At 44.8% G+C, this 57,671-nt stretch carries 41 protein-coding genes (1 of these 41 running past the window's edge); 34 read left to right on the top strand and 7 right to left on the bottom strand.

Annotated features, from left to right (window positions below; genetic code table 11):
• From GC102_RS23880 to GC102_RS23790, 19 genes are all read left to right on the top strand, one after another.
• A protein-coding gene (locus GC102_RS23880; protein ID WP_171691713.1) for an ABC transporter substrate-binding protein crosses the window boundary here: on the top strand, positions 1 to 768 show its 3' portion. 591 nt of this gene lie to the left of the window's left edge; only the last 768 of its 1,359 coding nucleotides appear in the window; the start codon falls outside the window, past its left edge; it ends in the stop codon at positions 766 to 768.
• A gap of 221 nt (positions 769 to 989) precedes the next feature.
• Positions 990 to 2,006, top strand: coding sequence for an ABC transporter permease (locus GC102_RS23875; RefSeq protein ID WP_171691712.1), 1,017 nt, complete (start codon positions 990 to 992; stop codon positions 2,004 to 2,006).
• Between the two features lie 15 nt (positions 2,007 to 2,021).
• A complete protein-coding gene (locus GC102_RS23870; protein WP_171691711.1) occupies positions 2,022 to 3,530 on the top strand; it encodes a sugar ABC transporter ATP-binding protein in 1,509 nt (502 codons plus the stop codon).
• Between the two features lie 92 nt (positions 3,531 to 3,622).
• Positions 3,623 to 4,705, top strand: a complete 1,083-nt coding sequence (locus GC102_RS23865; RefSeq protein WP_171691710.1) for a sugar ABC transporter substrate-binding protein — start codon at positions 3,623 to 3,625, stop codon at positions 4,703 to 4,705.
• A gap of 216 nt (positions 4,706 to 4,921) precedes the next feature.
• On the top strand, positions 4,922 to 8,596 hold the full coding sequence (locus tag GC102_RS23860) for an OmpL47-type beta-barrel domain-containing protein (protein ID WP_171691709.1): 3,675 nt from the start codon (positions 4,922 to 4,924) through the stop codon (positions 8,594 to 8,596).
• Between the two features lie 746 nt (positions 8,597 to 9,342).
• The gene (locus tag GC102_RS23855) at positions 9,343 to 10,008 is read left to right on the top strand and encodes a GntR family transcriptional regulator (RefSeq protein ID WP_171691708.1); all 666 of its coding nucleotides are present in this window, start codon (positions 9,343 to 9,345) and stop codon (positions 10,006 to 10,008) included.
• Positions 10,009 to 10,091: 83 nt separating this feature from the next.
• Positions 10,092 to 10,853 carry an SDR family NAD(P)-dependent oxidoreductase gene (locus GC102_RS23850; RefSeq protein ID WP_171691707.1) on the top strand — a complete coding sequence of 254 codons (762 nt, stop codon included), beginning with the start codon at positions 10,092 to 10,094 and terminating at the stop codon, positions 10,851 to 10,853.
• Between the two features lie 39 nt (positions 10,854 to 10,892).
• The gene (locus tag GC102_RS23845) at positions 10,893 to 11,990 is read left to right on the top strand and encodes a mandelate racemase/muconate lactonizing enzyme family protein (RefSeq protein WP_171691706.1); all 1,098 of its coding nucleotides are present in this window, start codon (positions 10,893 to 10,895) and stop codon (positions 11,988 to 11,990) included.
• A 24-nt stretch (positions 11,991 to 12,014) separates the two neighbouring features.
• On the top strand, positions 12,015 to 12,857 hold the full coding sequence (locus GC102_RS23840; RefSeq protein WP_171691705.1) for an amidohydrolase family protein: 843 nt from the start codon (positions 12,015 to 12,017) through the stop codon (positions 12,855 to 12,857).
• Positions 12,858 to 12,875: 18 nt separating this feature from the next.
• Positions 12,876 to 13,199 (top strand): L-rhamnose mutarotase, encoded by a 324-nt coding sequence (locus GC102_RS23835; protein WP_171691704.1) that lies wholly within the window; start codon positions 12,876 to 12,878, stop codon positions 13,197 to 13,199.
• A gap of 36 nt (positions 13,200 to 13,235) precedes the next feature.
• Positions 13,236 to 13,886 (top strand): (Fe-S)-binding protein, encoded by a 651-nt coding sequence (locus tag GC102_RS23830; protein ID WP_171691703.1) that lies wholly within the window; start codon positions 13,236 to 13,238, stop codon positions 13,884 to 13,886.
• The gene (locus GC102_RS23825; RefSeq protein WP_171691702.1) at positions 13,811 to 15,151 is read left to right on the top strand and encodes a glycosyl hydrolase family 95 catalytic domain-containing protein; all 1,341 of its coding nucleotides are present in this window, start codon (positions 13,811 to 13,813) and stop codon (positions 15,149 to 15,151) included. Before GC102_RS23830 ends, GC102_RS23825 begins: the two co-directional genes overlap by 76 nt.
• 54 nt (positions 15,152 to 15,205) lie before the next feature.
• Positions 15,206 to 16,459, top strand: a complete 1,254-nt coding sequence (locus GC102_RS23820) for a Gfo/Idh/MocA family protein (protein ID WP_171691701.1) — start codon at positions 15,206 to 15,208, stop codon at positions 16,457 to 16,459.
• Positions 16,460 to 16,642: 183 nt separating this feature from the next.
• A complete protein-coding gene (locus tag GC102_RS23815; RefSeq protein ID WP_171691700.1) occupies positions 16,643 to 18,955 on the top strand; it encodes a helix-turn-helix domain-containing protein in 2,313 nt (770 codons plus the stop codon).
• A 313-nt stretch (positions 18,956 to 19,268) separates the two neighbouring features.
• Positions 19,269 to 20,033, top strand: a complete 765-nt coding sequence (locus GC102_RS23810; RefSeq protein ID WP_216628144.1) for a sugar phosphate isomerase/epimerase family protein — start codon at positions 19,269 to 19,271, stop codon at positions 20,031 to 20,033.
• A 321-nt stretch (positions 20,034 to 20,354) separates the two neighbouring features.
• A complete protein-coding gene (locus GC102_RS23805; protein ID WP_171691697.1) occupies positions 20,355 to 21,272 on the top strand; it encodes an ABC transporter permease in 918 nt (305 codons plus the stop codon).
• Position 21,273: 1 nt separating this feature from the next.
• Entirely contained in the window at positions 21,274 to 22,128 is an 855-nt protein-coding gene (locus GC102_RS23800; protein WP_171691696.1) for a carbohydrate ABC transporter permease, read from the top strand.
• A 125-nt stretch (positions 22,129 to 22,253) separates the two neighbouring features.
• A complete protein-coding gene (locus tag GC102_RS23795; RefSeq protein ID WP_171691695.1) occupies positions 22,254 to 23,816 on the top strand; it encodes an extracellular solute-binding protein in 1,563 nt (520 codons plus the stop codon).
• 105 nt (positions 23,817 to 23,921) lie between these two features.
• Positions 23,922 to 25,790 carry a heparinase II/III domain-containing protein gene (locus GC102_RS23790; RefSeq protein ID WP_171691694.1) on the top strand — a complete coding sequence of 623 codons (1,869 nt, stop codon included), beginning with the start codon at positions 23,922 to 23,924 and terminating at the stop codon, positions 25,788 to 25,790.
• Between the two features lie 31 nt (positions 25,791 to 25,821).
• Here GC102_RS23790 and GC102_RS23785 read toward each other — a convergent pair whose 3' ends face one another.
• The 3 genes from GC102_RS23785 to GC102_RS23775 are packed head-to-tail and all read right to left on the bottom strand — an operon-like array spanning position 25,822 to position 29,575.
• Entirely contained in the window at positions 25,822 to 26,937 is a 1,116-nt protein-coding gene (locus tag GC102_RS23785; RefSeq protein ID WP_171691693.1) for a Ger(x)C family spore germination protein, read from the bottom strand.
• Complete coding sequence (locus tag GC102_RS23780) at positions 26,934 to 28,034, bottom strand: GerAB/ArcD/ProY family transporter (protein ID WP_171691692.1); 1,101 nt, start codon at positions 28,032 to 28,034, stop codon at positions 26,934 to 26,936. The genes GC102_RS23785 and GC102_RS23780 overlap by 4 nt, the downstream gene beginning before the upstream one ends.
• Before the next feature lie 2 nt (positions 28,035 to 28,036).
• Positions 28,037 to 29,575 (bottom strand): spore germination protein, encoded by a 1,539-nt coding sequence (locus GC102_RS23775; RefSeq protein ID WP_171691691.1) that lies wholly within the window; start codon positions 29,573 to 29,575, stop codon positions 28,037 to 28,039.
• 295 nt (positions 29,576 to 29,870) lie between these two features.
• On the opposite strand from GC102_RS23775, the gene GC102_RS23770 reads away from it, so the two are divergent.
• Both GC102_RS23770 and GC102_RS23765 read left to right on the top strand, forming a co-directional pair.
• A complete protein-coding gene (locus tag GC102_RS23770) occupies positions 29,871 to 30,029 on the top strand; it encodes an SDR family NAD(P)-dependent oxidoreductase (RefSeq protein WP_312883369.1) in 159 nt (52 codons plus the stop codon).
• Positions 30,030 to 30,261: 232 nt separating this feature from the next.
• Positions 30,262 to 35,838 (top strand): endo-alpha-N-acetylgalactosaminidase family protein, encoded by a 5,577-nt coding sequence (locus GC102_RS23765; protein ID WP_171691689.1) that lies wholly within the window; start codon positions 30,262 to 30,264, stop codon positions 35,836 to 35,838.
• A 219-nt stretch (positions 35,839 to 36,057) separates the two neighbouring features.
• Here GC102_RS23765 and GC102_RS23760 read toward each other — a convergent pair whose 3' ends face one another.
• The 3 genes from GC102_RS23760 to GC102_RS23750 form a co-directional block, all read right to left on the bottom strand.
• The gene (locus GC102_RS23760) at positions 36,058 to 36,897 is read right to left on the bottom strand and encodes a carbohydrate ABC transporter permease (RefSeq protein ID WP_216628143.1); all 840 of its coding nucleotides are present in this window, start codon (positions 36,895 to 36,897) and stop codon (positions 36,058 to 36,060) included.
• A gap of 20 nt (positions 36,898 to 36,917) precedes the next feature.
• A complete protein-coding gene (locus tag GC102_RS23755; protein ID WP_216628142.1) occupies positions 36,918 to 37,814 on the bottom strand; it encodes a carbohydrate ABC transporter permease in 897 nt (298 codons plus the stop codon).
• A gap of 72 nt (positions 37,815 to 37,886) precedes the next feature.
• A complete protein-coding gene (locus tag GC102_RS23750) occupies positions 37,887 to 39,185 on the bottom strand; it encodes an ABC transporter substrate-binding protein (protein WP_171691688.1) in 1,299 nt (432 codons plus the stop codon).
• A 226-nt stretch (positions 39,186 to 39,411) separates the two neighbouring features.
• Here GC102_RS23750 and GC102_RS23745 point away from each other — a divergent pair, with 226 nt between their 5' ends.
• Positions 39,412 to 40,266: an AraC family transcriptional regulator gene (locus tag GC102_RS23745; protein WP_171691687.1), complete on the top strand. Its 855-nt coding sequence runs from the start codon at positions 39,412 to 39,414 to the stop codon at positions 40,264 to 40,266.
• A gap of 54 nt (positions 40,267 to 40,320) precedes the next feature.
• Here the strand turns inward: GC102_RS23745 and GC102_RS23740 are convergent, their stop codons facing one another.
• On the bottom strand, positions 40,321 to 41,610 hold the full coding sequence (locus GC102_RS23740) for a hypothetical protein (protein ID WP_171691686.1): 1,290 nt from the start codon (positions 41,608 to 41,610) through the stop codon (positions 40,321 to 40,323).
• A gap of 502 nt (positions 41,611 to 42,112) precedes the next feature.
• On the opposite strand from GC102_RS23740, the gene GC102_RS23735 reads away from it, so the two are divergent.
• The 12 genes from GC102_RS23735 to GC102_RS23680 form a co-directional block, all read left to right on the top strand.
• Positions 42,113 to 42,916, top strand: coding sequence for a helix-turn-helix domain-containing protein (locus GC102_RS23735; protein ID WP_171691685.1), 804 nt, complete (start codon positions 42,113 to 42,115; stop codon positions 42,914 to 42,916).
• A 15-nt stretch (positions 42,917 to 42,931) separates the two neighbouring features.
• Positions 42,932 to 43,615: a phytanoyl-CoA dioxygenase family protein gene (locus GC102_RS23730; protein ID WP_171691684.1), complete on the top strand. Its 684-nt coding sequence runs from the start codon at positions 42,932 to 42,934 to the stop codon at positions 43,613 to 43,615.
• A gap of 518 nt (positions 43,616 to 44,133) precedes the next feature.
• Positions 44,134 to 46,272 carry a glycosyl hydrolase family 95 catalytic domain-containing protein gene (locus GC102_RS23725; protein ID WP_171691683.1) on the top strand — a complete coding sequence of 713 codons (2,139 nt, stop codon included), beginning with the start codon at positions 44,134 to 44,136 and terminating at the stop codon, positions 46,270 to 46,272.
• Between the two features lie 36 nt (positions 46,273 to 46,308).
• Positions 46,309 to 48,492 (top strand): glycosyl hydrolase family 95 catalytic domain-containing protein, encoded by a 2,184-nt coding sequence (locus tag GC102_RS23720; RefSeq protein WP_171691682.1) that lies wholly within the window; start codon positions 46,309 to 46,311, stop codon positions 48,490 to 48,492.
• A 50-nt stretch (positions 48,493 to 48,542) separates the two neighbouring features.
• Positions 48,543 to 49,310 (top strand): sugar phosphate isomerase/epimerase family protein, encoded by a 768-nt coding sequence (locus GC102_RS23715; RefSeq protein WP_171691681.1) that lies wholly within the window; start codon positions 48,543 to 48,545, stop codon positions 49,308 to 49,310.
• A gap of 45 nt (positions 49,311 to 49,355) precedes the next feature.
• A complete protein-coding gene (locus GC102_RS23710; protein WP_171691680.1) occupies positions 49,356 to 50,231 on the top strand; it encodes a phytanoyl-CoA dioxygenase family protein in 876 nt (291 codons plus the stop codon).
• Positions 50,232 to 50,446: 215 nt separating this feature from the next.
• The gene (locus tag GC102_RS23705) at positions 50,447 to 51,970 is read left to right on the top strand and encodes a type 2 periplasmic-binding domain-containing protein (protein ID WP_171691679.1); all 1,524 of its coding nucleotides are present in this window, start codon (positions 50,447 to 50,449) and stop codon (positions 51,968 to 51,970) included.
• A gap of 111 nt (positions 51,971 to 52,081) precedes the next feature.
• Positions 52,082 to 53,050 (top strand): ABC transporter permease, encoded by a 969-nt coding sequence (locus tag GC102_RS23700; protein ID WP_246321082.1) that lies wholly within the window; start codon positions 52,082 to 52,084, stop codon positions 53,048 to 53,050.
• A 21-nt stretch (positions 53,051 to 53,071) separates the two neighbouring features.
• The gene (locus GC102_RS23695; RefSeq protein ID WP_312883368.1) at positions 53,072 to 53,947 is read left to right on the top strand and encodes a carbohydrate ABC transporter permease; all 876 of its coding nucleotides are present in this window, start codon (positions 53,072 to 53,074) and stop codon (positions 53,945 to 53,947) included.
• Between the two features lie 55 nt (positions 53,948 to 54,002).
• Positions 54,003 to 55,805 (top strand): sensor histidine kinase, encoded by a 1,803-nt coding sequence (locus tag GC102_RS23690; RefSeq protein ID WP_171691678.1) that lies wholly within the window; start codon positions 54,003 to 54,005, stop codon positions 55,803 to 55,805.
• Entirely contained in the window at positions 55,792 to 56,580 is a 789-nt protein-coding gene (locus tag GC102_RS23685) for a response regulator transcription factor (protein WP_171691677.1), read from the top strand. Before GC102_RS23690 ends, GC102_RS23685 begins: the two co-directional genes overlap by 14 nt.
• 225 nt (positions 56,581 to 56,805) lie before the next feature.
• A partial coding sequence (locus tag GC102_RS23680) for a Gfo/Idh/MocA family protein (RefSeq protein WP_171691676.1) occupies positions 56,806 to 57,671 on the top strand: 866 nt, incomplete at its 3' end.

Here is a 57,671-nt window from a genome sequence, read left to right as displayed (position 1 = left end):
TCAATTTTCTTTGCTAAGCAAGGGAAAGGTCTATCAGGTACACAATTTGCTGGTAAGGAAGAAGCGATGACAGGCCGTTTCATGGAACTGACGCAAGCGTTTGGCGGCGACTTTCTGGATGAAAAGAAAAATGTCATTTTAAATCAAACAGGCGGATTGAAAGCTGCACAATATTTGCGTGATCTCTATGCAGCGGGTGCCATGCCAAAAGGCGTGGTTAACTTCCTTTGGGATGAAGTGGAAAATAACTTTGCAAACGGAAAAATCGCTATCTACTCCGAGTGGCCTGGGTGGTATTCAACGCTTGACGATCCGAAAAGTTCAAAAGTTGCAGGTAAGTTTGACGTTGTTCGTGCGCCAGAAGGTCCAAGTGGCATTCATCCAGGTTGGGGCGGCGTTCACGGATTCGCGGTTACGAAAGCAAGTAAACATAAAGAGGCAGCGGCTGCGCTTATTAAGTTTTTGACAAATGCTGAAAATATGACGAACGAATCCAAGCTGGGTGCAACTCCTGTACGTATATCGGTATGGGAACAAGTATTAAGTGATGCGAAGACAGGAGATGAGCGGAAACAAAACTTCTATAACACATTAAATACAGCTTTAAAAGAGGATTTCCGCACACCTCCGCCTATTAAACAGTGGATTCCATTGTCAAACATTCTATATCCGTATCTGCAGAAAATTATTGTAGGTGATATGTCTCCACAGGAAGGATTAAATGCTGCAGCGAGTGAAATCACGAAAATGTTGGAGCTAACCAGATGAATACATGAACAGGTGCTGCTTTTCTCTTAGAGGAAGGCAGTTTTTTTATTGTGGATAAACGGGGGATCTAATAAGTGGAATTTTAGACCCTCACAGTGGGAATTTCTATTAACAATTGACGGCAGACGCGATAATCTATTCATAGATCATACATGAAACATGTTGAGTGTGTCGAAATATATATGATCGTGCAGCGACTAGAACAACTGGAGGGAAAATGAATGAAAAGCAATACTAATGTCATCATGGAAGCTGAATCCAAATCAAGTAATTCAAGAAAAGGGGTTCTATTATCCGTACTTAAACGAAGTGATACAAGTGTAATCGTGGCTACATTACTTCTATTTATCGTATTTGCAATGGGATCTTCCAGTTTTTTATCTTCTTATAATTTGTTCAACGTTTTTCGAACCACTTCCTTGTTTTTATTTGTTGCTTTAGGTCAAGCGATCGTGCTAGTTATAGGCGGTATGAATTTATCCTTGGGCGCTATTGGAGGACTTTCCGTCGTTACAGCAGGCTATGCCATGCATACTTTGGGGTTACCTGCCCCTGTAGCAGTTCTATTAGCATTATTCGTCGGAGCTTTGGCTGGTTATATCAATGGTATTGTTATTGTTCGATTGAAGCTCAATTCTTTTGTAGTGACGCTGGCGACATCATTTATTTATACGGGTCTTGTTTTTGGCATATCAAAAGGATTCCCTTACACGAAAATTCCTAAAGAGTTTACTTTTATCGGCAGGGAAGGCTTTCTTGGATTACCTTACTTATTCTGGCTTATGATTCTTACGTTAATCGTGTTGTGGTATGTGTTTAAGTACACTGTGATCGGAAGGCAAATTCTTGCCACCGGTGGGAATTTGGTCGCTGCGCGCTATTCGGGAATTAAAACGGATAAGATTATTATGTTGGGCAATGTATTGTCAGGTATTTTTGCTGCTATTGCAGGTGTGTTGTGGATCTCAAGAATGGGATCAGCTACCCCGGCAACTGGAAGTGATTGGATGATTATCTCATTCGCTGTGGCCGTCATCGGGGGAACTGCTCTAAATGGTGGAGCCATAAGCGCAATAGGGCTTTTTGCAAGTTCGTTAATGATCGCGCTGATTAATAATGGACTAATTATGCTTGGTGCCAATGTCTATTATGAACAAACTTTCCTTGGAGCTATTATCATGCTTGCGGTCATGGCGGAGAGTTTAAGACTCAAATATAGTTCAATTCGAAAGAGATAAGGGAGGAGGGATTACATGCTGGAATTAAGGGGTGTTAGTAAATCCTTCCCAGGAGTTAAGGCGCTCGACAATGTTTCAATTACATTCCATCCTGGAGAAGTTCACGCGCTATTAGGGGAGAATGGAGCAGGGAAAAGTACACTAATTAAAATTATCTGTGGCCTGTACCAGCCTGACGAAGGCGAGGTTATTTTGAACGGAAAGAAAGTACATTTTGCAAGTTTTCGTGATGCATTGGAAAGCGAAATAAGTATTGTAAACCAAGAGATACAAGTTATTCCCCAATACAGTATCGCTGAAAATATTTTTATAGATAAAATTAGCAAATTTGCGAATGCAGGAATCATCAATTGGAAACAGATTAATGCGGAAGCAGCCAAATATTTGAAGATGGTCGGCTTGGACATGGATCCTACAACCATTATTTCAGGATTGAGTGCAGCGCAAAAACAACTGATTCAAATCGCCAAAGCGTTATCTTCTAATGCAAAGGTTTTGTTGCTCGATGAACCCACTTCCTCACTAACGAAACATGAAGCCTTAAAACTATTTACACTTGTAACTAAACTAAGGAACCAAGGTGTTGTACTTATATTCGTATCACATAAACTTGAGGAAGTTTTATCGCTCAGTGATAAAGTATCTGTCTTACGTGATGGAAAGTATGTTGGTACCAAGGATCGAATTAATTTGACCAAACAAGATATTGTGAAAATGATGATTGGTCGAGAAACCAAAGATCATTATTTGGGGCAGCTCGATATTAACCAGAGCAATAAAGTTCTTGAGGTTAAGAATTTAACGCAAGCAGGGCGATTCAACAATATCAATCTCGACTTGCACGAAGGTGAGATATTAGGATTCTATGGCCTTGTAGGATCCGGAAGAACGGAACTCGCCAAGATTTTGATCGGCGAGGATACGATGGACGCTGGTGAAGTGGTGATAGGCGGCAAGAAAGCATCCATTAAAAGTATGGCGGACAGTCTATACAAATATCGCTTGGGGTATGTATCCGAGAACCGCAAAGAAGAAGGCCTCATTCTGGAGGAAAGCGTAAAAACAAATATTGGAATAACTATCTGGAGTAAAATTGTTCAACCGATGATCCGAAAAATTAGTTTGAAATCGGAAGAATCCGCAGCACAGCAGATGATAAAAGCACTTAATATCAAAGTGACCGGTCCAGACGATATTGTTGGCGGACTGAGTGGCGGCAATCAGCAAAAAGTAAGTATTGCGAAGTGGCTCGCTGCAGGCTGCGATATTTTAATTATCGATGAACCGTCAGTTGGCGTTGATGTTGGGGCCAAGGAATATATTCATCAGCTGATTTGGAATTTAGCGAAGGTCGAGAAGAAATCGATTATTGTCATTTCATCTGACCTGCCTGAATTGTGTACGCTCGCAAGACGAATACTTGTTTTTAGAGAGTTTCAAATTGTGGGTGAACTGAATGATATTAATGATAGACCTTACTCGTATGAGGAATTAAGCGACAGAATTGGTCAATATTTAGCTTAGCACGTGCATGATGCTGAAATGGGAGTAAGCAAGCTCACTGCCATTTTACATAGTAATGAAAAGGGTTTCAAAAGCCAAAGGAGGAAAAACAAATGGGAAAAACAACAAAAAGGGGCCTTGTTTCACTTGTGGTATTATCGCTTACAGGAACACTGCTAGCTGGCTGCGGTGCATCCAAGGCAGTAGACAATTCGGCGACTTCAACAACGAAACCGACTGCTACAGAGGCGGCTGCCAAAAAAACAGATTACAAATTAGGTTGGTATGCATCCGCTCCGCACCCGTATTTTGAAGAAGTGAAAAAAGGCGTGGAAGCTTTTGAGAAAGACTTCGGCATTAAAGTTGAGAAACAAATCGGCCCCGACTGGAAGCAGCCGAGTGAAACCGACAATGTACAAGCTTTAGCAGCCAAAGGCGTCAAATATTTCTCCATTTATCCATCTGACGGCAGTGGAGCAAACGGATTGTATGAAGAATTAACGAAACGCGGAGTCAAGTTTGTCAACTTCGGCGCATCTACGGTTCAACCAACGACAGCATCGTTCTTTGTTGGAACCGACGCTAAAGCGGCAGCAATGGTCGCAACAGAGAAACTGATCACTTTGATGGGTGGCAAAGGGAACATTATTAACGTTCTTGAAGTGTTGGAAGACTCGAACACCATTTTACGTAAACAAGGTATAGAAGAAGTTGTTAAGAAACACCCTGATGTAAAAATCATTCAAGAGATTTCCGGCATGAAAAGTACAGAAGAAGCGGTTCAGAAGGTTGACAGCGCAATTGCTGCCAACATCGATAAAGTAGACGGTATTATTGCTACTGGATTTACCCCTACGGTTGCCATTGCTCAGGTTATGAGTGATTACAAAAGTAAAGGCAACAAGCGGACTATTCATTCTATTGGCATTGACACGGATCCAATTGTTGTTAAAGCCATCAAAGATGGCACGATGGACGCAACAATTGCACAGAATTCCTTCGGTGCAGGCTACTTGTCCATGCTGTTGTTAAAAGAAATGGCTGACGGATGGGTACCCAAAAAAGATGCATACGCAGTCGATGGCGGTATTGTTGTTGTTACGAAAGACAATGCTGATACGTTCCAAAACGATATTATGAAAGTAACCAATGATCTCAAAGCTAACTTAGAGACAAAGTACTTGGAGAAAAAATAAAAGTTTTTAAGAGATGTTCTTTGAAAAAGTGCAAGCGTGTTTATTCTTCTGGATGAGCACGCTTGTATTTTTTATATCCTAAGCATAAGTAATGTGGTTACTTATTGAGTGATTGCGATTGAGGGGGGGGGGATGTTGATTCTGTTTATGATACGGTGGCGAAGACTCTTTGTCATTAGTTAGTAAAAGCTTCAAAAAATTCAGGAGGTTTATTCGATGAAAAAATTTGTACTTGCTTCCCTTTGTTCACTTCTTGTAATTGCCTCTGCACCAATTGGAATCAAATCAGTAAAAGCCGCAACGAATGCAACGGATATAAGCGTCAACATTAACTGGTCCGATTTTTTATCTAGAAGCGATATGGTTTGGGGGCAGCTTCCATCCAAATGGGAAGAGGGCGTTTTCTTAGGAAATGGACTTCTCGGTACGATGTTTTGGCAAGAGGAAGCCGCAAAAAAATTGAATTTCGAAGTAAGTCGAACGGACGTATTCGATCATCGAAAAGGTTACGATCCGCTATTTAGTGGGGGACGTCTGCCTAACGGGCATTTTGAACTCGGATATGTTGGGGGGAATCCAACTGGCGACATGCGGCTCAGTTTATGGAATGCGGAAGCCAACGGCAAGGTTCTAACTGATCAGGGATCGATTTCGATCAACAGCTTTGCCCATGCATCGCAGAATGTAATCGTCCTCGATGTGACGACAACCGGAAGTGAAAGCGGATACACTTGGACGTGGAAACCGGACGCATCAAAGAGTACGAGATATAACCCTCCAGCAGATTATGTAGCTTATCCTACTCAAACGCAGGAAGCAGTCGGTGACGTTCAAGTAAGCGTGCAGTCAATGCCGGAAAATACGATTTATCATACGGACGGTCAAGGGGTTGGCCAGTATGCGACTGCGTGGAAATTTAAAACGATAGACGCGAATCACAAACAGATCTATATCAGTGAAGGTTTCTCCTATCCTGGAACGACGGCCAAGCAAGAAGCTGTCGATGCGGTAAACAACGCTGCTGCCATCGATATCAATAGCCTGCGAGCTTCCCATCAAGTCTGGTGGCACGATTTCTACCCAAAAAGCTTTGTAACGATTCCAGATGCGAAGAAAGAAAGCTATTATTGGATCCAGCTGTACAAACTGGCTTCAGCTACTCGCGGCGATAAGCCGATCATGGATTTATTGGGACCATGGTTTAAACCAACCGGTTGGCCTGGTGTTTGGTGGAATATGAATAATCAATTTACTTACGCCCCATTATACGCGTCCAATCATAGCGATTTGGGGAATTCGCTGGTCAATGCTTTATATGATAAAAGAGCTGCACTTGCTGCCAATGCAGCACCATATAGTTCGGATTCTTATGCCATTGGAAGACAAGGCGGTATCGATCTGAAGCTGCCCGTAACCCAATACAATGAACCTGGCAATCTCGCTTGGGCGCTGCAGAATGTTTGGATGCAATATAAAACGACCATGGATAATAGTCTGTTGAATGACAAGTTGTTTCCGCTGATGAAGGGAAGTCTGAATTATTTCGTTCATATATTGGGGACGAAGAAAGCAGACGGCAAGTATCATCTTCCCAATTCGTATTCTCCTGAATACGGCAGTGCGCCAGATGCGAATTATAGCTTAGCGCCATTAAAATGGTTATGTAAAGCGATTATTGAAGCCAATGGGCGGCTCGGATTAAACGACAGTATCGCAGTGACGGCGCAGGACATTCTTACTAATCTGACGCCTTATCCGACTGATCCTACGTATGGCTTTATGATTGGACAGGGACTGAATTTGACCACTTCCCATCGTCACGATTCGCACTTATTAATGATTCATCCTTTTTTCGATTATACGTATGACGACGCAACCCAGGGTGCTTTAATTGATCAATCCGTTGATCATTGGCTAGGCCTTCCAAGTTCATTTGCTGGGTTTTCATACCCTGTAGCAGCTATTCTCGAATCCTTGAGGAATAACGGAGATGCTGCAATACCTTATTTGAATTCACTTCTCTCATCATCGAGGCCCAATACCATGTATATGGAAGCGTCGGGTCCGGTGATTGAAACTCCTCTATATTTCGATAAAGCGATTCAAGAAATGCTCATGCAGAGCTATAACGGTATGATTCGTATCTTCCCGGCTGTACCGACGGCTTGGCAGGATACGCAATTCCATCAAATGCTCGCAGAAGGCGGCTTTCAGGTTTCAGCTAAAAGGCAGGGCGGATTGACACAATTCGTGCGTGTTCAAAGCTTGGCCGGCGAGCCGTTAAAGATTAAAACGGGCTTATCCGGAACGGTGAAAGCGTACGGTAACCGAACGTTTAACGTGACGGACTTAGGAAATGGCGTCGTTCAAGTCGATTTGCAAAAAGATGAATCGGTCATTCTGTATGCAGGAAGCAGCTTACCTGATTTAACAATCTCACCAGTAGCTGTGCCCGATAAGATTAATGCATGGGGAATACCGGCACCGGTTCAGACGCGAAGTATTCCAAATACCCAGACGCCGGGCAAGATTCTGCTCGATTCCATGGATGATGCCTATGTAAGGGATGGAGGCAGTGCGAGCACAAATTTCGGTACGACGCCTACACTTGTTGTCAAATCGGAGGTAGTCGGCTATAACCGGGAGTCATACCTGAAATTTGATATGTCAAAGGTTACAAGCAGCGTAACAGCCGCCAAGATCAAGGTGAATGTGACGATCACCAGTCCAGACGCGCCATCTCAAGTAGTAGAGCTGGTCAACAACAATACGTGGAAGGAAGGCACAATCAATTGGAGTAATAAACCTGCTTCCACAGGAACGGTACTAGGCACCTTCTCTCCAACGATTGGCGTGCATGAAATCGACGTATCGAGTCAGGTGCTAAGCGCAATGGCAGCAGCAGACAAGAGGCTGTCTGTGAAAATTCGTGCGTCACAGCCGGGAGCGACGGGGAATTCAGTTGTAGAGTATGGAGCGTATGAGAATACAACGGCAAGCAACCGTCCGGTACTCGAACTGGGACTTGCTGATCTTACAGCGCCAACGACAACGGACAATTCGCCAACAGGCTGGGTCAATCAAGACACCACAGTAAACTTAAACGCAACGGATAGTGAACCAGGCGTTCTGACGACAAAATACATCGTAAACGATGGAGCTGAGCAAACCGGAACTTCTGTCGTGCTGACAACGGAAGGCGTTCATACCATTCAATATTGGAGCGTAGATGGAGCGGGCAATACAGAAGCCCAGAAGACGGCAACGGTTAAAATCGACAAGACAGCGCCACTCAGTATTGCTTCTGTAAGTCCGGCAGTACTTAACAGCAGCAACGGTTGGTATGCGTCGGATGTAACGGTAAGCTTTTCTGTATATGACAATCTATCTAGCGTGGCGAAAACCGAATACCAAGTAAATAACGGAGAATGGATCACCTATACCGGATCTATCCCAGCCTTTGGTGAAGGCATTTATAGGATCGATTATCGCAGCACGGATCAAGCGGGGAATATAGAGCCAATCAAAACCATCGAGTTCAAAGTTGACAAAACGGCACCTGCGCTAGCCGTTCAACTAGATAAAACGTCCATATGGCCAGCGAATCACAAGATGGTGACTGTAAATGCCAACCTGAGTTCGAGTGATACTGTATCTGGAGTTGCGTCAGTGGTGCTAACTTCCATTACAAGCAATGAACCGGATAGTGGACAAGGCGATATTCAAGCAAATATAGGTACGACGGATAATTCATTTCTTTTGCGTGCCGAAAGATCGGGTCAAGGTTCTGGACGTATTTATACGATAACCTATACGGCAACCGACAAAGCGGGCAATAAGACGATTGCATCTGTAACCGTCACAGTACCTCACGATCAGTCGGGAAATTAAATGCCAACTCGACAGCCTGTTAGTTGAAATGAGAGCAACCGACATTCAAAAGGGCGACTCTATACTCTCCCCTTCTTCTAACTAGACTAACCAGAAACTGTGAAAGCGAATAATGCTGCACCTTAATTGCACTTAAAATGGGAGGTATTTATGTTGATCTTGGGTAGTTTTCTAGGAAGTCTAAACTTTCTACATGGGTTCTTTCTTTATGTCTTATTCTATCACTATTTGTAAGTGCCCTCATTAATCCGCAAACATCTTATGCTGCTGTTCAAAATACGTTTTATGCATCACCGACAGGAAGCGGAAATTGTTGTACGCTTGCTTCCCCATGTTCCTTAACGGGTGCACGAGATAAGGTTCGCACCGTGAGTTCCAATATGACAGGAGACATCGAGGTTATTCTATTGGACGGAACTTACAATATAACATCGACTTTTGCTTTAACTGAAAACACGACAACACACTACTCAGGCATTGTAAGCCTGGAGTGCCACAAACCGTCAACAAAAGGTAGTGCGTATATCGCGGGCTGCATATGGCGAAGAAATGATCAAGAGCCCCGTTCTCAAGAAGCTACGGATGGGGGCTCCTTTTCCTTGCCAAATTAATCAAGTGCGTTTTCGCGAACAGTGGTGGCCCCGAATTCTAGATTTAAGATTAATTTCTCTTCATATATTGTGTAGTAGTCATTTATCTGATATCATAAATCGTGTACGATTCGATCGTGGGTGGAGTTGAAGTTTTTGAAAAAAAGTTTAAGCCGGTACGTTCTGACAGATGAAATTTATGCTTTATTGAAAGAACAAATCCTCAATCACCACATTGTTCCCGGGGATAAAATTAATATCGATCAATTAGCCCGTGAACTTGAGGTCAGCAATATTCCTATTCGTGAAGCGCTATCCAGATTGACTGCTGAGGGCTTGGTAAATATGGTGCCATTTAAAGGCATGTATGCAGCAGAGATGACTTTGCAAGAGCTGGATGAAATCTTTGAAATCAGATTAGAATTAGAATGCTTGGCGATTAGAAAAGCAGCTCCCAACATACCTGATCCTTTGTTAGTTGATTTGAAATCAAAAATGAAGAGATGGTCTAACAGAAAGCCGACAGAAATTGCAGAGAAAATTAATTTGATAGCTGAGATGAATCAAAGCTTGCATGGTTTAATACTGGATTACTGTGCAAATCAGTCCTTGAAGAACCTGATCACGATGTATATACAGAGAATACAGAGATATCTAGCAGTTATTCAAAAGGGAATGGATCTGCAAGTGATTGAAGAAGAATGGAATGAACACATGTTGGTTGTAAGTTGTTTGGCAGCAAAGAATTTTGAGGAAGCGGAAAAAGCTTTGCTGAACCATTTGGTTAAATCGCACGTGCGTACTAGAAGCTTCTTTCTTTAATTTTTTTTCACGAATATCATACATGATAAATGATTATACAAAAAGTGATGACTCTTGATAACAAGGAATGGAGGCAAACCAAGATGCTACTTAATGGAAAAACGGCCATCGTAACGGGTGGCGGATCAGGAATTGGCGAAGCGATTGTACGTTTATTCGCCGCTCAAGGCGCGAAGGTTGTGATCGCGGACTGGAATGTGAAGGAAGCCGAGCGTTTGGCAGATGAGTTAACGTCAGTCGGCCAATACGCCGCTGCGGTGAAGGCAGATGTCTCGAAGGAAGAGGATGTCAAGGCACTTATCCAAGGGACGTTACATAAATTTGGCCATCTGGATGTTATCGTGAATAACGCAGCTGTCATTTTGCCTAAGTTTCTGGAGGATATTGAACTGGATGAGTGGGATCGACTGATCAACGTTAATTTGAAGAGTGTTTTCCTTATGATCAAGCATTCGCTCCCCGAATTAAGGAAAACGCGCGGAGCCATCGTTAATATGGCTTCGTTAAATGGTTTAGTAGGACAAAAGATGAATCCCGTTTATGCCGCGACAAAAGGCGGAGTTATCGCAATGACGAAATCTCTGGCACTCGACTACGCGCCAGATGGCATTCGTGTAAATTGTATCTGCCCGGCCGGTGTCTCTACGCCACTTTTGCAACAATGGATTCAAGAGCAGGATGATCCGGCATCAACCATTCAGATTTTGAATGATATGCATGCGCTGGGTCGGCCGGCTACTTCGGAAGAAGTCGCGCAAGCGGCGCTCTTCTTGGCCAGCCCTCAATCTGGTTTCGTTACCGGCGTAGCTCTTCCCGTTGATGGCGGAGCGTCGCTTGGTTACTAAATATAACTTACATTTACTCAAACTAAGGAGATGGATCAGATGAAGATTACTAAAGTGGAAAGTTTTGTATTGCATGTACCGATTACACCGCCAATTACCGATGCTATTAACGTTGCTACACACTGGGGATTAGCCGGTGTGCGCATTTATACGGATGAAGGTTTTGTCGGTTATGGTTACACAGGAACAACTGCGCATGGCGATGATATGATCGTCGATACGATCGATAAATACTATGCACCACTTCTAGTTGGCAAAGATCCGTTTATGGTCAAAGAACTGTGGAACGATATGCGCTTTGGCAAAATGCATTGGATCGGCCGATCTGGCGTAACGCATATGGCGCTTGCAGCTGTGGATATTGCTTTATGGGACATTATGGCAAAAGCCTCGAATAAACCGCTATGGCAGTACCTTGGGGGAGCTAAATCTAAACCGATTAAAGCCTACAATACGAACGGCGGTTGGTTGAACTGGTCGCAAGACCGTTTGCTTAAGGATGTAACGGAGATCGTAGAGTCAGGCTTTACAGGTGTTAAAATCAAAGTCGGCAAGCCAGATCCGCGTGAAGACTATGTTCGCTGCAAGGCGGTACGGAAGGCGATCGGCGACGATGTGATCTTCATGATCGACGTCAATCAGCAGTGGAATATCAATACAGCGATGACTTGGGGCAAAAAGCTAGAAGAATTCGATCTGTTCTGGTTGGAGGAGCCACTTAATCCGGATGATATTATGGGACATAAAAAGCTGGCTGACGAGCTGAATGTTCCAATTGCGCTTGGTGAACATGTGTACAACAAATATGCATTCAGAGATTACATTCACCAAGGCGCAATCGAATATTGTCAAGTTGACGTAACCCGTGTAGGCGGTATTACGGAATGGCTGCAGGTGGCCGGCTTAGCTGCTTCCTACGATATCCCGATTTGTCCGCATGTTGGTGATATGGGTCAAATTCATCAGCATCTTGTAGCGTCTACACAAAGTGCAATTATGTTGGAATATATTCCTTGGATCCGTCACATTTTTGAAGAGCCTGCGACTGTTGTAAACGGGCATTATGTACTTCCTGAAATGCCAGGAGCTTCGACAACCATTTTGCCTAAGTATTTTAATGAGTACCGAGTGAGATAAGTTCAAGCAAAGGAGCTTCCGCCCATGGTAATAGACGCCCATCAGCATTTTTGGAATTTGGAGAAGGTTGCTTACCCTTGGATGGATCCGGCTTACGGATCGATATGCCGCAGCTTTGAAGCTGATGAATTGGAACCATTGATTCGCGAGGCCGGTATTAACAAAGCGGTCATCGTGCAAGCCATGAATTCCTATGAAGATACCGAGTATATGTTGAAGGTAGCCGGAGAAAGAGAATGGGTAGGCGCAGTTGTTGGGTGGGTGCCCTTGAACATTCCGGAAGTGGCGGATAAAAAGCTGCAGGAATATGCCGCAAATCCTTTCTTCAAAGGGGTTCGTCATCTGATTCACGAGGAGAAGGATCCAAACTGGGTCATCCGTGATTCGGTGATTGAGGGACTCAAGATTCTCTCTTCTTACGGCTTGACCTTCGATGTAGTAGGAGTGTTCCCAAATCATCTGAAACATATCCCGTATTTGGCTGAGAAAGTACCGGATCTGAGAATGGTGATTGACCACTTCGCCAAACCTCCGATCAAGGAAAAGCAAATGGGCGCATGGGCGGAACAATTTGCTGCTGCGGCTCAGTATCCGAACGTGTATGCAAAGGTATCTGGATTGAATACTGCAGCGGAATGGCATACTTGGAACGCAGAAGATTTGAGACCCTATATCGACTATGCATTAAAGCATTTTGGAGCGGATCGCCTCATGTTTGGGAGCGATTGGCCAGTGGCCAACTTGGCGGGGGACTTTGAGAAAGTCTGGGTGCAAACTAATCATGCAATTGCCGAATATGCGGAACAAGAAAGAGCTTCCATATTAGGCGGAACAGCGGCAAAATTTTATGGCATTCAAGCTGAATAAAAGGGATGCGTGCTACCAATGAATCGTTATGGAAGTGTGATCAAGGTTAAACCTGAGAAGCTCGAAGAATATAAAAGACTGCATGCCAACGTATGGCAAGACGTTCTCAAGATGATCCATGAATGCAATATCCGCAATTATTCCATTTATTATAAAGACGGCTATTTATTTAGTTACTTTGAGTACATCGGTGAAGATTTCAAGCAGGATATGGCTAAGATGGCAGCAGATCCTACAACTCAGAAATGGTGGGAGATTTGTGGACCATGCCAAGAGCCGCTTGCGACGCGGCTTGAAGGCGAATGGTGGGCATCTATGGATGAAGTTTTTCATATTGACTGAAGGGTATGAAGTTTAAGTGTATAGGAGATAAAGGCAATGAAAGTTTCTTTGTTTATTACATGCTTAAGCGACTCCGTTTATCCTGGAGTTGGCGAGGCCATGGTCACGCTGCTGGCTCGTCATGGGATTCGGGTGCACTTTCCCGCATCCCAAACGTGCTGCGGACAGCCGGCTTTCAACAGCGGCTACTGGAAGGAAGCGCGCCAAGCGGCTGTCACGCTGTTAGATGCATTTGAAGACAGTGATTTTGTCATTTCCCCATCTGGCTCATGCACCGGCATGATTCAGCACTACTACCCGAAGCTGTTTGAGAACGATCCCGTTCTGCTTGCCAGAGCGGAGAAGCTTTGTGCTAAAACGTATGAGTTTACACAGTTTCTGGTCGGCGTTTTAGGGGTAACAGATTTGGGTGCGGTGTTCCCGCACAAGGTGACGTATCATCCTTCCTGTCACGGCAGCCGTCTGCTTGGTGTGAAAGCGGAACCAATGGCGCTGCTATCCAAGGTCAAAGGACTGGAGCTTGTTCCGCTGCCTTTTGCTGACAATTGCTGCGGGTTCGGAGGCATACGCATTATTTGTTCGGATCATGCTCCCGCAAAGGGGCGCCGCCGATGCCGCTGCAGGGCGTTTGGACGGCGGACGGAGGTAAGCTGCCGCCGTGCAAGGGCGACTATCATAATGATTTGAACACCCAGCTCAGCTACTGGCCTTATATGAAAGCGAATCATATGGAAGAAGGGGAAAGCTTCATCGACTTACTCTGGAACCTGAGGCCGCAGGCCCTTGCGTTCGCAGAGCGGTTTTTTGAGGCGCCGGGCATTTGTTTACCTTCGGTTATGGGAATCGGCGGCGAACCGCTCGGTGGCTGGGTGATGTACACTACGAACCTAGTTAATCAAATTTTGCTGTGTCAAGCATTCGACCATTATTGGCTGTATACGGGCGACCGAGACTTTCTGGAGCGCAAGACGTATGTATATTTCCGCGAAACTGCGGCCTGCATCCTGCATTGGCTGAAGCCGGGCCCAGAGGGCAAGCTTTTGCTGCCGCTGTCTAGCTCGCCCGAAATTCATAACAATTCGCCGGCCGCATGGCTGACGGCGAACAGCAATAACGATTTGGCACTGCTTCACTATTTGTTCGAAACGCTGAAGCAATATGAGGAACTCCTCGGACGGGACTTAGAGGCGAAGGAATGGGGAGACATTCGATCGCAGCTATCCGAGCTTGCGGTTAATGAGGACGACGTGCTCATGCTTAGCCCGAGCGAGTCGCTTGCGGAGAGCCACCGCCATTTGTCGCATCTGATGGCGATTTATCCGCTCAATCTAGTGCAGTACGGCCGATCTGAGAGGGAAAACGAGATCATCGAAGCGTCGCTTGCACAGATCGAGCAGCTCGGTACTGCAGCATGGGTCGGTTATTCGTTCGCGTGGGTGGCCGATTTGTATGCTCGCGCGCGAAATGGCGAGCAGGCGTACCGATATCTTCATATTTTCTGGGATGCGTTTATTTCTCGTAACGGATTTCACCTCAACGGTGACCAGAAGAAGATGGGGTACAGCTCGTACCACTATCGGCCGTTCACCCTTGAGGGCAAAATGGCGGCGGCGGACGCCCTGCGGGAAATGCTGCTACAAAATCACGAAGGATTCATCCGCCTCTTCCCGGCTATTCCGGACGAATGGAAGCAAAATGGCGTATCCTTCCGTCGTTTCAGGGGCGGGATGGGAAGCCTCGTTTCTGCTGAAATCGCAAATGGTCGACTTCTGTACGTTACTCTCGAGGCCGATCGGGATGTCAGGCTTCAAGTACTCAACTGTTTTGATGCGGAAGAGCTCGAAATTGCGCAGGGGGAAAATACAAACGTTCGTTCTGTCAGGATTGGGGAAACATTTACGATTGACTTGCGGGCAGGCGAGTCTATTTTGATTAAAGCTGCATGTTTGTAAGAGTTATTAAAAATCGGGAATTTTATTGGTGAAATTATTCAGGGAGAGTGTCTTATGAAACAGCTTACAGCAATTATGATCGGTGCAGGAGCCAGAGGTGCGGCTTACGCGAATTATGCGCTCGATTATCCGCATGAACTTAAATTCGTTTCAGTCGCTGAATCGAATCCGGAACGGTTGGCCAAATTTGCGTTTCAGCATGGTATCCCGGCTGAGCGTCAATATATGTCATGGGAGCAGATTCTCGAAGAGCCGAAGCTGGCTGATGTTGCAATCATCTCTACACAGGACCGGATGCATTATGAACCAACGTTAAAAGCGTTAAAGAACAAGTATCATGTCCTGCTTGAGAAGCCAATGTCTCCGGACCCTGAGGAATGTATCGCGATGGAACGGGCCGCCAAAGAGAACGAACGGTTGCTTACGATCTGTCACGTGCTTAGGTACACGCCGTTCTGGTCTGCGATTAAGCGGCTCCTTACAGAAGGCCGTATCGGCGAGGTCGTTTCCATTCAGCTTAACGAAAACGTCGGTTACTGGCATATGGCACACAGCTTTGTCCGGGGGAATTGGAACAACGCTGACAAGTCGAGCCCTATGATTCTAGCCAAATCGTGTCACGATATGGATGTCTTATCTTGGCTGATGGATCAATCTTGCCTGCGCGTCAGCTCCTACGGTTCTCTGAAGCATTTCCATTCCGGCAACGCGCCTGAGGGCGCTTCGGATACTTGCATCACATGTGCAGTGGAAGCTACGTGCCCCTATTCGGCGCCGCGCTTCTACTTTGGCGAAGGGAAAGCTTGGGCGCGGCATTTTACCGAAGAGCTTACACGGGAAAACATTGTAAAGGGATTAAAGGAAACGAATTACGGTCGCTGTGCTTACAAGAGTGATAACAATGTAGTAGACCATCAAGTTGTTAACATGGAATTCGCGGGCGGCGCCACGGCAACATTCAGTATGTGCGGATTCACTCGCCATCAGGAACGGCGCATTCAGATAATGGGTACAAAGGGTGAAATTCGCGGCGAGGAAGGCAAAATTACGGTTATGGATTTCGTTACCCACGAAAACACTGAGATTCAAATCCCAGAACAAACGTCGGGGCATGGGGGCGGAGACAGCGGCATTGTTCGCAACTTCCTGAAGGAAGTGTCCGGCTACAATGGCAGTGAGAGCCTTACGTCCGCATCGGCATCAGTACGCAGTCATCTTATGGCGTTTGCAGCTGAACAATCCCGATTAAATAATGGCCAATCGATCGAACTTGATGATTTCTATAAGAAGCTAATCGTCCAGGTGTGAAAACTTTTGTTGAGGGGATTACTTCGCGGTAACTCCTCTTTTGTTTGTTAAAGTAACTGGTAGATTAGTGGAGTCCTATCGCGTCCACAACTATTCATGCGCAAAAAATGAGCCTTGCATGCGACAGGCGTTCTCGGTTAGAGTATATACCTGTGAACGCTTACACCTGAGAGGAGCACCGACTTGAATCTGCTGGCTTTGTTTTCCAAACAGAAGAAATCCATGCTGCGGAAAATGATTACCGTCTCCCTATTTATATCGATTGTACCAACGGTCATTACCGGAATAGGCAGCTACCTCTATTCCTCATCTGTTGTAGAGACCGAAGTGAATAAGGCCAATTATCAATTTCTGAAGTCTGCTTCCGATAATGTCGATAATAAGCTGCAGACGATTCAGATTAATCTGCTGCAGTTACTAAATACACCTTATTTTCTGTCCGACTATAACAAGGATTTAAGTGCCGATCAGATAGACTTCTTCAGTAAAGTGTACAAGACCCTAGGGGCTTTCCAAAATACTAACAAGGATTTACGAGAGCTAGCGTTATATATCCCTGATATTGCCTATATGTCTCCGACGAACGGAGTCATTCGTCCAGACGGCTTATTTTCTCGTGAAAAGCTCGATAATGAATTAAAGAAAGATTACCGGCAGCGTTGGTTGGAGGAAACGTTCCCTGTGACGTCCTATGCGGAGAAGAGCAGAGGGATTACTCTTATGAGCAAGTTTCCGCTTGACAACAGCTTTCCAATTGGACTCGTTCTAGCGTCAGTAGATTCGAGTCTAATTCGAGATATCATTGGAGTTTCGACCGTCTATAAAGGACAGTCCATGTTCGTTGTGAACGAGAATGGAGGATTAGTCGCTACATCCTCTGAGCGAGTGCAGCCGGGTAACTTCTATGAGCACATTCTGCAGGCGGGCGATGTCCAGTCGAAGTATAATTTTACCTGGAACGACACTACCTATCTGGTTACAAGTATCACTTCGAATTACAGCCATTGGAAATATATCGATGTTATTCCGGTAAAAGAATTGCACGCTAAATCGAGAGGCATCGCGATTATGACGATGGGAATTGTATTCTTTTTCCTGCTCGTCGGCGTCATCGTGTCGTTCTTGGGAAGTCGAAAGATTTATCGACCGGTAGAACGATTGCTGGCTAGTATGAGAGGTGACTCCAGCTCTAGTACAGATGTTGATGCAGATGAGATGGGCTTCGTTCATCGCAATTGGTTAGATTTGAAGCATACGGCATCAAAGCTGGAGAATGAGCTGTCGTATCAGCTGCCTATCATTCGCGAGACGTTCGTCCTGCAGCTTCTTCAGGGCCAATTCGTTTATTATACAGACGAACAAATGGATGAATTGCTGAAAAGGTATCGACTTCCAGATCAAGCGGAGTTTGCCGTGATTGCGATTGCATTCGACATGAATGCAAACCAGAAGGGGAGATTTCGCGACAGTGATAAGGAGCTTATGCTCTTTGCCATGAAAAACATTATCGATGATCTTATTCCGCAGAGCGGTTGGCAAGGCGTTACGGTTAACGTATTTAATGACAGCATTGTTTCGTGGTTATGGAGTGTTCCGGGAGCTCCAGAGTGGGACAAAGTGGAGCCTGATTTCTTCATTTTCACCGAGAAGATGCGGGAGACACTGGCGAACTTTGTGCGTCTCCCAGTGACGGCCGGGTTAAGCGGGACAGGTTATGAGCTGAAGGAATTGCCGGAAATGTACCGTCAAGCGATGTTTGCGCTAGAATCGCGCATCATTGTGGGGAGGAATAAAGTGCTTCAGGACGAGGGCAGCAACGTAAGCGAGGGCATCTATCCGGTTGAGCTGGAGCTGCATTACGAGAATTCACTAAAACTGGGTAACCAAGAGGAAGCAGAACGAATGTTGAACGACTTCATGGATTCGGTCAAAAGGCTGGCAGGTTCACCAGAAGGCGTGCTTCTCTATTACAATCAGCTGCTAGCCGCTACGCTGCGTACCGCCTATGCATTGCACGTGGAGCCGAAACAACTGTTCGGACAAGAAGATCCGTACTCCTATATCCGGAAATTGAAAAGCATTGAGGATATCAACACATGGTTTATAACCGCCTTGATCGCGCCAATTATCGCTGCCGTTCAGGGGAATCGCCACGTGGAATATGAACGCTTGGTGAAGACAGCGGTTCATTATATTCACGACAATTATAATCGGGATATTTCGCTTGAAGAATGCGCAGATCATTGCGGTGTCAGCACATTTCAGCTAAGTAAATGGTTTAAAAAAATACAGCAAACTGCCTTCATCGACTTTTTGACGGATTACCGCATCCAGAAAGCGAAGCAAATATTATCGGAAACCGATTTGCCTGTTAGCGAAGTTTCCAGTCTAGTCGGGTATCAACGACAAAATTTCATGCGCGTCTTTAAGAAGCTTGTCGGAATAACTCCAGGACAGTATCGGGAGTCGCTGCAGAAACCTCCGTCAGGGCCTTGATGACTTCGTTCATAACTCTGTTGGCGGTGGTAATCCCTGAAAGCATACTTTTTTGTCATGTGAAAATGGCGGCTGACGACAGTCCCATTCATTGTAAGGACATCACCCTTTCGCAAGAAATGCGACAAAGTACCTCTTAAGCATCAATAGACGCGCGTCGATAGCTCCGAGCAATAATTGCGTCTTGTTTGATACAACCGACTGATCATATATTACGAATATGAAATCTGCTCTAGGGTCGATGTGGGGTTAGTCGTAAGGTGATTTCTCATATTTATGGTGTTTCAATATTCTATGAAAGCGAGTGAATGAAATGAAAATAGCAGCACAGCTCTATACATTAAGGGATTTTCTAAAAACTCCCGAGGATATATCTATCAGTCTTAGTAAGGTCAAACAAATCGGCTATAATGCCATTCAAGTTTCAGGAATAGGTCCTATCGATAATAAGGAATTGAAAGAAATTGTAGACCGGGAGCAACTGACGATCTGTGCGACCCACATTCCATATGCGGATTTAACCAGTAACTTGGATGCTGTTATTGAAAAGCATAAGATATGGGATTGCAAATATGTGGGATTAGGAGGTATGCCAGCGGGAAATCGCAGCAGCAAAGAAGGATATGTGACTTTTGCTAAAGAAGCATCGGAAATTGGAAGAAAATTAAAACAGGCAGGATTGCAATTCTTTTATCACAACCATTCTTTTGAGTTCGCGAAATTCGATGGGAAAACCGGGTTGGAAATCCTCATGGAGGAGACAGACCCCGAAGACTTCGAATTCTTACTTGATCTCTACTGGGTTCAATCTGGAGGAGCAAATCCGATAGAATGGATAAACAAATTGAAAGGTAGAATGAAACTCGTTCATTTGAAAGATTTTGCAGTAATGAGTGATATGGAGCAGCGATTTGCTGAGATTGGTGAAGGTAATATGAATTACTCTCGAATTTTGGAAGCATGTACAAGCGTTGGGGTAGAATGGGCTCCGGTTGAACAAGACGACTGTTATGGCCGAGATCCATTTGAATGCTTGGCGACCAGCTTCAATAATTTGAAGAATATCCTCTCTCTATAGTCATTATCCCTTTAGACGTATGCTGCGAAGGTTTGAAAAGAAATTCAGGGTCTTGATGGCTGCGTTCTATAACTCAGGTATGTTAGCGAGGGGAATCCCTGAAAACATACCTTTTTGTCATGTTAAAGCGGTGACTGACAAGAGTCTCATTCTTTGTAAGGACATCACCCTTATCGCAAGATATGCGACAAAGTGCCTTGTAAGCATCAATAGACGCGCATCGATAACTCCGCGCAACAATTGCGCCTTGTAAGATACAGCGGATCAATCGTATATTGCGACTATGAAATCTGCGCAAGCCGCAACAAGAGGTGACGAAAAATGACTTTATTCTTCAAGGATTGGGGCGCAGCCCTAAAAAGAGACAAGTATTTATATCTACTTATGATGCCAGGCATTTTGTTTTTTCTTATTTTCAAATACGGACCGATGTGGGGCTTATCATTAGCCTTTCAAAACTATTCTCCATTCCTCGGATTCTGGAAAAGCGAATGGGTAGGCTTCAAATATTTCAGTGATTTCCTAACGAATCCTGATTTCTTTAAGCTGCTGCGGAATACTTTAGCGATTAGTTTCTTGAACATCCTGTTCTTCTTCCCGGCGCCGATCATTTTGGCCTTAATGCTCAATGAAGTACGACGCGTACGGTTCAAGAAATTCGTGCAGACGGCGATTTATTTGCCCCACTTTGTTTCATGGGTCGTCATCGCGGGGATTTGCTTCATTTTACTAAGCAAGTCATCTGGAGTTGTTAACGGGTTAATTGTAGATGCGGGTGGAACGAAAGTTGATTTCCTAACGAATGCCAACACATTTTGGATTTTGCTGACCTCACAAAGTATTTGGAAGGATGCAGGATACGGAACAATTATTTTCTTGGCGGCGCTGACCAGTATCAATCCTGAACAATATGAAGCAGCTCAAATTGATGGTGCAAGCCGATGGAAGCAACTGCTTTATATTACCCTCCCGGGGATTAAGTCGACGATTGTTGTACTGCTCATTTTGCGATTGGGAACGGTGATGGATGTGGGTTTCGAGCAGATCTACCTGATGAGCAGTGCTCCGGTGGAGAGCATCGGCGATGTATTCGATACATATGCCTATCGCGTTGGTGTTCAGCAAGGCCGATTCAGCTTCGCTATCGCTGCAGGAATGTTCAAATCGATTGTTGGCTTCATTTTGGTTGTAGCTGCCAATCGATTAGCTAAGAAAATGGGCGAAGAAGGGGTATATTAACATGGATCGTTCCTCCAAATGGTTAGATGGCTTTATCTATATGACACTACTGTTATTTTCCATATCTACAATATTGCCGTTCATTTATATCACAATTGTGTCCTTCACAGATCCTCATGAATTTATGTCAACACCGGTCATGCTGTTTCCAAAATCATGGAGTTTAGTGTCGTACCAATATATCATGTCATCCAACCAATTTAGTAATTCATTTTTCATTACGGTGATGCTGACGATTGTTGGCACGAGCTGTGCATTGTTGGTAACATCTGGATTAGCGTATGGTTTATCACGTAGGAGACTAAAAGGTCGCAACTTTATCTTGACTGGTATTTTATTCACAATGTTATTCAATCCTGGAATTATGCCTAACTATTTATTGATTAAATCCTTGGGACTCCTTAATAGCTTTTGGGCGTTAGTGCTGCCTGGTTTGGCAACTGCCTTCTATGTGCTGCTAATGAAAAGTTTCTTCCAAGATGTACCAGCGGAGCTTGAAGAATCGGGGAAAATCGATGGCTGCTCGGATATAGGGATTTTTTTCAGAATCATACTCCCCATCTCACTTCCGGTTATCGCTGCATTTAGTTTGTTTTATGGTGTTTCCTATTGGAACACGTACTTCAACGGAGTTCTTTACATCAATAAGGAAAGCTTACGTCCGCTTCAAGTCGTCTTACAGCAAATGCTGTCCGCAAGCTCGGCACCGGCTGATGAAGCATCAGGCATAGTTGTACCGGCGGAAACGGTGAAAATGGCGGCTGTTGTGCTTGCCGCAGTTCCGATCGTGATGGTGTATCCGTTTCTTCAGAAATATTTTGTGAAAGGCTTAACGCTCGGCTCAGTCAAAGGTTAAGAGATATGGATTAGCACTTGAAAGGAGTGATGCCTGGTTTTAAGAAATGGCAAGATTGAGTGATATAAAAGGTGGGTATTGGGTTTGCTACATAGGGAAGTAAAATTAGAGGAGGCAACAATCAAATGAAAAAACATTTCAAGATGACAGGTCTTGCGGCAGCAGCGGCTTTAATGATGTTTACAACTGCGTGCGGCAGCAACACTGCAAAACCAGCAGACTCAGATCAGCCTGCAAAATCCGAGGCGCCAAAAGCTCCAACGGAAATTACCATTATCGCACCTACATATAATGATGTACCAAAGAACGATTTGGAAAGCATTCAACAGGTAAATCAGAAGTTAAATGTTAAAATCAACGCTTCATATGTCCCTTCTAATAACTACGACGATAAAGTCAACGTCATGCTCTCGTCCAACGACTTGCCGGATTTGACGGTCGTTTGGGACATAACGAAGCAAAATTGGACGCAAGCGCTTCAGCAAGGTGCTTTTTGGGATTTGACGCCTTATATCAAAAACTACCCGAATTTATCCAAAATTGACGCAGGTATTTATAGCGCTCTCTCATTTAACGGCAAAACGATGGGTGTACCGCGAGTCAGACCGCAGGATGGTCATGAGTCATTGATTATTCGTAAAGACTGGCTCGATAAATTAGGCTTGCAGGTACCCAAGACAACGGACGACATGTATAAAGTCATGGAGGCGTTTACCAAGAACGATCCGGATGGCGATGGCAAGCCTGATACTTACGGTTTTGCAGCGTATTCTACTCCTGGGCCTCAAACTTACTTATTTTCGATGTTCGGTTCCTCTACGGCCGGGGGTATTTCGCAAGGATGGGCGAAGGACAGCTCAGATAAATTGATTCCGGCATTCACAACACCACAAATGAAAACAGCTCTTACTTATTGGAGCAAAGCATTCAAGGAAGGCTTAATTGTACCTGATTACCCGGTCATGAAAGCACAGCAGTTAAAGGATATGTTCATCCAGGGTAAAATCGGTATGTACATCGGAAACATTGTCGACATTTACAATTCTCCAAACATTATTAAAGAACTGCAGAAGACGAATCCCAAAGCAGATGCTGTAGCTTATGAGCTTCCTGTTGCCCCGGATGGCAAACATTACTATGAACGTAGTTCAGGGAATTTCGGGCAATTGATGATCAACAAGAAAGTTCCTGAGGACAAAATGAAGAAAATTTTAGAGCTCATGGATTACGGCAACACGCTGGAAGGTTGGAAACAAATCAATTATGGCGTCAAGGATAAAGACTATACAGATACTAGCATTCCAACGATTGTCGTTCAAACAGATAGCGGTAAGGCGAATCAGTATCCAAACCCGGGTCAATGGATTCCTAGCTACTTTAACAAATATGCAAGAGCCGAGCATGGAGATATGTCACCTGAAATCATTAAATATGATCACGATCTCGTTGACAGCATTAACAAGAATTCTATTCTGGATCCAGCAACAGGGATTAATACGCCAACAAATGCAGAGAAGGGTGCTGACTTCCTCAAGAAAATTTACGATAACGAAATCAATACAATTGTAGGCAAAAATAGTTTGGATGACTGGGATAAATTCGTCAAATCGATGCTTGACGATGCTTCCTTCCAGAAGCTCGCCAAAGAAGTGAACGACGCCTATAAAGCGAAAACTAGCGGCAAATAAGTACTATACAGCGTTTGATGTTTTAGGGGAGGGTGCGGTGTTTACCGTGCCTCCCGTTTTTATTTGGATGCGTATAATTTGAATCTCAAAGGAAGAGTGAAGAATATGTTTGTGGAACGATATGCGAATGATATTTCCAGACTAATAACTCCTTATGAAAACTATAATCCTTACCCAAAGGTTGAGAATAGAGAAATATGGGATTTAATTCCTAGTTCCATCCAAAAACATTGGATTTCTAAGGGAGAAACTCACCTTGGCTTTTCATGGCCGGCAATTACGGCTGTAGATTACATGCAATATTCAAGAAATGGAAATGTTGTCCGATTTCAGAACAAATACGAGGAACGCAGGATTGCCTTGGCTTCCTTAGTCCTTGCAGAATGTATGGAGGGAGCAGGCCGCTTTACCGATCAGATCATGAATGGGATATGGACCATTTGCGAAGAATCCTCCTGGGTAATTCCCGCTCATATGGTAATTTCCAAAGCAAGCTCATCTGACTGTATACCTAATATTTCCGACCAATACATCGATTTGTTTGCTTCGGAGACGGCCAGTTTAATGTCAACAACACATTACCTTTTGCAAAAACCGCTAGATGCAGTTAGTCCCAATATATGCAGTCGAATTCGTATGGAAATGAAGCGCCGGATTTTTGATCCGTATCTGGAACGCAACGACTTGTGGTGGATGGGGCTGCAAACGAACCGTAAAATGAACAACTGGAATCCGTGGATCAACTCCAACTCTCTTTCTGCTTTCCTTTTGCTAGAGAGCAGCGATGAGCGTCGTTATCGGGCAATAGAAAAGGTCATGCGCACACTTGATCGGTATATCGGCGATTGCAGTACGGACGGTGGATGCGATGAAGGTCCGGTTTACTGGGATCGTGCCGGCGGGGCATTGTTTGACAGCTTAGAACTGCTTTACGAAGCTTCCCAAGGCAAGATAAACTTGTATAATGAGCCATTGATTAAAGAAATCGGACGCTACTTATACAGAGTTCACATTGACGATACCAACTTTGTCAACTTTGCCGATAGCAGCGCAAAATTTGAAATAGCAGCTGATATCGCGTACCGATACGGATCCCGGATTGGGGATCGGCAATTGGTGAGATTAGCGTCATCTGCGTACCAAACGAACAAACCGCCGCTCTCTAGATGGTTGACGCTGCATCGCATGATACCTTCCTTTTTTCTGGATGACAAGATTATGGGGGAAAAAGAAACACCACCATTTGTTCGCGATGCATGGCTGAACAGTATCGAAGTTATGACAGCAAGGGAACAAGAAGGCTCCAGCCGTGGTTTGTATCTGGCCGTTAAAGGGGGCAATAACGATGAGAGCCATAATCATAATGATATTGGCCATTTCCTTGTATATTCGGACGGGAGCCCTTTTCTTATTGATATCGGTGTCGAAACGTATACCGCCAAGACGTTTAGTTCACAGCGGTACGAAATTTGGACGATGCAGTCCGCCTACCACAATATACCCCTAGTAAACGGGATTCAGCAGCAGGCGGGAAGTGCCTTCAAAGCAAGTGAAGTAAGCTACCGGAACGAAGATGAATTGGCCAAACTCTCGATGAACATTGCCGGTGCTTATCCCCAAGAGGCAGGATTGGGTTCTTGGAAACGCACGTTCAACTTTCATCGAAATGAAGAAGCATATATCGAGATCGTGGATGATTTTGAACTCAGTCAAGAAACCGATGCTATTCAACTGAATTTGATAACCCCGTGCATGCCTCAAATTGAAAATACAGGAACGATCCTACTGCGGAATGCGGCAGGCGAGCAATTATGGATCGATTATGACGGAAGTCAACTGATTGCTTGTTTCGAAGAAATCACTCTGATCGATGAAAAATTACAGGCTGTATGGGGCGATTTTCTTTATAGAATCACTCTAAAGGCAAAGTTTCCTGTCAATGCTTCTGTGTGGACAATGAGAATTAGCAGATAACATGTAATCCCATTGTCGTCAGAATTAGCGATCATTTAACTGGCCCCATATATTTAATATTCGTTTTCACAGATAAGTGAACATCAGCTTCAGAGAACGCTTCTACCCAGTGATCTTCTACTTGTTTCCAATTTTTATATTGAAAAGCACGAGCGTATTGCCCTAAACCGAAAGGATCGATTTGCTTCTTTTGACACTTTTTTATGAGTTCCTCAAATTGCTTTTTAATCTGTTCTTGGATTTGCTGTTCAAGCTTCTCGCTGTTCTTTCTCATGTCATATGGAAATAATCGTTCCTTCAAGGATACGGACATATTCAGCTTGATATCGAATTCAAATTTACCGTCACGGTAACCGGTTTTCATCTTGTTTTTAACTTTATTGATACTGAGACTTAGGCTGTTACTATCGTATATATCGCTTTTCTCCTCGCCAGGAATAGAGACCGAAAATCCTTTTTGCCCTTTTGAGCTGCGTTGCAATAAACGTAATAGCATGGTTTCCTTTTGATCCATAGTCATTACAAGCTTTCCCTTTTTATCAAGAAGCGCCGTACCTGCGAGTTTGATTCTTCCGTTCTCTAAGCTAATTAGTGAGATGTAAGGGGTAATCCCTTTCTCAAACATTTGCTTGTCAAGTTGCTGCATATTTGTTTTCACCGTTTCGTTTCTGATTTCATTGGAATCGATTAAATTGTCCAAGAAAAGAGAAGTAGGCGTATCCTTAGGGATATTTTGTAAGAGTTCAGATACTTCTCCGTCTACGGCAACCATCCTCGTACTGAGAGTATTTTTGGCGTCACGGAAATTCACATCTAACAAAGGAAACCAATCTCCATGCTGCAAGAGCCGTTTTCCAATCAAGAATACCTGGGTTTTCCCGCCAACAGCCAAACCGGTGGCTATGGAATCGAAATCCGCTCTTGCAGTCCTAAATGTTTTCTTATCACTTTCTATATTTAGCGTGCTATTTTTTGAAGTACCGTTAAACAATGGACTTGAGAAGTAAATGAGAAGCTGATTATTCTTGTCAAGATCTGCGCCAGCGACCAATCCGAGGGTTAAATTTTCCAAATCTACAGCTTCGCTGCAGCCTGGAAGCACTGCGATAAGTACTGCTGCTAATAAGATTCTAAGCTTATTTTTCATGTGAAGTATGACCTCCGAAAACGTTCATAAACAAACACATAACCATATAGGCATATTGGAAATAGATACGAAATGAATAGACTTGCTTTTCCTGTCCACATTTGCAGCGATTCGTTTTGGCTGAAGGTATGACTGAAAAATACCGTGTACAGTACGATCATGATCAAAAAAAGCTGTAAACATCTAGTATAAACCGACTTCCCCATGAGTTGCCATGTGCTGAAAGTTGCTGCCCATGTAAAGTTCATCCACGTTCTTAATATAGCAAGCAGATAAACCGCGAACAAGAGAATCTCCAGTCGTTGAATAAAACGAAATTCGAGCGTTTTTACTACGCTAACCGACGGCTCATTGTATCTAGTGATTTCGTCCGGGCTAAAATAGATGAAGCAGACAAGTGTCGCCAGCAAGTAGGCGAGCATCGTAAGCGTATTTCCCGCAACCATGCCGATAGAGGCATATTGCTTTCTTTGCAGCATCGGATAGAGGAGAAATGCGATTTCTGAACCAAAAAATTGATAGGAGGTAGTTAATGTCGCTTCTAAAATGGGTTCTATGCCTTCTTTGAAGAATGGAAGCAAATAGTGCCAATCTCCGTCCTTTAATTGAATCAGATAAAGCAGCGGTATCACTAAGGTTAGGAAAAACGCCAATTCCGCATATCGGCCGATGATGCGAATTCCACCACGAGCAATCATATAACCCGGGATAACATACGAAGCGAGAATAATATAATCGGATGTTCCCGGTAATAGCCATGCTTTGATAAACAGCATTGATCTTAGTAATTCAGTAATCGCAGTAACGGTGAAAAAAAGGATGAAAGTAATTGTAAGAACAATGCCCAGCCACTTCCCGAAGTAATGTTTAAGTAGTTCGGGGAATGATTTTTCAGGATTTATTTTCATAATTTGGATGACAATCAAACCAACAATTGTGGAAATGATCCATGAGATCAGTATGGAAATCCATCCATCGGTTCCAGCCGTCTCGGCTAGAATTCGCGGGAGCTGCAGCATACCGACGCCAATCTGCGTGCCATGTATCAAAAATATATACTGCGTGGTGGTAATCTCATTCACTTTGTATTTCTTCATTGTCAGTTATCCTCTGGACGTCTATTTTCCAAATCCATAGATTGAATCGCACGCGTACTCTTTGGTCTTCTGGTAATTTTGCTCAAAGGAAAACGGATGAGCGTATCTTTCAAACTCGAATAGTTCATGGGAGCGAACGGGCTGCCGAACGGGGTACCAAGCGATTCAAGTGAAATAAGATGTGCGATCAAGATTAAGAGTCCAATGATAATACCATAAATTCCAAGCTGCGAAGCTATGATCATCATCGGAAAGCGAATTAATCGGAAGCTAGATGCCATGTCATAATTCGGAAGAATAAAAGAAGCGATGGCGGTGATAGCAACGACTATCACCATGATATTGCTAACAATTCCTGCCTGTACAGCGGCCTGACCGATAACAATGCCCCCGACGATTCCGACTGTTTGACCAATCGGTGCTGGAAGCCTTAACCCTGCTTCCCTCATCATCTCAATGGCAAGCTCCATCATAATGGCTTCTATCAGCGGCGGAAATGGAACGCGTCCTCTCGACTCGCCTATCGACAAAAGCAACTTCAAAGGAATGAGTTCGTAGTTAAAGGATATAAGGGCGATGTAGAACGCAGGCAAAAACACGGCAACTAAAAAGCCCAAATATCGCTGTAACCGTATAAAAGAAGCAACGAGCCACTGCGTACTATAATCGTCTACATTCTGAAAGAACATTGTAAACGTTGCTGGACCTAACAGCACGTTTGGGGAACGATCGACAACCACAGCCAATCGTCCTTGCAAAATTTGGGAGGCCGCGAAGTCTGGCCGCGCGGTACTCAAAAATTGTGGAAAAGGAGAAGATGGGTTGTCTTGAATTAATTCAGCTAATTCACCGGAACTGATAATCGCATCAACATCCAATTTAGTGATGCGGTCTTCCAACTCTTGCAACAATTCTGGAAGGACGATGTCCTCTAAATACACGATTGATATTTTGGTTTTCCCTCTTCGACCAACTATTAACTCCTTTATTTTCAAGTCACTATCAGGAATATGCAGGCGAATTAAAGCGATGCTTTGACTGCTGGTTTCGACAAACCCGAGATGTGCTCCTTTTAATGAAGTTTCAAGATTAGGATCTTCGATCGCTCTTTGTGGCCACCCTTGTGTCTTAAAAAGAAGTGCTTCTGTTCGGTTATCAACAAGTAAAATGCTATAACCTTGGAATATGGCACTTTCAATTTGTGACCAAGTAGTTACTGGTTTTACATGGCCTACTGATACCGTTATATCTGATCCAGCTTCCCGAGTTTCATATAGGAGCGGACGCAATACATTGTTATTTATAGCATTTTTATCTACCAGTCCATCAAGATAAATTAATGCACCTTGCCCACCTGTCTGTTTGATTTCAATAAACCGTACAATCAGGTCAGGAGTCTCGCTGAAAAGAGTATCCAGAAAAGCAATATTTTTCGTAAGGGATGAATGTATGGAGTCATTATTAGGTATGTAACTTGCATGCTGCTCATTTTTATGTGCTCTAAGTAGAATGTTTTTTATGAATGACTGAAAACGCAACATCCCACATCTCCTCCGCTTGCTGATGATTCATTTATTACCTTATTTCAGAGGATTAATACTTTATTCAATCGTGTGACGATTGGAAAGGCAGTCCCATTCTTTGTTCGGAGCAACGCCTTAGCGCAAGAAATGTGACACGAGCGACGAGGGTATCTGCCTGCTCAGCCAATTGCGCAACAATTGCCCCTTGAACTAGACACATGATCAGACGTATAGTGCGATAGAATACGCATTTTAAGGGTCGGCAGATGATTGGTTAATATGGAATAAAATTACAAATTGATGGATGGGGAAGGTGCTGGTAGAAGTGGCTATTGCTGAATTTGGCAGTATCGACGTTCTATTTAACAATGCCGGCATCAGCGGTGTCGTTACATTGCATGAAATCGATCCGGATGTTTGGGACGTGCTGATGAGCTATGACGTAATGTGCATATTCTTGCATTCGAAATAGAAGCTAATGAATGCGACTTTTTTCCAAAAGAATAAAGATGTGAAAGGAGCTTCGCAATAATTGCGCCTTGTAGGCTACAACTGATTGATTGTATAGTTCGATTAGAAATTTTGCGTTGTGGAAGCGTTTACGAAAAACGATCCCGATGGAACGGGCAAACCGAATGCTTATGGCTTTGCCTCGTTTGCGACAACGCAATAAAAATTAATGAGGAGCAAGGAGGTATTTTATTATGTCAAAAATGAGTAAATTAATTCAAAAGAGGTTAGGCAAAAAATGTAAGATTATGCTCGCGATTTTGTTTTTCTTGGCACAGTTTTACTCATTCGGTAATCTATCGTTTCTTGGCGAGACGACAGTGCTGGCAGCAAGTCAGACTGCCATTCAGTCAACTAGTTTGAGCGTGACAGTGGACGACACATTTCCCAAGATTATTCAATACCAGTGGTTGGGGGCTGGTGCGTCTCAAAATGCCGTATTTTACGGAAATGAAGACACGATGAATCAGGTTAAAATCAACGGTACAACTTACACACCAACGGTAACTAGTGTTAAAACAGGAGACACGATAACCTATATACTGAACATTTCAAGTATAGGGGTAACAATGACTATGTATTTCAAGGTTATCGACAACATAGTCGAATTCAAAGTAAGTGATATTGCCGAAAGCGGCGCGACGAAAGTAATGACCTTTGAAATTCCCAACCAAAACTTGATATCTATCCGTGATGATCAGGCGGGTGCACAGGAAACAGGGGTTGACGTCAAGGGATCGGTCAATTATACAGACAATTCCAAGGAAGAGTACAACGCCTTATCTACCAAGGCAGTTGACGCAAACCCGGTGGCAAAATCGTATCTTATTTTGAATACCGACAAGCTTGCAGCAACTCTGTATAATAACGCCATTAATACGACGCCGACCACAGGGAGCAAGATTCTGGGCGACAAGTTTGAAACCAGATACTACTACCAGACGATGAGTAAGACCTCATATAAGAGGATGGGCGCATGGAACAATGCTTGGACGTACAGGGAAGTGCCAACGGAGATTATGGAATTGCCATATGCTAAAATCGCCATTACACCAGATGTAAATAATGACAGTACAGTAGACTGGCAGGATGGCGCCACTGCATACAGGCAGATCATGAAAATCCCATACGGTGCAGACACAATTAAAAAGAGCTTTGCCGGTATTGCATATACCCGTGGAAGTCTTGCCCAGTGGCCCTTCCTGAGGACATTGGATATGGTCAAGAAGATAAACCTGTATACTGACGGCTTCGGACAGTTCTTGGAATATAAGGGACATCAGGCTGAAGGCCATGATTCAAATCACCCTGACTACGGAGTCAACATCAATAAGAGAGCAGGGGGTCTGACTGATCTTAATTATTTTGTGAATGAGGCTGCTAAATATAACACAAGCGTAGGGGTACATATCAATGCTACCGAGGCTTATCCGGAAGCGCAATACTACAGTGAAGATCTTCTCAGACAGCCGCACGCAGCCGGTTGGAATTCACTGGACCAGGCGTACCTTATTGACCAGTACAAAGATGCCACCAATTTGGGGAGTCATGGATTGGCTGACAGGCTCGCAGAGCTTAAATCAAATGTTCCAGGCCTGAAGTGGGTTTATGTTGATGTGTATTATTTTCAGGGATATCCAGAGTGGAAGCTGGGAACAGAATTAAATAAAAACGGTTGGGCTGTGGGTACGGAATTCCAGGGCGCACTTGAAGACTATGCGGTATGGAATCATGTGCCGCAGATGAAGAGCCAGGTAGTCAGGTTTATGAAGAACGGGGTTGCAGATTCCTTCGGTTTCAACCCTATGCTGCTGAAATCAAGGCATGCAGGCTCCATGGGTTACGGGGACGACGGCAACGACGATCAAGGTAATAATACCGGCTTGGTAAGCCAAATGAAAATATTCTACACCAACAATCTGCTGATGAAGTATATGCAGAACTTTGACATTATGAAGTGGACGGACAACAGGATCGATTTCACTAACAATGTATATGTCAAAGAAACGACGCCTGAGCCTAATCCGGTAGTTGAGTTATACAAGGACAATAAAAAGATTGCTGCTTATCAGAACAATTATGATACTTCAACCTATAACATAAGCAACGTAAGTGCCAAAGTGTTCATCCCCTGGGATCCCCAGAATGAGACCAAGATCTACCACTTTAACACGGCCGGAGGAAGCACGACCTGGGACCTTCCGGGCAGTTGGTCCGGGATGAGAACGGTGAAGCTGTATCAATTATCCGATACGGGCAAAACATTTGTGAAGGACCTCAATGTAACGAATGGTCAAGTAACGATCGACGCAACAGCGAATACGCCCTATGTCATCTACAAAGGTGAACAAACCAACCCTGTCATGACTTGGGGAGCAGGCGGATTTGTGAAGGATCCTGGTTTCGACAGCCACGACTTATCGCCTGCGACCTCGGCATGGACCACATCGTCTACTGGAGGCAGCACAAACCATATTCATATAACGAACAACAGCCTTGGTGAGACCTATCTGAATGTGAACGGAAACAACGGTGCGGATGCGACATTAAGCCAGACCATAACTGGGCTGACCCCGGGCAAATCTTACCAGCTTTCTGCTTGGATGGAGGTTAATGGAAGGACTGGAACGATCGGTGTCAACAACTATGGTGGATTTGAAGTTACTAACACTATGGAAAAATCGGAACTTACAAACCAGTATTATAACACGCTAAGGTATGGTCGTAATAACATGCAGAGAATCAAGTTGGAATTTACCGTTCCAGCCAATCATACTAGTGCAGACATTTACTTCAAGGCAAATGCAGGGACTACTACATCTTATATGTACCTTGATGACGTGCGTATTGTAGAAATGAATACCACGCCATTTGGCAGTCACTACTTCTTCGAAGACTTTGAGAGCAATGACGAAGGCATAGGACCTTTTGTACAGACCAAGCTGGTCGGACGCATTCACAGATCGGAGCTTCATAGCGGTTTTACGACCGATACGATCAATGGTAATTACTCATTGAAGATGAGGCAGACCACTTCAACTGAAACAGGCGAATATATGAGGACTGTGCCGTACAACGTCAAGCTGCAGCCCAATACCCTGTATAAGATGAGCTTTAATTATCTGCTTGACCCGATAAACGGTGGAGCCTATTCCGTTGCTGTCAAAGGAAACAACGGTGCAATCACTTTGACCAATGTACCAATTCCTTCATCAGTCAATGGCTCCGCATATTCAACATTTACTAAGACATTTTTAACTGGTAACTATGAGGATGCCTACGTTTCTTTTATTAAGAACGGGGGAGGAATGATTGACTTTGTCATGGATGACTTTGCACTTGATGTTGTACCCGTAGCGCCTCCTTTGGCCGTACCTACAGGATTAAAAGCGACTGCTTTAAGCCCGTCCCAGATTAGCGTAAGCTGGGATGAGACGGATTTAGCAACCGGATATGACCTGGAAGTAGATGGCCAAGTGGTAACTCCTGCGATCGCCCCTTACATGCATTCCGGGCTGGCTCTAAATTCTACGCATACCTATAGGGTAAGGGCAAAGAATGCTGCAGAGACAACGGATTGGAGCGCACCCGTTAGCGCTGCATCATTGAATGCGATGTCTATCGTTGCAGCAGCGGATGCATATGTACGTGACGGTGGGTCAGCAAGTACGAACTTTGGCACTGATTCAACAACTATGGTCAAGTGGGATGCACCAGGCTATAGCCGTGAGGCTTTCTATAAATTTAACTTGGATCGTATACCAGCCAATATGACCAGTGCAAAAATTAAGCTATACCCAACGACGGCTGGTTCTGTATCTCCTGGGATTAATGTCGAGCAAGTTCAGAATAATTGGAGCGAGTCTGCCCTAACTTGGAACAACAAGCCTTCCGTTATTGGGGCCAAATTGAATGCAAGTCCTATTATGCCAGTGCTTAACACTGCATTTGTCATTGATGTGACGAATATGGCCAAGAGTGCACTTGCAAGCCAAGATAAAAACATATCCATAAAATTAACGAATGCACTCCTGAGAGGCGGATCTTCAGATAGTCAGTTTGCGACTAAGGAAAATAGCATGTCACAATACTGGCCGGTAGTGGAATATACGGCACCAGGAAGCATTAGAGGCAAGGTAGTAGACAGCAATAATATGCCAGTATCAGGTGCAACCGTGACAGCATTTGTTACCGGTTCCGTGTATGGTTCAGTTGATACAACAGTGGATGGAACATATACCATATCTGATATACCTTCAGGTTCTGGCTATACCGTAACGGCAAGTAAAGCGGGGTACATGGACGCATCACGCTCGAATGTGATTGTGCCGATGGGAGATGTTGCAATCGTTGATATGACGCTTACATCACCGATCAGCCTGCCTTCTAACAACGCAGATCTGAGAGGGCTGAGTCTGTCGGGCGGACAGTTGAATCCGGCATTTGCAGCGGGGACGACTTCGTATACAGCCAATGTAACAAATAATGTGAACAACATTTCCGTGACAGCGTCAGTTGACGATACCCATGCAACGTTGACGGTGGGCGGACAGGAGGTTGCGAGCGGAGAAGCAAGCGGACCGATCATTCTGAATGAAGGCAGCAATACGATCAACATTGTAGTGACAGCTCAAGACTTAACGACGAAAACCTATACGTTGACCGTGATCCGCGAGTCTGCTCCTCCGGCAACGCCGATTCTGGACAACATCGTATCCGGCAACGGAAAGCTTACCTTGAATTGGATGCAATCTTCTGGAGCAACTGGTTATAAAGTCAAATACGGAACAGCTAGCGGTGTGTATACGTCATCGGTCGATGCTGGCCATGTTTCCAGCATAACCATTGAAGGACTTCAAAATGGAGTAACCTATTATTTCGCCATCAGCGCCTATAACGCAGGTGAAGAAAGCAGTAATTCCGATGAAAAGATTGGAACACCTGATGGCATGCCTCCGTCAACAGCAGCCGTTTTGGACGGAGTGAAAGGCTCTGGCGATTGGTATACTTCTGATGTTACTGTAAAACTTGAATCTCAAGACGATAATTCCGGTCCAGCTTCTACAGAATATTCACTGAACGTCATCCAGGGTCCGAGCGTCTTGCAATCGACCTATGGATTCGTGCCTTATACGGCTCCACTCTTACTCAGCGAAGGAATTTATCAGCTGCAGTATCGATCGACGGACAGCGCTGGAAATGTTGAAGCTCCCAAATCGATTACAGTCAATATCGATCGGACATCACCGACAACGGTGCTCACTGCAAATGGTAACCCGTTGGAGAATGGGGCAACATTCCAAGACAATCAATTGCTAACCCTAATTATCCAATCGGAAGATCCATTGTCCGGTGTAGCCTCACAATCGATGACCATCGATGGAGTAGTGACTTCAACGACACAGAATATTGTGAATTGGGAAGGTCAATTAGGGAACCATGTGATTCAAACTGTTGTTACGGATCGAGCTGGAAATAGTAAGATAACCACGATTAGCGTGAACGTTACGACTAACGTAAGTGCTTTGCAGCAACTGATCGCAAAATTTGTAGCATCTGGTGAAATAAATGGATCGCTCACGACTCAAATCACAAACAAATTTACTCAGTCCCTAGACCAATTAAGCAAGGGGCATAATGATCAGGCGATTAAGCATATGCAAGATGTTCTGAAGCAAATCGATAAAGCGAAGCAGGGTGAAATTTCAGCCTATGCGAAGCAAGTCTTGACAACAGATGCCTATGCCATAATGGCAGTCTGGTCCAAATAATGCTGTTCCCAACGCGTTCAAGAGACATTACTCCTGAACGCGTTCGGACGATTCAGAGGTAAAAATTGAAATTGGATTCCGATCGCTCTAATAACCGCGCCGTAAAAGGTGCGGTTGTTTTTTTTTGAAGGAAAGTAGTCCGATTCTTTATTCGGAGCAACACCTTCGCGCAAAAATTGTGACACGAGTAACCTGGTTTTTTGAACGACCATAGATGGGTTAACCCTTTACACCGGATACTGCGATGCCTTCAACGAAATAGCGTTGTGCGAACATATAAACAAGAAACACGGGAAGCAAAACAAGCAGCGTGGCTGCCATCAACAAATTATATTGCGTAGCGTACATGTTCTGGAATTGAAGAAGACCTACAGTAAGGAGCTGCTTAGATTTCGTACTGATAAGCAGTAATGGCCATAGAAATGAATTCCATGTCCCCATGAAAGTAAATACACTTATCGTAGCAAGAGCAGGTTTAGATAACGGTAGAAAAATTGAGAAAAATGTGCGAATCGGATTACAACCATCTATGGAAGCGGCGTCTTCCAGTTCCTTAGGCATGGACAAATAGAACTGACGCATCAGAAATATACCGAATGGGGAAACCAAACTTGGAACGATTAGGGAGAGATGAGAATCCATCCAGCCTAAATCCTTGACCAGAAGAAAGATCGGAATCATGATGACTTGACCGGGGATCATCATGATCGATAATACAACCAGAAATAATTGATTTCGCAAAGGAAATTGCATGCGAGCAAAGGCATAGCCAGCCAGTGCAGAGGTTAAGAGAACGCCTGCAATCGTAAGAGCCGTAATGTAGAATGTGTTCCAAAAGTATTGATAATAAGGGAAAGACGCTGCTGCTTCTTGATAGTTTCTCCATTTTATCTGATCCGGAATCCATTTAGGAGGAAATGAAAAAATGAGTGAGTTGTCTTTTAAAGATGTTGACAGCATCCAAACAAAAGGCACGACCATAAGGACGCCAAATGCAATAAGGACGACATAAACGAGAAGAATGTCTGCACGAACTTTTCTAGCGGTTTTTGAAGTCATGCCTTGATCTCCCTTCAACTTTATTCGACTTCGGAATGGACCCAATACTTCCGTCCGATCCACTGTATGACGGTGACGGCTAGAATGATGAGGAACAAGACATAAGCCATTGCCGAAGAATAACCGATGCGGAAATTTTCAAAAGCTTGCCGGTAAATATAGTAAACCATGACAAGAGTAGCGTTCCCAGGACCTCCTTTGGTCAAAACCAACACCTGCTCAAACACTTGAAAAGAATTAATAATGGATATTACGGATATGAAAAATAAGGTTGGAGAAGCCAAAGGGACCGTAATATACCTAAATTTTTGAAAATTTGTAGCACCATCAATTTGGGCAGCCTCATATAGGGAGCTGGGGATCGATTGCAGGCCTGCAAGCATAATGACGATATTGCTGCCGAGCGACTTCCATATACTCATGATAATGATAGCCAGCATGGCATATTTACTACTATTTAGCCAGTCTGGCATAGGGAGCCCCAATTGGTATAACACACTGTTTAAGAGCCCGGAATCGGATTTGTAGATCCATTTCCAAATGACAGCGATCGCTACGCCAGAAGTAATGGTGGGCAGAAAGTATACGCCGCGAAAAAAAACGATGCCTTTGATTCCCATGTTCAGCAATACGGCGAAAATCAAAGATAAGATGACAATAAGAGGGACCGTGCCTCCTACGAAATAGATCGTATTTATGAACGAAGTCATAAAGTTTTTATCCCGCAGCAATTCGGCATAGTTTGCGAATCCTACGAACGTTTTCTCTTTCACTCCGTCCCATTCCATAAAGCTAAGCCATAACCCTGAACATATCGGGTATATATAGAAGACGATCATGAGCACGAAAGCGGGCAAAATAAACAAATATCCGTAGACATGCATCATGGTAAGTTTGTTTTTGGCTAGAATGTTCATCGCAATCACCCCGATCGTAATGTCAAAGGTGTTGGACAGGTATGAACATACCGGTCCAACGGATTTGCATGATTATTTTAATAACGGCTGAACTTCTGTTTTTATCGCTTTGGCGGCATCTTCTGGTTTCTTCTCCCCAGACCATACAAGGGAAAGTTCTCGATCAATAATTTGTTTCACTTCGTTTTGCTTCTCTACGACGACCGGTGCGCGGCCATACGTCGTTTCTTTCATGACCAGATCCTTTTGTTCTTTGGTCAATTTAAGTACGGATTTATCACCAAATTCAGGCATTTGAACCACTGAACGGGTCGGAGGGAACCATGAGAACTGCTTGGCACGTATAAACTGCTGTTCATCTGATAAAAACCACTTAATAAACTTCCAAGCTTCATCTTTATTTTTGGACGAATTCATAATGGCGAACGTAGATCCATAAGCTGTCGTTGCTTTTTTGTCGCCTTTAGGCAATGGAGCGATTCCCCAGTTAAATTTCACATCTTTAAGTACGTAGTGAGCGTACCAAGGACCGCTGCCTAGCGTCATTGCCGCTTTGCCATTCTGGAACTTGTCTTCGTCTGAACCCGGCTTTGGCGCAACTTTATGTTTATTGACAAGATCCGCAACGAACGTGATCGCTTTTACCGCCTCAGGGCTGTCGACTGTAGAGGTTTTACCGTCCGTGCTAATCATATCCGCACCGTTTTGCCATAAGAATGTCGTGTAGGAAGGGAATTCGGTACCGTACACTTTGGCTGGCCCGTCGCCGGATGTTAGTTTTTTTGCAGCGCTCAGGTAGTCGTCCCAACTCCAGTTCTCATTTGGATAAGGGATGCCTGCTTTATCAAACATATCTTTGTTGTACCAGAGCAGCCCCAAATCCATATCACTAGGCAGAGCGTAGAGATCGCCCTTGTATTTATAAGCGTCTAGAAGTTTCTCGAAAAATCGGCTTAGATCATAAGTAGGGTCTTTTTCTTTAATCAGCGCACTCAGGTTAACCAGCATACCTTTGGCCGCAAGAGCATTCTCATAGTCTGCGCTTAACATGACAACGTCTGTAGCCGTCCCTGCCGCATTGCGGGCAAGAAGAGTGGAAATCGTATCTCCATGTTTAATGAAGACGTGTTCGATGTCGACCCCTGTTTCTTGCTTGAACTTCGGAAGTTGCTTTTCCTCCCAATCTTTGGCGACATCTCCGGACTGAAAGCTGGAGAATGTCAGCTTCGTTGCAGCTTTGGATCCGGTTTCTTTTTTTGTTTCCGTTTTTCCAGGATCGGATGCGGGAGTGCTGCAGGCGGACAGACTAAGGGATAGCAGCGTAAGTGATAATACTCCATACCAAGAAAGTTTGCGTACCATTTGTTTCATTGGGTAGACCCTCCTATTTGTTAATGTTAGCGCTTTCAAACAAATGGTGCGAATAGCCATTTTAGTAGAGGATGATAATTTGTGAAATCCGTATTCTCGTTTTTAAACCTCCTTATTGTGTCGGTGAGAACGGCGTGCTACACTGACAACTGCTACTGCCATAAGAAGTTAGCGACCCTCTGTACCTAAATCATAGCAATAAGCGATAGGGGAGGCAATGGAAGCGATGACTAAGATGTTGGATTATATGATCAGTCCGATACCTATTCGGATCGTTGAATTAGTGATGGATATATCCAAACTCAACTTGCAAAGTCTTGTTATTACGGCAATCGGACATCTTCCCGGGAGAATTTCCCGGCAAAAAGATGCCACTTTCAAAAGCGTTGCGTTAGCTTATATTGCCGATGGAGAAGGGACATATCAAGTTAATGACAATCCTGTACAGAAAGTGGAAAAAGGGAGCTTGTTCTTTGTGTGGCCCGGAGCGAAGTTTGCTTACGGCCCCTTGGAAGGTGCTTCTTGGGAAGAGTATTATGTGGATATAGTCGGGAGTCGACTATTGGAATTTGAGGAGAGAGGTCTCATCAAAAAGGGGGAAGTGATGCAGGTAGGATCCGACCCCGAATGGGTTAGAAGGCTGGAGACTTTAGCGTCACTTCTTGAGAGCGGTATACCGGCAAACTCGGATCGTGCCTCTATACAATTGGAGTCGCTTCTGTTTGAGTTTTCCTTAATGACAGATGGTTCTCATGCTTCCAACAAATCAAATAAAAATTTTCATGTAACGGACGATATCGCTCATCATATTTATGATCCGATCGATGCAGAGGCGATTGCTCGTAGACATAATCTTTCGGTTTCAACACTCCGCCGGCTAATCAGTTCGCATACAGGTTATCCCTTAAACGAGTACATTCACCGTTTGAAAATAAGCGAAGCAAAAAAATTATTGGTAAATACTTCGGCAAGCATAAAGGAAATTGCTTTGTCTCTTCAGTACACAGACGTATATTATTTTTCGCGTTTGTTTAAAAAATATGCCGGAGTGTCGGCGAAGAAATTTCGTGAAAGTATTTAGCGGTTTGTATGAAGAAGAGCAGGCTCCATTACACTGGAGCCTGCTCTTACTATTTCATTTTCCCGACGAATTGCTTAGGGCTTCCATTTTTCGATCCATTCGATCCAGAAAAATTTCGTAGCCGTGAGTTCCGTTCTTATGGTGGTTTCCAATCCATTCTCCCCACTCGCTTGCTATTTTATTGCCTTCGTCAATCGTTTGCTCCTTGCTCCATTCCGGAAAAACGGCCTTGAGCCATGCCACTCCGTATGAAATGTGCCCGGATTCGTCAGCCCAATCGTAGTCGCAATCTTGAGCGGCGGCAAGATCGTTCATTTCGATAAATTTTTTCTTCCATTTCGCTTTTCCTATCGGCCCGCCTTGTTCCAATCGATGGAGGAGAAGGAGCAGGTATTTCACGCCTCTTTCCCGAAATGCCCGCCAGTGATCAGGAACCATCGGATAGTCCACACCTACCTCAAGTCCCATAACGGTAAGCCTCTCAACCCCCATTGTTGCATGACGCATCTCGTCATAACACCATCTTGCAGCCCAGAAGTAAAGTTCCCAGGGCATGTTTTTATATTCCCATATCAGAGCGGCGGGTGTCTCAGATGCCCACACTTCATTGGCATGATCGATGGCAACACGAATCTGTTCTTCTGTAAAATTTCTTGCGGCTCTTGGGGACACTTGTACAACTGCTTTCTCCCAAGATGTATCTCTACCGCCTTCCAGTGGCAGTTCGTAAGCTGGTCTTTCTACAAAAGAGGCTGCGAGAGGGTCGATTTGCCGGTCGGGACCGTCAATCCCTCCACAGGAGTTAAGAGCGCCCCCTACAAGGCGGTTCCATTTGACAGCTTCGGGATTCGTTGCATCGTGAAAGTCTTTCATGATACTCTGGTATTCCTCCAGCTGCATGCCAATTTCATCCATAATTCTTCTAAAATAGAGATGGGTTGGCGCATCGTCAAGAGGATCGGAATTTTGCAAATATTTGGTCAGTGATTTGACAATCTCAGGTTTGATTACTTCATAAACGCTAATCAAAAATTGCTCGTCGGTGGGCGCCGTAGGCAGTTTTTCCAAAATGCTAAGCAAATGCACATCGTCATTGTCTTCTACATCCACTCTCGGATATCGTAAATCCAATGTACGGGATCTTAACATATCAGCGTGTAAGGCATCCATCCAAATGTGTCGGGCCAGCAATTTTTTTCCAGGCCACCAGCACATTTTTGGAAGATAACCTGCCATGTCCCGCATCGTCTCTTTTACGGTCCGGTAATATCTACGCATCATTTTGCTGGCCGTTTCTACGTCTCTCAGTTTCAAGTTTGTCTTATTTGTTGAATTATCCAACATGTCATTTCCCCTCTGAAGTTAGTTTTCGGTGCTGAGGTAATGCTTGATTACCCTATCCCTGACATAAATATACCTCTTGCCTCCATGCAGAGAAAATGGAGTGCATGATATTCTTGATGGATTATATATTCAAAAATTGGTCTCAGAAAAATTTGGAAATCAAGCAGCACATGAGATTTGGTGGCGACAAATCGTGAAGAAACGTGTAGCCAACAAGGCATCCTTTCTCTCGATCACACCTGAATACGGTCCCCCTAACTATATGCCTACGTTGCCGTTCACGAAGCAGCCAGTTAGTGAGTTATGGGATGTTTGTTTATGGAAGGCCAAAAGGTTAGAAGCGTTTATTGAAATTCAATTACCTAGGTTGATAATTTCAGATATAAATAATCCAAGGAAATTTATAAAAATAATCATTACGGATATAATAATGCCTATCTCAACCATGTATGATCGTTATATAATTTGATAAGATAAATATGAAAGTAGGAGGAACTAATTGATGAGATCATCCTTAAGAATTCCCCGCTTTGAAATGAATAGATGTAAGGCGGGAACCGTTATTTATCCTATTTCAGGTAAATACGGTCCGCGTTTATACAATGAAATCCAACTAGTATTACTTAATTCTGGATCCATGGAGGTGGATATTGATGGAAATTTGTTCAAAGTAAACATGGGCCACGTCTTATTGATACTCCCTGGACAAACTGTTTCTATCCAATTTAGTAAACTAAGTGAGTCATGGCACCGTTGGGTTACTATCACTCCAATGATAAATATTATGGAGATAGTGCCTGAATTATATCAACTACCACTCGTTTGCACACTTTCTTCGTCTTTAAACCAACTGATTGATTTAATGCTTAATTACCAGAGTTTCGCAACAACGGATTATGATAGCTTTCATATTCTCGGCCTTGCAGCTATTCAAATTTATGCAGATGATTGTCAAAATCGTTCCTCTTCAATCAAAAATCCAGAAATACTGACCGTCAAGTCCTATATAGGTGATCATTTGAACCAAAAGATAAACTTGGAAAAGTTGGCCCAAATTGCAAACATTTCTCCAAGCCATCTTATTCGACTATTTCGCGAGAACGAAGGCAGTTCACCTATTCAATATCTATGGACCATTCGAATTGAACGTGGCCTTGAGTTACTGCGTACAACAGGATTATCTATAGGTGAAATAGCCAGTCAATGTGGTTTTAGCACCCTTTTTCATTTTTCTCGATTAGTAAAGCGAAAGACTGGAAAAACACCAACTGAAGTTCGAGCATTACAATGGAGTGGTCAATATTGAACTCAAGGAGGATTCATGATGAATAAACATTATGCAGAAGAATTTGCACAAAAAGGGTATACAATAATTAATAGTTTATTTTCCAATGAAGAAGTTATCCAACTTAAACAAGAAGCATTAACTATAGTCAATAAAATCGATGATATTGATAATTCTGGTGTATTTCTAGGATTAACCTCAAGAAGTCAATTATTTAAACAGGCTGCTGCAAATCAGGAATTAGTGAATGCGCTGAAGGAAATTATCGGAAGCTATGTTGTTTTCATGAATGATAAATTAGTGTTCAAAAATTCAACAAAGAATTTTGGTTCTCCTTGGCATCAAGATTATCCCTATTGGCAAGGTAGCCACAAGTACTCTGTATGGATTGCTCTTGATGATGCAACTAAGGAAAATGGATGTTTGCAAGTAGTGCCTGGATCACATTTGTTTGGTGAAAAAAACCATGGTGCAGATTCTTCAGATGGTCTTGGATTCGTTAATCGTCTTCACCAAGAAGATATAGACAAAGATTTGGTTATCGATTTACCTGCTAAGCAAGGGGACGCCATAATATTTCACGATCTGTTATATCATGCTTCATACCCTAATATTTCAGGTGCTGATCGTTGGGCATTAATATCCACTTATAAAGATGGCACTCAAGAAGATCCAGAGTATAAATGGGCTTCGGCCGCTTTCATAGTATCAGAAGCTTAAGATGTATCTTTGTAAAGTTGTATATGAAACACCAATATCATGGATGGGCAATAGGCGTGGTTATCGGCGGGACCAATATCAAAATGGGACTGGTCACCGATCAAGGGGTAGTCCAATATTGGATCATGATGACTTCGTCAATTATCTGTTCGACCAGGAATTTGCCGTCATTCGAGAATAATCGGGGCTAGTAGAAATAAACCTCCAAAACCACAATGTGGAGCTGGAGGTTTATTTTTGATTTCAGCTACATCCCGTTCACTTCAAAATCCTATAAAGAAAAGCTATAGCCTGTCACCCATCGGGGCTATCAGGTTTCGACGTTTATTTCCATTTGCCACATCGTACAATGACAGCGTTTATTTGGTCAATAGTCCACCTTAATTACCTTAAATCAGGATACATTTCCGTTAACATAGAACATGTAAACGCAATCAAAAGGTCTGTAAGATTGACGATATCAGCTGGCAGTCTAAGATGTAAACGAATTTCTTCATAAACAAAGATGGAGGGAACGTATGCAATTCTATAAAGCGACATTTACAGAGTCCCCTAAGCATGTACCGACGAACAAGGTAGTAGATGGACCGATTGTCGGTAATGGCGATACCGGCGTCGTATTGGGAAACTTCCCGCAAAGCCTTCGTTTTTGTATATCCAAAAACGATTTTTGGAGGCCTCTCGAGGGACAAGGGCGATGGAGCTCCGATCGAATATTCGGCTCCCCTTGTCCGATCGGCATTCTCGATATGACATTGGAATCCGTTGACTTTGAACGTTTTCAGGTGGAGCAGCATCTGCAGTCCGCTGATATTGTCGGTAAGTTTTATACACGGAAACAAGAGCCGATTGAGCTTCGGGCTTGGGTGAGCGCGACTGAAAATATGTTCATCATCGAGTTTACGTCCGCTGCTAGGCAGAAAGTAGAATTGAGCTTAACGCCGCAAACGGGCTGGATGTCTTCTGCCGAAATGGGGTATGAAGGAGACGATACGCTTTGGATGAAGCGGAGTTTTACGGATGAGAAGCTGGCGTGGCCTTCTGAAGCGGCCGTGTATTTGAAGCATATATGCGGCGGGACGTCGCTCGGGACGTTGTCTTACGTGCAGCTGGAGCCTGGGGTGAAGGTGATATTTGCGGCAAGCATCTGCACCAATCACGAAACGCCGGAATTTGCAGAACGCGCCAGAAAGCGTATCGATTTGCTAACATTTAGCGATATTGCCAAGCTTCGTGAAGAGCATGAAAGCTGGTGGGTCAAATTTTGGAGCAAATCGAAGGTGGAAATCGGAGATGAGCTGCTGGAGCGGTTTTATTACGGCTCGCAGTACATTATGGCTTGCTGCAGCAGAAATAAATGGTTTCCGCCCGGAATATTCGGAAATTGGATTACGAAAGATAACCCGAGTTGGGCGGGAGATTACCATGTGAATTATAACTATCAAGCGCCGTGGTGGGGCGTGTTTTCATCCAATCATGTGGAATTGTCGGAGCCCTACGATATGCCGATTCTGCAATATGTCGCTCATGGGAAAGAGAAGGCGAGGCGGCATCTCGGCATACGGGGCGTTTACTTTGATGTGGGGATCGGTCCGAAGGGGCTCCAGACGGCAAAGGAGAAGTTTTGGGGGCAAAAAAGCAACGCCGCATATGTTGTCGTCAACATGATGATGCGTTACTACCATACTTATGATCTTGATTATGCGAGAGAAGTCTCCTATCCGTTTATGCGGGAAGTCGCCGATTTCTGGGAAGATTACTTGCAATATGAGGACGGTCGATACGTGATTCGAGGTGATTCCGCAATGGAATCGGAAGAGGAGCCCGAAGAGGTGAATCCAATTTTGTCGCTCGGCATGGTGAAAGCGTTATTTCCCGCAGTGCTCGAGATCAGTACCGTTCTTGGCGTCGATGAGGATCGGCATGCCAAATGGAAGCATATTATCGAGAAGCTGAGCGATTTTCCGACCTTTGATCTGAACGGCAAGCGCGTTTTCCGGCTAACTGAAATCGGCGCTCCCTGGAGAGAGGATAATACGGTTCAGCTCCAACATATTTTCCCAGCCGGCTTGATTGGTCTCGGTTCCAACCCTGAGCTTGTGGAGATAGCCCGCAATACGGTTGAAGCGCACGGGGGATGGAATGACTATAATGGCTTTCCGACCATATTCCCTGTAGCCGTCAGAGTCGGTTACGACGCCGGAACGATACTGGACCAACTGCGAAGACAGTGTGTCTCGAACGGTTTTCCTAACCTGTTTATCTTTTTCGGGGGAGGTGGGATCGAGTGCTGCAGCACGGTGCCGTTCACAATCAATGAGATGCTCATGCAAAGCCATGAGCGCGTCATCCGTTTGTTCCCTCTCTGGCCTAGGGACAAAGATGCCAGATTCAAGGATTTGCGCGCTGTAGGTGCTTTTTTGGTGAGTGCGGAGCTCCGTGATAGTGTTGTTCAAAATGTAACGATTACGAGCGAGAAGGGGATCGCATGCAAGTTGGAAAATCCTTGGCTGCATTCAGCTGTATCTATATTCGAACACTTTCAGGGCAGATCGAAAGAAATTGCGCATGAACGATTGGACGGGGGATGTTGCATATCGTTCGGCACATGTCATGGCGCAGTCTATACAATTAAATGTAAGGCAGACCATTCATAAGCCAGTTTTGTGAATTGAAAGTCGGGAGGAATAGAGATGGATTGGAAGTTGCATGAACAAATAGATTGGAATTCTTTTATGGAGCAACATGATTTGATTTGGAACGAAAAGCCAAAATCGTGGAATGAAGGCGCGTTTATGGGCAACGGACTTCTCGGAGCTATGATCTACAGCGAGTCGCATAACGAGATCGCGTGGCATATTGGGCGAACCGATGTGACGCAGCGTGCGGATAATGTTGAGCCAATTGCCGGTAAGTACCGCATCCCGATTGGTAAGCTTGTTTTACAGACGCAAGGGAAAATTCAAGAGTGCTCGATGCGACTCGATCTGTGGAACGCGGAAATCCGCTGTCGCCTGCTAACCGATCGGGGAGAAATAACGTGGCAAACGTTTACTCATGCTGAGCATCATGTCGTCGCGATTGAGTGTCAATCGATAGGTGAGGAACAGGCCGCGTCATGGAAATGGATGCCGGCCAAAGCGGAAAATCCGAGAGTCGTTTTCCATAAGCTCCGGGGAGTGCAAGGGCCGAATGAGATACCGAATCCGGAGGTCCGCTGGGAGCAGGATGGGGACATACGGATTACCGTCCAGGAACTGGAGTCTGGCGGGGAGTATGCAACGGCATGGATGGAAGTCGGGAATCATAATGTGAGCTCAAGCAGCAAGGCTATTTATTTAAGTGTAGGGTTCTCATATCCGGATCATTATGGCAAACAGGAGAGCGTCAATGTGATCAGAAAGGCTGCTGCAATAGGATTCTCAAAACTGCAGGAAACGCATCGATCGTGGTGGAACCGGTATTACCCAGCCAGTTTCATTTCCGTACCTGATTCGGAATTAGAGAAATTTTATTGGATACAAATGTATAAGCTGGCTTCGGGAACACGCTCGGATCGTCCAGCACTTGATCTGATGGGGCCATGGATGGACCTCACGCCATGGCCGGCGATTTGGTGGAATCTCAATATTCAACTTACTTATTGGCCGGTATACGCCGCGAACCGACTGGAGCTTGGCGAGTCGCTTTGCCGGATGTTGGACGCTAATATGCAGAACCTGATCCGTAACGTACCGGAGCCGTTCCGTCACGACTCGGCTGCGATCGGAAGAGTCAGCGGATACGATTGTTTTAGTCCGGTTGATGATAAGCGAAATGCATGGGGGCCCGAGCACGGTAATTTGACTTGGGCATGCCACAACTATTGGTTGCAGTACCGCTATTCCATGGATGAGACCATGCTGAGGGATCGGCTGTTTCCTCTGCTAAGACGGGCCGTATGCTATTATTTGCACCTTCTGCATGAAGAGGAAGACGGCAAGTATCATTTACCGGTTGCGGTGTCTCCGGAGTACGAACAGTTGGCAGCCGACACGAACTACGACCTGTCATTGCTTCGCTGGGGCTGCGAAACGCTGATTGCCATATGCAGTCGGTTGAAGCTTGCGGATCCACTGCTGCCACGGTGGCGTGAGGTTATAGATAAGCTGACAGACTACCCGATTGATGAAACGGGGGTGATGATCGGTAAGGATGTTCCGTTGTCGTCATCGCACAGACACGCTTCGCATTTGTTGATGATTTACCCGTTGTATCTCATAAATGCAGAATTGCCGGAGTCACGTGGGTTGATCGAGAAGTCACTGGAACACTGGATTCATTTCAAGGGCGCATTGTCGGGGTATTCGTATACGATAGCTTCTTCGTTATATGCGTCTTTGGGACGTGGGAACGAAGCACAGAGCTGCCTGAAAAGCTTTTTCTCCGACCACTTGCTGCCAAACACGATGTTTCGCGCGCCGGGACCATGCATTGAAACGCCGCTGTCCGCAGCAACCTCGTTGCATGATATGCTGCTGCAAAGCTGGGGCGATAAAATTCGTGTATTTCCTGCTCTTCCAGACGAATGGAAAGATGTTGCCATTCATCAGATGCGGACGGAAGGCGCTTTTCTAGTCAGCGCTTTGCGCAAAGGCGGAGTGACCCAGTTCATTCGCATCGAGAGCCTTTCGGGTGAACCATGCCGGGTGCAAACCGATCTACCGCTGCCACTATATGCGGAATGGTTGCCTTTGGAATCCGGGGCCGCAATTCCTGAGCGTAATGTTAGAGTCAATTTGGTCAAGAGTGAGAACGGTCGGACGCTCGTCGAGATCGATTTATTCAAGAACGAAAGAGTATTGCTGTTTTCAGAAGGCAATCCCCCGGTTCATTAGTGGTTATTTGACGCTGACAGCAGAAAAATAGAATGTAAGGAGCTTTTAAGATGAAAATAGCTGCGCAATTATTCACGTTAAGAGATTACATGCAAACTCCTGAAGAAATCGAAGCATCTCTGAAGAAAGTAAAGGACATCGGTTACAATGCCGTTCAGGTTTCAGGATTAGGTAGTATCGATCCTAAAGCGTTGAAAGAGATGACTGATCAATTAGGTCTTGAAATTTGCGCTACGCATATCAGCTACGCCGATTTGACAGAGAAGATGGACGAGATCATTGAGAAGCACCAAATTTGGGGCTGCAAATATGTGGGATTAGGCTCCATGCCAGTGGATCAACGTACAACGAAAGAGGGATACTTGGCTTTTGCCAAAAAGGCCACAGAAATTGGTCGTCAATTGAAAAGCGGAGGACTAAAGTTCATTTATCACAATCATAATTTTGAGTTTACTAAATTTGGTGACCGCACAGGTATGGATATTCTTATTGAAGATACGGATCCGGAGGCGGTTGATTTTGAATTGGATATGTATTGGGTTCAAGCTGGCGGAGGGGATCCGATCGACTGGATTCGCAAGTTAGACGGCCGAATGAAGGTGGTTCATTTGAAGGATATGGCTATAACGAGCGAGCGGGAGCAGCGTTTTGCAGCAATTGGTGAAGGGAATATGAACTTTGCGGGTATCCTGAAGGCTTGTAAGGAAATTGGCGTAGAGTGGGGTCCCGTAGAGCAGGATCAATGTTACGGCAATAACCCTTTTGAATGTCTACAAACTAGTTTTCAATATCTTCGCAAACTAGGCATTGAGGCATGATTAACCCCGTAATTATTATGAAATTGATAAGGGAGAGGATTAAAAATGAGTTTAACTGTCGAACAAATCGAGCAATTCCATCGAGATGGTTATGTGATTGCGGAGAATGTCCTGAAAGAAAGCGATTTGGCGCCTATTATCACTGCTATCGAAGAGTTAATCGAACAGCGGGCGGACAAACTGTACGCCGAGGGTAAAATTGCTGATAAGCACGAGGGTGAATCGTATCAAACCCGTTATGAAGGCATCTATCGGCAATCCAAGGAAATTGGAGTGGGGCTCGATATTATGCATTGGCGGCATCCGGCTTTGTTCGAGTTTTTAAAAAATGAAAATTTACTCAATGTTGTGGAGTCTCTGATAGGCGGAGAAATCGCCTGCAATCCGATTCAGCATCTTCGAGCCAAAATGCCATACGATGGCAATCAAGCGGATTCTTTCCAGAACGTTCCATGGCACCAAGATGCAGGAGTGACTTTAGAAGAAGCAGACCCATGCGAAATTATCACCTTCTGGCTCCCGCTTGTCGACGCCGTTGCGGAAACAGGCTGTATGGAGATTATTCCCGGAGCGTTTATGATGGGGTTATTGCCGCATCATGCTGCAGGCGGAACGACGATCATTCCTGAGTATATGCCGAACTTGAAAGCTAAGTTGGCTCCTTGTCCAAAAGGCGGCATCGTGATCATGAACAAATACACCCCGCACAAAGGAACGCCTAATGTATCCAATATCGTGCGCTGGACTCTCGATCTTCGATATCAACGGACCGGAGAGCCGACAGGACGGCCTTTCCATCCATCCTTTGTGGCTAGAAGCCGCAGTAACCCCGGAAGTGTGCTGACAGATTACAACGCATGGTCAAACCAATGGGAAGAAGCGATCGCACAGAGCGAGGGCAAAAAGATTCATCGAGTTTAATCTAAACCTTCCACAATTACCGTAAATCAGGATACAATTCCATTAACATAGAACATGTTAACGCAACCAAAAGGCCTGTAAGATTAACGATATCAGCTGATAGCCGAATTAAATGTAAGCGCATTATTTGTTGCTGCAGGGGGAATCATCGCTTAAAAGATCGAATGATTTATACAACAGATGTATAAAGGAAAAAGCGAGAGGAGTAAATCAGGATGAAAAAGAAACATATGATCGTTTCTCTGGCAGTGTTAATGACTACGGGGGTATTGGCCGGTTGCAGCAGTTCCGAGAATGCGAATCCGTCCGGAGCATCGGCTTCCAATGAGCAGACCAAAATCAAGGCGCTGCTCATAGGGGACCAGGTTAAAACGGATCTTAATAAAGCGAAGGAAGATATCGAGAAGCGCGGCAATATCAAGATTGAAGTCGAAATGGCGATCGAAGATGTTTACGCGGATAAAATAAGCCTGGCGATGGCCAATTCGTCGCAGTACGACCTCATTCTGTTCGACAACGGGAAAGACAACGTGTTTGCCAATTATGTAAAGCAAGGCGCCTTCTATGACCTTACACCTTATATAAAAGACAAGAAAAACCTGAGCCTGATCCCAGAAATCACTTGGACTTCAACGAAGGTGGACAACAAAGTATACGGTATCCCTCGTCCGCGGCAAATGTATAGTGCACAGGGAGTCATTGCGATACGCAAAGACTGGTTGGACAAGTACGGCTTGAAATTGCCGGAGACGCTGGACGAATACACGCAAGCGATGAAAACCTTCAAGGCGAAGGATCCGGCCGGTGGAGGGAAGACCGTGCCGATCGTCACCTACCCAACGAACGCATATACCGTTTTCGGCTGGCTCGGACCGGTTCAGACTGCACTGGGCATGCCTAACGGATGGAGAACCGAGAACGGCGTTCCTAAATATGCGGTCCAGACGCCGGAGTACTTGAACTATTTGAATTGGTTGAAGCAAGCGTGGACGGACGGTCTAATCGACAAGAATGCCCCGGTGTTAAAGCCTTCCCAGGCTGTCGATCAATGGCCTCAAGGAATTGGAGGAACCAAGGCGGCGAATATTCAGGAATTGAACGATAGCGCTAACACTAATTTGGCCAAAATTCGCAAAACCGATGCCAAGGGGGATATCGCCATCATTCCTTTGTTGAAAGGTTCCGACGGAAAAGGCGGTATCGCCAAAGGCGGAGGTTACTACGGTTTATGGACGATCCCGAGCACGACGCCGAAAAACAAGGTTCAGAAAATCGTCGACTTCCTTGATTTTACGGCTAGCGAGGAAAATCAAGCGTTCAGTAAAGCGGGGATAATCGGCATGCACGCTACAAGTTACAAGGATGGCAAGGTGGAGCAGACGCCTGAGCAGCTTAAGCTGTTCCAGGAAGAGCAGCCGAACCTCTGGGTGCTGGAAAACCGTTACGATCCCTACCTGTACGTGAACGCTACGGCTTCAGAACCGGTCAGAAAAACAATGAAGGATATTACCGATAGCTTCGAGAAAGTAGGCATAATGAATCCATTCGAGGGTTTAATTTCAGAAACAAATTCCAAAAATCCGGACAATCTGAAGAAGCTTAGTACGGCCGCATTGAAATACGTCATCGGAGAAGGCACGCTCGACGCGGTAAAGGCCGAAATCGACAGCTGGACGAAAACATATGGTGAACAGATTGCCAAAGAGTATTTGGAGCAGTACAACGCCCAGAAAAAGTAACGCGGACGGATATCTGAGAATTGTCCTCCAGAAGGTAAAGGACGGCAATTCTCTTTCTCATACCGGATACAGATGAAGAAGATAGCATCATGGAATTAAGGAGGACTGTGGATGGCTTTGCAGCAGGGTGAACAATCAGCACTACAAATGAAAGCGAATTATTCAGTTGCTTCAGAAAAGTCTTTTTTCAAGAGAAATGCAAAAAAATACATGTGGTTTTATTTGCTGGCCGCTCCGGGAATGATTTATTTTATTGTTTTTAAATATTTTCCGCTGTGGGGCATTTTGCTCGCATTTCAGGACTATAGCCCGTTCTTGGGCTTTTGGAAGAGTCCATGGATAGGCTTTAAGCATTTTCAGGACTTTTTCACAAATGAAGCCTTCTTCCTTCTTCTAAAAAATACGCTGATGTTGAGCCTCTATAATTTGACCTTCTATTTTCCGTTTGTCATTTTTTTGGCGATGATGTTGAGCGAGCTGAGTTCTGTGCTGATGAGAAAAATCGTGCAGACGGTCATTTACTTGCCGCATTTTCTTTCCTGGGTCGTGATCGTGGCGATTACGCTCATTTTCTTCGGGCCGTCCGGTGTCATTAACCATTATTTGGCCCAAACGATCGGTAAGGAATTCGCTTTCATGACTAGCAATGAGTGGTTTCGGCCGCTCGCGGTTTTTCAGGGGATTTGGAAGGAAGCAGGCTGGGGAACAGTTATTTTCCTGGCGGCGATCGCAGGCGTAAATCCTGACCTTTATGAAGCGGCTAAGATGGACGGAGCCGGCAGATGGCGGCGAATTTGGCACATTACCCTTCCCGGCATCAGGAGCACCATTATCATTTTGTTAGTGCTTCGCGTCGGAAGCATTATGGATGCGAACTTCATGCAGGTATTTCTGATGAGCAACGGGCTCAATCAAGACGTCTCTAACGTTCTCGATCTGTATGTTTACACAGTAGGCTTGGCGAAGTCCCAATTCAGCTACGGGATTGCAGCCGGATTGTTCAACTCGGTAATCGGATTGATGATGGTTGTCGTCAGCAACTATTTTGCCAAAAAAGCGGGAGAAGACGGTGTATTCTAAGCCGGATCGAGGTAAACCAACGTGCGGATAAAAGATAAATTTTCCTTGTTTGATGCAACAAATTCATTGTTCATGTTGCTCTACAGCTTGCTTGTGTTTATTCCGTTCCTGTACGTCGTGGCCGTTTCGTTCAGCGGAGGCGGAGAATCGGTGGGGGGGAATTTTTTTCTTGTACCGAAAGAAATTTCACTGGAAGGATACAAGTATTTACTATCGACGAATCGATTCATTAACGCGATCGGCAATACGATTTATATCACAGTAGTTGGAACGGCCATTAATTTGCTGTTTTCTGCAACGCTGGCCTATGCATTGTCCAAAAAGTTTTTGCCGGGCCGGCGTGCGATGATGCTGATCATTTTTTTTACGATGCTTTTCTCCGCGGGGTTAATACCGAATTATTTGCTGATGAAGTCGCTTGGGCTGCTGAATACGTACTGGGCGCTGATACTGCCGGGTGCTACCAATGCTTTCACAATTATGGTGATGAAAACATTTTTCCAAGGACTTCCGGAAAGCTTGGACGAAGCGGCGCGAATAGACGGAGCGGGGGAAGTAAGGATCTTGTGGTCGGTCGTGCTTCCGCTTTCGATGCCGGTTATGGCGACATTCGGACTCATGTTCATGGTCGGCCACTGGAATGAATTTTTCGGAGCTGTCATTTATTTGAGCAAGAGCAGCATGTGGACGGTACAGGTGCTGCTAAGGCAAATGATTATCGTCGGCACTGCCAATATCAATAATGAGTTTAGCATGGATGAGAAAACGACCTCTCAGCTTGGAGACAGTATCAAAATGGCGGCCATCATCATCTCTATGATCCCGATCGTAACGATTTATCCGTTTTTGCAAAAATATTTTGCGCAAGGCTCCATGGTAGGATCGATCAAAGAATAGCTCATGTATGCTCCCGTCATAAGGTATAATGTAGCTGAAAGGCGGCGATGACAGGATGAGAGCGTCGTTTCTAAGCTTTATACAAAGAAGCTTTTTTGTGAAAGTGATCTTTATTTTATTTCTCATTTCAGTCGTTCCTCTGCTTATTTTCGCTTACTTGACCGTAACCCTCTCCAATCAAACGGTCATGGACAAAGTCAAGAAGCTCAATTTGCAGGTCGTGAACCAAGTCATGGAACGCACCGACATCACGATGCTGCGCATGCAGCAGGTAAGCTCCCAATACGGGATATCGCCAAGCATGATCAATTTAATGGATTCGCAAAAAAACTTTTACAATTATGTCGTGCAAAATCAGGAGCTGCAGCGGGTTCTGGACACGGCCAAAGCGGTAATCGGGGACATCAACGATATTGGCATCTATTCAGTCGAGTCTGGGGAAGTGGTCACTTCGCTCGATCCGATTGCTCCGCTCACGGAATCGCGTTACACCAAACTCATTGCACGATTCGAGCAATCGAACAAACCTTTTCTACTGGTTGACGATCGGAATGCCGAAGATTCCTTTTTGCAAAACAACAGCTTTTTCATGCGAAAAGTGCCGTATTCCAATGGAGTCGGCTATAAAGGCGTGCTTATGATCACCCTTCCGAACGAAGCGCTGAAGAAAGCGATTCAAAATATCGATTTGGGACCGGAAGGCGCGGTTTATATCGTATCCCCGGACAAGAAAGTGATCGCCACGACCAGCAGGGAAGATTCCTTTGAGCTGATCAAGCATACCGGACAGCTGCTGGACAACTGGCAGCAAAGGGAACGGAGCGATCAATTCACGCTTGGGCACTCGCTCGTATCTGTGAAGCAATCAAAATATTTTCACGGATGGATCGTCATCTCTGAAATCCCGGACAGTCAGTTGTCGGAGAGCACGCATTTTATAACGAAATCCGCCTTGGTCGTGCTGTTCGCATTGATGATGCTAGGTCTGATCGTTTCGCTGACAGTAGGATACAGCTTATACAGACCGCTGCAGAGGCTCAAACGTCATATGCGGCTTATCCAGCAGGGCGATTTCACAACACATTTCACCAATTATCCGAACAATGAAATCGGCGATTTGGGCTTTATGTTGAACAAGATGGGCAACCGCTTGCAATCGCTCGTTGAGGATTTGCAAAAATCGGAGGATTTGAAGCGCCGCAATGAAATCCGCGCGCTGCAATCGCAAATCAACCCGCATTTTATGTACAACACCTTGAACACGATTAGCGTTTTCGCCACGCTCAGGGATTACAAAAAAATCAAAACGATGATGCACAATCTGATCACGATCCTGCGCTATTCGATGGAAAACTACGAACAGCTCGTTCCGCTTTCACTCGAGCTGAATTATATCGCCGATTATGTGAATTTGCTTCAGCTTCGGTACGATCGCCCGATTCACCTGCAATTGGAAATCGACGAGTCAATGAATGACATGCTCATTCCTAAATTGCTGCTGCAACCTTTAATCGAAAACTCGCTGTTCCACGGTATTTTGGCCAAGGAGGACGATGAAGGTTTGATCATCGTCAGGGCTACCCGGACTACGGAAAAAACAGTTCTGCTGCAAGTCGGAGACAACGGTAAAGGAATCGATCCGGATCGGCTAGAAGCGCTTCGCAACGATTTGGCGCACAGCCTGCCGGGTGAAAGCATTGGCGTGAAAAACGTATGGGAGCGGGTTAGGCTGCTCTACGGCGAGCAAGCGGAGTTTCAGATCGAATGCCCAGGGGACGGAACGGTCGTATCCATCCACATACCATGCGACAGACTGTACGATGAAAAGGAGGATCCTTCGCTATATGACGCCGTATAAAGTGATGATCGTCGAAGACGAAAAGCCAGCACGGGAAGTGTATAAGCAGATGATCGCCGAGGAAAGCGGTCTATTCGAGCTTGTCGGGGAGGCGCCGAACGGGGAAAAAGGGCTGCAGCTGTGTAAAGCGTACAAACCCCATTTTCTGGTCACGGATCTTACGATGCCGGTTATGGGCGGAATCGAAATGATGATGGAGCTTGCCAAGCTGGAGCGGGAGATGCCGCTTATGGTCATTTTAAGTTGCCATAGAGACTTTCACTACGCGCAGAAGGCGATTGAGCTTGGAGCTTCGTCATATTTGTTGAAGGAAGACTGCCTGGCACACGATTCGTTGCTCGCCGACACGCTTAAGCAGCTGATAGCGAAGCTGAACGGTCGCAGTTATGATGCCGTCAACATGGATGAGCACTCGTCGATTAGCGAATATCCCCCTGGTCATCAGAACAGCGCCATGGAAACTGTCATCCGGCAGCTGCAAGCTGATTTGAGCAAATCTTATCGTATGGAACAAGTGGCCTCGCAAGTCGGCTACAGCATGCCATATTTCAGCACCATGTTCAAAAAAACGACTGGCCGGACGTTCACCCAATATATTATGGAGCTAAGGATCAACAAAGCGAAGCAGATGATTTCCACCACAAATCTTCGAACAAACGAAATCGCCGAGCGGGTCGGACTGGAAAATTACCGGCATTTCAATAAAATATTTAAACGGATAGTCGGCATGAATCCAAGCGATTACCGGCAATCTAGCAAACATAATGAAAGTTAAAACAAGATCGTTTCATGTTTCAGACCTTCGGCTGACCGGAGGTCTTTTCATTTTGACGTAAGTCCACAATTACCGTAATTCAGGATACATTTGCGTTAACATAGAACATGTAAACGCAATCAAAAGGTCTGTAAGATAAACGATATCAGCTGGTAGGCAAAGCAACCAAAGCGGAGAGACTTTGAGCTACGCTCAAAGATCCCTATATTAGGAGGATGTACACTCATGATCGTATCGAAAATGAAAATTGGCATCATTGGTGTCGGATCGATATCCGGCCTGCACTTGAAATCGTATCAGAAGCTGGAAGATGTGGAACTGTATGCAGTTTGCGATTTGAATGTGGCGCGGGCAGAAGAGACAGCGAAGCAATACGGAATCTCTCATGTGTACACGGATTACAGGGAGCTTCTGGCTAATCCAGAAGTGGAAGCGGTTAGTATTTGCACGTGGAACAATACGCATGCTGAGATCAGCATTGCCGCTTTGCATGCTGGTAAGCATGTATTGGTTGAGAAACCATTGTGCCGTACAGTCGAGGAAGCGCTTCAGATTCAGGAGGCGGTGCGTGAGACTGGCAAGACACTACAAGTTGGCTTCGTGCGCCGATATGATGCAAATGCACAGCTTGTAAAACGGTTTATCGACAACGGCGAGCTGGGGGAAATCTACTATGCGAAGGCTTCCTCCCTCCGCATTCTCGGTAATCCGGGAGGCTGGTTCGCGGATCAAGAGCGCTCAGGCGGGGGTCCTCTCATTGATATCGGCGTACATTTAATCGATCTGATCTGGTATTTGATGGGGCGGCCGAAGCCTGTTTCAATCAGCGGCAATACATATAAGAAGTTGGGTAATCGATCTCATGTTCGCAACCTGTCGTTCTACAAGGCTGCAGACTATGATCCAAACACGAACAATGTCGAGGATCTGGCAAACGCGTTGATCCGTTTCGAGAATGGTGCTTCTCTGCTCGTAGACGTGAGCTTTACGCTTCACGGTAAGAAAGGTGAGAGTACTGTGAAATTATACGGAGATCAAGGTGGCGTTGAGTTGGAGCCAGAGCTGATTTTAGTAACAGAGAAGCATGACAC

The organism is Paenibacillus germinis (assembly GCF_013141785.1).
Classification (GTDB): Bacteria; Bacillota; Bacilli; order Paenibacillales; family NBRC-103111; genus Paenibacillus_E; species Paenibacillus_E phytorum.
This window is presented reverse-complemented; position numbering and strand designations above follow the sequence as displayed.

What these genes read in the sequence shown, in the direction of transcription:
- GC102_RS23805 (WP_171691697.1), top strand. Translation starts at nt 20,355, where the DNA reads ATGACTTTATTCTTCAAGGATTGGGGCGCAGCCCTAAAAAGAGACAAG.
- GC102_RS23845 (WP_171691706.1), top strand. Translation starts at nt 10,893, where the DNA reads ATGAAGATTACTAAAGTGGAAAGTTTTGTATTGCATGTACCGATTACA.
- GC102_RS23865 (WP_171691710.1), top strand. Translation starts at nt 3,623, where the DNA reads ATGGGAAAAACAACAAAAAGGGGCCTTGTTTCACTTGTGGTATTATCG.
- GC102_RS23690 (WP_171691678.1), top strand. Translation starts at nt 54,003, where the DNA reads ATGAGAGCGTCGTTTCTAAGCTTTATACAAAGAAGCTTTTTTGTGAAA.
- GC102_RS23850 (WP_171691707.1), top strand. Translation starts at nt 10,092, where the DNA reads ATGCTACTTAATGGAAAAACGGCCATCGTAACGGGTGGCGGATCAGGA.
- GC102_RS23765 (WP_171691689.1), top strand. Translation starts at nt 30,262, where the DNA reads ATGTCAAAAATGAGTAAATTAATTCAAAAGAGGTTAGGCAAAAAATGT.
- GC102_RS23780 (WP_171691692.1), bottom strand. Translation starts at nt 28,034, where the DNA reads ATGAAGAAATACAAAGTGAATGAGATTACCACCACGCAGTATATATTT.
- GC102_RS23740 (WP_171691686.1), bottom strand. Translation starts at nt 41,610, where the DNA reads ATGTTGGATAATTCAACAAATAAGACAAACTTGAAACTGAGAGACGTA.
- GC102_RS23790 (WP_171691694.1), top strand. Translation starts at nt 23,922, where the DNA reads ATGTTTGTGGAACGATATGCGAATGATATTTCCAGACTAATAACTCCT.
- GC102_RS23700 (WP_246321082.1), top strand. Translation starts at nt 52,082, where the DNA reads ATGGCTTTGCAGCAGGGTGAACAATCAGCACTACAAATGAAAGCGAAT.
- GC102_RS23685 (WP_171691677.1), top strand. Translation starts at nt 55,792, where the DNA reads ATGACGCCGTATAAAGTGATGATCGTCGAAGACGAAAAGCCAGCACGG.
- GC102_RS23875 (WP_171691712.1), top strand. Translation starts at nt 990, where the DNA reads ATGAAAAGCAATACTAATGTCATCATGGAAGCTGAATCCAAATCAAGT.
- GC102_RS23725 (WP_171691683.1), top strand. Translation starts at nt 44,134, where the DNA reads ATGCAATTCTATAAAGCGACATTTACAGAGTCCCCTAAGCATGTACCG.
- GC102_RS23715 (WP_171691681.1), top strand. Translation starts at nt 48,543, where the DNA reads ATGAAAATAGCTGCGCAATTATTCACGTTAAGAGATTACATGCAAACT.
- GC102_RS23870 (WP_171691711.1), top strand. Translation starts at nt 2,022, where the DNA reads ATGCTGGAATTAAGGGGTGTTAGTAAATCCTTCCCAGGAGTTAAGGCG.
- GC102_RS23720 (WP_171691682.1), top strand. Translation starts at nt 46,309, where the DNA reads ATGGATTGGAAGTTGCATGAACAAATAGATTGGAATTCTTTTATGGAG.
- GC102_RS23760 (WP_216628143.1), bottom strand. Translation starts at nt 36,897, where the DNA reads ATGACTTCAAAAACCGCTAGAAAAGTTCGTGCAGACATTCTTCTCGTT.
- GC102_RS23860 (WP_171691709.1), top strand. Translation starts at nt 4,922, where the DNA reads ATGAAAAAATTTGTACTTGCTTCCCTTTGTTCACTTCTTGTAATTGCC.
- GC102_RS23825 (WP_171691702.1), top strand. Translation starts at nt 13,811, where the DNA reads ATGCCGCTGCAGGGCGTTTGGACGGCGGACGGAGGTAAGCTGCCGCCG.
- GC102_RS23810 (WP_216628144.1), top strand. Translation starts at nt 19,269, where the DNA reads ATGAAAATAGCAGCACAGCTCTATACATTAAGGGATTTTCTAAAAACT.
- GC102_RS23775 (WP_171691691.1), bottom strand. Translation starts at nt 29,575, where the DNA reads ATGTTGCGTTTTCAGTCATTCATAAAAAACATTCTACTTAGAGCACAT.
- GC102_RS23710 (WP_171691680.1), top strand. Translation starts at nt 49,356, where the DNA reads ATGAGTTTAACTGTCGAACAAATCGAGCAATTCCATCGAGATGGTTAT.
- GC102_RS23840 (WP_171691705.1), top strand. Translation starts at nt 12,015, where the DNA reads ATGGTAATAGACGCCCATCAGCATTTTTGGAATTTGGAGAAGGTTGCT.
- GC102_RS23835 (WP_171691704.1), top strand. Translation starts at nt 12,876, where the DNA reads ATGAATCGTTATGGAAGTGTGATCAAGGTTAAACCTGAGAAGCTCGAA.
- GC102_RS23820 (WP_171691701.1), top strand. Translation starts at nt 15,206, where the DNA reads ATGAAACAGCTTACAGCAATTATGATCGGTGCAGGAGCCAGAGGTGCG.
- GC102_RS23745 (WP_171691687.1), top strand. Translation starts at nt 39,412, where the DNA reads ATGACTAAGATGTTGGATTATATGATCAGTCCGATACCTATTCGGATC.
- GC102_RS23705 (WP_171691679.1), top strand. Translation starts at nt 50,447, where the DNA reads ATGAAAAAGAAACATATGATCGTTTCTCTGGCAGTGTTAATGACTACG.
- GC102_RS23730 (WP_171691684.1), top strand. Translation starts at nt 42,932, where the DNA reads ATGATGAATAAACATTATGCAGAAGAATTTGCACAAAAAGGGTATACA.
- GC102_RS23795 (WP_171691695.1), top strand. Translation starts at nt 22,254, where the DNA reads ATGAAAAAACATTTCAAGATGACAGGTCTTGCGGCAGCAGCGGCTTTA.
- GC102_RS23735 (WP_171691685.1), top strand. Translation starts at nt 42,113, where the DNA reads ATGAGATCATCCTTAAGAATTCCCCGCTTTGAAATGAATAGATGTAAG.
- GC102_RS23755 (WP_216628142.1), bottom strand. Translation starts at nt 37,814, where the DNA reads ATGAACATTCTAGCCAAAAACAAACTTACCATGATGCATGTCTACGGA.
- GC102_RS23830 (WP_171691703.1), top strand. Translation starts at nt 13,236, where the DNA reads ATGAAAGTTTCTTTGTTTATTACATGCTTAAGCGACTCCGTTTATCCT.
- GC102_RS23750 (WP_171691688.1), bottom strand. Translation starts at nt 39,185, where the DNA reads ATGAAACAAATGGTACGCAAACTTTCTTGGTATGGAGTATTATCACTT.
- GC102_RS23800 (WP_171691696.1), top strand. Translation starts at nt 21,274, where the DNA reads ATGGATCGTTCCTCCAAATGGTTAGATGGCTTTATCTATATGACACTA.
- GC102_RS23785 (WP_171691693.1), bottom strand. Translation starts at nt 26,937, where the DNA reads ATGAAAAATAAGCTTAGAATCTTATTAGCAGCAGTACTTATCGCAGTG.